The 56,847-nt window shown below is 46.4% G+C and carries 57 protein-coding genes and 3 tRNA genes (2 of these 60 only partly in view); 34 read left to right on the forward strand and 26 right to left on the reverse strand.

Annotation, left to right across the window (positions count from 1 at the left end; genetic code table 11):
* From ACYZ97_RS00565 to ACYZ97_RS00575, 3 genes are all read right to left on the reverse strand, one after another.
* Positions 1-302, reverse strand: the 5' portion of a protein-coding gene (locus ACYZ97_RS00565) for a transketolase (protein WP_473299408.1). 571 nt of this gene lie to the left of the window's left edge; only the first 302 of its 873 coding nucleotides appear in the window; it begins with the start codon at positions 300-302; its stop codon lies off the left edge, out of view.
* 24 nt (positions 303-326) lie between these two features.
* A complete protein-coding gene (locus ACYZ97_RS00570; RefSeq protein ID WP_473299410.1) occupies positions 327-1,625 on the reverse strand; it encodes an MFS transporter in 1,299 nt (432 codons plus the stop codon).
* 115 nt (positions 1,626-1,740) lie between these two features.
* Positions 1,741-2,502, reverse strand: coding sequence for an SDR family NAD(P)-dependent oxidoreductase (locus ACYZ97_RS00575; protein WP_473299412.1), 762 nt, complete (start codon positions 2,500-2,502; stop codon positions 1,741-1,743).
* Positions 2,503-2,699: 197 nt separating this feature from the next.
* Here ACYZ97_RS00575 and ACYZ97_RS00580 point away from each other — a divergent pair, with 197 nt between their 5' ends.
* Positions 2,700-3,584 (forward strand): LysR substrate-binding domain-containing protein, encoded by an 885-nt coding sequence (locus ACYZ97_RS00580; protein WP_473299414.1) that lies wholly within the window; start codon positions 2,700-2,702, stop codon positions 3,582-3,584.
* A gap of 72 nt (positions 3,585-3,656) precedes the next feature.
* Here ACYZ97_RS00580 and lldD read toward each other — a convergent pair whose 3' ends face one another.
* Together lldD and ACYZ97_RS00590 are read right to left on the reverse strand one after the other, a co-directional pair.
* On the reverse strand, positions 3,657-4,790 hold the full coding sequence (lldD, locus tag ACYZ97_RS00585; protein ID WP_473300587.1) for an FMN-dependent L-lactate dehydrogenase LldD: 1,134 nt from the start codon (positions 4,788-4,790) through the stop codon (positions 3,657-3,659).
* A 19-nt stretch (positions 4,791-4,809) separates the two neighbouring features.
* Positions 4,810-5,604: an FCD domain-containing protein gene (locus ACYZ97_RS00590; RefSeq protein WP_473299416.1), complete on the reverse strand. Its 795-nt coding sequence runs from the start codon at positions 5,602-5,604 to the stop codon at positions 4,810-4,812.
* 590 nt (positions 5,605-6,194) lie between these two features.
* Here ACYZ97_RS00590 and ACYZ97_RS00595 point away from each other — a divergent pair.
* From ACYZ97_RS00595 to ACYZ97_RS00605, 3 genes are all read left to right on the forward strand, one after another.
* The gene (locus tag ACYZ97_RS00595) at positions 6,195-6,461 is read left to right on the forward strand and encodes a DUF6460 domain-containing protein (RefSeq protein WP_473299417.1); all 267 of its coding nucleotides are present in this window, start codon (positions 6,195-6,197) and stop codon (positions 6,459-6,461) included.
* A 127-nt stretch (positions 6,462-6,588) separates the two neighbouring features.
* Positions 6,589-6,990 carry a hypothetical protein gene (locus ACYZ97_RS00600; protein ID WP_473299419.1) on the forward strand — a complete coding sequence of 134 codons (402 nt, stop codon included), beginning with the start codon at positions 6,589-6,591 and terminating at the stop codon, positions 6,988-6,990.
* Between the two features lie 13 nt (positions 6,991-7,003).
* On the forward strand, positions 7,004-7,465 hold the full coding sequence (locus ACYZ97_RS00605) for a CAP domain-containing protein (protein ID WP_473299421.1): 462 nt from the start codon (positions 7,004-7,006) through the stop codon (positions 7,463-7,465).
* Positions 7,466-7,784: 319 nt separating this feature from the next.
* Here the strand turns inward: ACYZ97_RS00605 and ACYZ97_RS00610 are convergent, their stop codons facing one another.
* The 5 genes from ACYZ97_RS00610 to ACYZ97_RS00630 all read right to left on the reverse strand — a co-directional run bounded on the left by ACYZ97_RS00610 (position 7,785) and on the right by ACYZ97_RS00630 (position 11,969).
* Positions 7,785-8,573 carry a glycosyltransferase family 25 protein gene (locus ACYZ97_RS00610; protein ID WP_473299423.1) on the reverse strand — a complete coding sequence of 263 codons (789 nt, stop codon included), beginning with the start codon at positions 8,571-8,573 and terminating at the stop codon, positions 7,785-7,787.
* A 257-nt stretch (positions 8,574-8,830) separates the two neighbouring features.
* Positions 8,831-9,640 carry a TIGR02186 family protein gene (locus ACYZ97_RS00615; RefSeq protein WP_473299424.1) on the reverse strand — a complete coding sequence of 270 codons (810 nt, stop codon included), beginning with the start codon at positions 9,638-9,640 and terminating at the stop codon, positions 8,831-8,833.
* Position 9,641: 1 nt separating this feature from the next.
* A complete protein-coding gene (locus ACYZ97_RS00620) occupies positions 9,642-10,565 on the reverse strand; it encodes a sulfite exporter TauE/SafE family protein (RefSeq protein WP_473299426.1) in 924 nt (307 codons plus the stop codon).
* A gap of 89 nt (positions 10,566-10,654) precedes the next feature.
* Positions 10,655-11,386: a hypothetical protein gene (locus tag ACYZ97_RS00625; protein ID WP_473299428.1), complete on the reverse strand. Its 732-nt coding sequence runs from the start codon at positions 11,384-11,386 to the stop codon at positions 10,655-10,657.
* A gap of 112 nt (positions 11,387-11,498) precedes the next feature.
* Complete coding sequence (locus tag ACYZ97_RS00630; RefSeq protein WP_473299430.1) at positions 11,499-11,969, reverse strand: Lrp/AsnC family transcriptional regulator; 471 nt, start codon at positions 11,967-11,969, stop codon at positions 11,499-11,501.
* A gap of 167 nt (positions 11,970-12,136) precedes the next feature.
* Here ACYZ97_RS00630 and alr point away from each other — a divergent pair, with 167 nt between their 5' ends.
* Positions 12,137-13,264 (forward strand): alanine racemase, encoded by a 1,128-nt coding sequence (alr, locus tag ACYZ97_RS00635; RefSeq protein ID WP_473299432.1) that lies wholly within the window; start codon positions 12,137-12,139, stop codon positions 13,262-13,264.
* Between the two features lie 4 nt (positions 13,265-13,268).
* Positions 13,269-14,525 (forward strand): D-amino acid dehydrogenase, encoded by a 1,257-nt coding sequence (locus ACYZ97_RS00640; RefSeq protein WP_473299434.1) that lies wholly within the window; start codon positions 13,269-13,271, stop codon positions 14,523-14,525.
* A 51-nt stretch (positions 14,526-14,576) separates the two neighbouring features.
* On the opposite strand, the gene hisD is transcribed toward ACYZ97_RS00640, so the two are convergent.
* The gene (gene hisD / locus ACYZ97_RS00645) at positions 14,577-15,866 is read right to left on the reverse strand and encodes a histidinol dehydrogenase (RefSeq protein WP_473299436.1); all 1,290 of its coding nucleotides are present in this window, start codon (positions 15,864-15,866) and stop codon (positions 14,577-14,579) included.
* A gap of 123 nt (positions 15,867-15,989) precedes the next feature.
* Between hisD and ACYZ97_RS00650 the strand changes: the two genes are divergently transcribed.
* The 5 genes from ACYZ97_RS00650 (at position 15,990) to ACYZ97_RS00670 (ending at position 20,856) form a co-directional block, all read left to right on the forward strand.
* A complete protein-coding gene (locus ACYZ97_RS00650) occupies positions 15,990-16,538 on the forward strand; it encodes a cupin domain-containing protein (protein ID WP_473299437.1) in 549 nt (182 codons plus the stop codon).
* Positions 16,539-16,647: 109 nt separating this feature from the next.
* Positions 16,648-17,703: an ABC transporter substrate-binding protein gene (locus ACYZ97_RS00655; RefSeq protein ID WP_473300588.1), complete on the forward strand. Its 1,056-nt coding sequence runs from the start codon at positions 16,648-16,650 to the stop codon at positions 17,701-17,703.
* 140 nt (positions 17,704-17,843) lie between these two features.
* Positions 17,844-18,908 carry an ABC transporter ATP-binding protein gene (locus ACYZ97_RS00660; protein ID WP_473299439.1) on the forward strand — a complete coding sequence of 355 codons (1,065 nt, stop codon included), beginning with the start codon at positions 17,844-17,846 and terminating at the stop codon, positions 18,906-18,908.
* Positions 18,905-20,071, forward strand: a complete 1,167-nt coding sequence (locus ACYZ97_RS00665) for an ABC transporter permease (RefSeq protein ID WP_473299441.1) — start codon at positions 18,905-18,907, stop codon at positions 20,069-20,071. The genes ACYZ97_RS00660 and ACYZ97_RS00665 overlap by 4 nt, the downstream gene beginning before the upstream one ends.
* On the forward strand, positions 20,071-20,856 hold the full coding sequence (locus ACYZ97_RS00670) for an ABC transporter permease (protein ID WP_473299443.1): 786 nt from the start codon (positions 20,071-20,073) through the stop codon (positions 20,854-20,856). The genes ACYZ97_RS00665 and ACYZ97_RS00670 overlap by 1 nt, the downstream gene beginning before the upstream one ends.
* A 219-nt stretch (positions 20,857-21,075) precedes the next feature.
* Here ACYZ97_RS00670 and ACYZ97_RS00675 read toward each other — a convergent pair whose 3' ends face one another.
* From ACYZ97_RS00675 to ACYZ97_RS00685, 3 genes are all read right to left on the reverse strand, one after another.
* Complete coding sequence (locus ACYZ97_RS00675) at positions 21,076-22,740, reverse strand: GMC family oxidoreductase (RefSeq protein ID WP_473299445.1); 1,665 nt, start codon at positions 22,738-22,740, stop codon at positions 21,076-21,078.
* Between the two features lie 181 nt (positions 22,741-22,921).
* Positions 22,922-23,290 carry a DUF2255 family protein gene (locus tag ACYZ97_RS00680; RefSeq protein WP_473299447.1) on the reverse strand — a complete coding sequence of 123 codons (369 nt, stop codon included), beginning with the start codon at positions 23,288-23,290 and terminating at the stop codon, positions 22,922-22,924.
* Between the two features lie 9 nt (positions 23,291-23,299).
* Positions 23,300-23,923: a carboxymuconolactone decarboxylase family protein gene (locus tag ACYZ97_RS00685; protein ID WP_473299449.1), complete on the reverse strand. Its 624-nt coding sequence runs from the start codon at positions 23,921-23,923 to the stop codon at positions 23,300-23,302.
* A 259-nt stretch (positions 23,924-24,182) separates the two neighbouring features.
* Between ACYZ97_RS00685 and ACYZ97_RS00690 the strand changes: the two genes are divergently transcribed.
* Positions 24,183-25,076, forward strand: coding sequence for a LysR family transcriptional regulator (locus tag ACYZ97_RS00690; RefSeq protein WP_473300589.1), 894 nt, complete (start codon positions 24,183-24,185; stop codon positions 25,074-25,076).
* Positions 25,077-25,169: 93 nt separating this feature from the next.
* Complete coding sequence (locus tag ACYZ97_RS00695) at positions 25,170-25,388, forward strand: hypothetical protein (protein WP_473299451.1); 219 nt, start codon at positions 25,170-25,172, stop codon at positions 25,386-25,388.
* Positions 25,389-26,262: 874 nt separating this feature from the next.
* Here the strand turns inward: ACYZ97_RS00695 and ACYZ97_RS00700 are convergent.
* Positions 26,263-26,338, reverse strand: a tRNA-Thr gene (locus ACYZ97_RS00700).
* A gap of 235 nt (positions 26,339-26,573) precedes the next feature.
* On the opposite strand from ACYZ97_RS00700, the gene ACYZ97_RS00705 reads away from it, so the two are divergent.
* The 3 genes from ACYZ97_RS00705 to ACYZ97_RS00715 all read left to right on the forward strand — a co-directional run bounded on the left by ACYZ97_RS00705 (position 26,574) and on the right by ACYZ97_RS00715 (position 28,228).
* On the forward strand, positions 26,574-27,524 hold the full coding sequence (locus ACYZ97_RS00705; RefSeq protein WP_473299453.1) for a hypothetical protein: 951 nt from the start codon (positions 26,574-26,576) through the stop codon (positions 27,522-27,524).
* A 64-nt stretch (positions 27,525-27,588) separates the two neighbouring features.
* A complete protein-coding gene (locus ACYZ97_RS00710) occupies positions 27,589-28,023 on the forward strand; it encodes a group III truncated hemoglobin (RefSeq protein WP_473299455.1) in 435 nt (144 codons plus the stop codon).
* A complete protein-coding gene (locus tag ACYZ97_RS00715; protein WP_473299457.1) occupies positions 28,013-28,228 on the forward strand; it encodes a SlyX family protein in 216 nt (71 codons plus the stop codon). The genes ACYZ97_RS00710 and ACYZ97_RS00715 overlap by 11 nt, the downstream gene beginning before the upstream one ends.
* Before the next feature lie 40 nt (positions 28,229-28,268).
* Here ACYZ97_RS00715 and msrA read toward each other — a convergent pair whose 3' ends face one another.
* Together msrA and ACYZ97_RS00725 are read right to left on the reverse strand one after the other, a co-directional pair.
* On the reverse strand, positions 28,269-28,925 hold the full coding sequence (gene msrA, locus ACYZ97_RS00720; RefSeq protein ID WP_473299458.1) for a peptide-methionine (S)-S-oxide reductase MsrA: 657 nt from the start codon (positions 28,923-28,925) through the stop codon (positions 28,269-28,271).
* A gap of 11 nt (positions 28,926-28,936) precedes the next feature.
* Complete coding sequence (locus ACYZ97_RS00725) at positions 28,937-29,257, reverse strand: hypothetical protein (protein ID WP_473299460.1); 321 nt, start codon at positions 29,255-29,257, stop codon at positions 28,937-28,939.
* Positions 29,258-29,496: 239 nt separating this feature from the next.
* Between ACYZ97_RS00725 and ACYZ97_RS00730 the strand changes: the two genes are divergently transcribed.
* Positions 29,497-29,586: transfer RNA gene (locus ACYZ97_RS00730), tRNA-Ser, on the forward strand.
* Here ACYZ97_RS00730 and ACYZ97_RS00735 read toward each other — a convergent pair.
* On the reverse strand, positions 29,554-30,762 hold the full coding sequence (locus ACYZ97_RS00735; RefSeq protein WP_473299462.1) for a recombinase family protein: 1,209 nt from the start codon (positions 30,760-30,762) through the stop codon (positions 29,554-29,556). The two genes, ACYZ97_RS00730 and ACYZ97_RS00735, sit on opposite strands and share 33 nt — an antisense overlap.
* 26 nt (positions 30,763-30,788) lie before the next feature.
* Here ACYZ97_RS00735 and ACYZ97_RS00740 point away from each other — a divergent pair, with 26 nt between their 5' ends.
* Both ACYZ97_RS00740 and ACYZ97_RS00745 read left to right on the forward strand, forming a co-directional pair.
* A complete protein-coding gene (locus ACYZ97_RS00740) occupies positions 30,789-30,932 on the forward strand; it encodes an integrase core domain-containing protein (protein ID WP_473300590.1) in 144 nt (47 codons plus the stop codon).
* Positions 30,933-31,003: 71 nt separating this feature from the next.
* A complete protein-coding gene (locus ACYZ97_RS00745) occupies positions 31,004-31,918 on the forward strand; it encodes a virulence factor family protein (RefSeq protein ID WP_473299464.1) in 915 nt (304 codons plus the stop codon).
* A gap of 178 nt (positions 31,919-32,096) precedes the next feature.
* On the opposite strand, the gene ACYZ97_RS00750 is transcribed toward ACYZ97_RS00745, so the two are convergent.
* The gene (locus ACYZ97_RS00750) at positions 32,097-32,675 is read right to left on the reverse strand and encodes a hypothetical protein (RefSeq protein ID WP_473299465.1); all 579 of its coding nucleotides are present in this window, start codon (positions 32,673-32,675) and stop codon (positions 32,097-32,099) included.
* 280 nt (positions 32,676-32,955) lie between these two features.
* Here ACYZ97_RS00750 and ACYZ97_RS00755 point away from each other — a divergent pair, with 280 nt between their 5' ends.
* From ACYZ97_RS00755 to ACYZ97_RS00775, 5 genes are all read left to right on the forward strand, one after another.
* Positions 32,956-33,225: a hypothetical protein gene (locus tag ACYZ97_RS00755; protein ID WP_473299466.1), complete on the forward strand. Its 270-nt coding sequence runs from the start codon at positions 32,956-32,958 to the stop codon at positions 33,223-33,225.
* Between the two features lie 281 nt (positions 33,226-33,506).
* A complete protein-coding gene (locus ACYZ97_RS00760) occupies positions 33,507-33,782 on the forward strand; it encodes a hypothetical protein (protein ID WP_473299468.1) in 276 nt (91 codons plus the stop codon).
* 310 nt (positions 33,783-34,092) lie between these two features.
* Positions 34,093-36,636, forward strand: a complete 2,544-nt coding sequence (locus ACYZ97_RS00765) for a DNA translocase FtsK (RefSeq protein WP_473300591.1) — start codon at positions 34,093-34,095, stop codon at positions 36,634-36,636.
* Between the two features lie 18 nt (positions 36,637-36,654).
* Positions 36,655-36,861, forward strand: coding sequence for a hypothetical protein (locus ACYZ97_RS00770; RefSeq protein ID WP_473299470.1), 207 nt, complete (start codon positions 36,655-36,657; stop codon positions 36,859-36,861).
* Positions 36,858-38,741, forward strand: coding sequence for a sensor histidine kinase (locus tag ACYZ97_RS00775; RefSeq protein ID WP_473299472.1), 1,884 nt, complete (start codon positions 36,858-36,860; stop codon positions 38,739-38,741). The genes ACYZ97_RS00770 and ACYZ97_RS00775 overlap by 4 nt, the downstream gene beginning before the upstream one ends.
* A gap of 10 nt (positions 38,742-38,751) precedes the next feature.
* Here the strand turns inward: ACYZ97_RS00775 and mscL are convergent, their stop codons facing one another.
* A complete protein-coding gene (gene mscL / locus ACYZ97_RS00780; RefSeq protein WP_473300592.1) occupies positions 38,752-39,165 on the reverse strand; it encodes a large conductance mechanosensitive channel protein MscL in 414 nt (137 codons plus the stop codon).
* 202 nt (positions 39,166-39,367) lie between these two features.
* Here mscL and ACYZ97_RS00785 point away from each other — a divergent pair, with 202 nt between their 5' ends.
* From ACYZ97_RS00785 to ACYZ97_RS00795, 3 genes are all read left to right on the forward strand, one after another.
* The gene (locus ACYZ97_RS00785; RefSeq protein ID WP_473299474.1) at positions 39,368-39,712 is read left to right on the forward strand and encodes a DUF952 domain-containing protein; all 345 of its coding nucleotides are present in this window, start codon (positions 39,368-39,370) and stop codon (positions 39,710-39,712) included.
* Positions 39,709-40,797, forward strand: a complete 1,089-nt coding sequence (locus ACYZ97_RS00790; protein ID WP_473299476.1) for a quinone-dependent dihydroorotate dehydrogenase — start codon at positions 39,709-39,711, stop codon at positions 40,795-40,797. Before ACYZ97_RS00785 ends, ACYZ97_RS00790 begins: the two co-directional genes overlap by 4 nt.
* Positions 40,798-40,916: 119 nt before the next feature.
* Positions 40,917-40,993 (forward strand) — tRNA-His (locus ACYZ97_RS00795).
* 99 nt (positions 40,994-41,092) lie between these two features.
* Here the strand turns inward: ACYZ97_RS00795 and ACYZ97_RS00800 are convergent.
* The gene (locus ACYZ97_RS00800; protein ID WP_473299478.1) at positions 41,093-41,788 is read right to left on the reverse strand and encodes an alpha/beta fold hydrolase; all 696 of its coding nucleotides are present in this window, start codon (positions 41,786-41,788) and stop codon (positions 41,093-41,095) included.
* 3 nt (positions 41,789-41,791) lie between these two features.
* Complete coding sequence (gene pyc, locus ACYZ97_RS00805) at positions 41,792-45,250, reverse strand: pyruvate carboxylase (protein WP_473299480.1); 3,459 nt, start codon at positions 45,248-45,250, stop codon at positions 41,792-41,794.
* A gap of 240 nt (positions 45,251-45,490) precedes the next feature.
* On the opposite strand from pyc, the gene ACYZ97_RS00810 reads away from it, so the two are divergent.
* Genes ACYZ97_RS00810 through ACYZ97_RS00820 form a run of 3 tightly spaced genes read left to right on the forward strand, consistent with a single transcriptional unit; the run spans position 45,491 to position 48,866 of the window.
* The gene (locus ACYZ97_RS00810) at positions 45,491-46,930 is read left to right on the forward strand and encodes a glutamine synthetase family protein (RefSeq protein WP_473299481.1); all 1,440 of its coding nucleotides are present in this window, start codon (positions 45,491-45,493) and stop codon (positions 46,928-46,930) included.
* 2 nt (positions 46,931-46,932) lie between these two features.
* Complete coding sequence (locus ACYZ97_RS00815; protein ID WP_473299482.1) at positions 46,933-48,219, forward strand: NAD(P)/FAD-dependent oxidoreductase; 1,287 nt, start codon at positions 46,933-46,935, stop codon at positions 48,217-48,219.
* A 50-nt stretch (positions 48,220-48,269) separates the two neighbouring features.
* Entirely contained in the window at positions 48,270-48,866 is a 597-nt protein-coding gene (locus tag ACYZ97_RS00820) for a hypothetical protein (protein ID WP_473299484.1), read from the forward strand.
* A gap of 7 nt (positions 48,867-48,873) precedes the next feature.
* Here ACYZ97_RS00820 and ACYZ97_RS00825 read toward each other — a convergent pair whose 3' ends face one another.
* Positions 48,874-49,623, reverse strand: coding sequence for a glucose 1-dehydrogenase (locus tag ACYZ97_RS00825; RefSeq protein ID WP_473300593.1), 750 nt, complete (start codon positions 49,621-49,623; stop codon positions 48,874-48,876).
* 206 nt (positions 49,624-49,829) lie between these two features.
* On the opposite strand from ACYZ97_RS00825, the gene zwf reads away from it, so the two are divergent.
* The 3 genes from zwf (at position 49,830) to edd (ending at position 53,993) form a co-directional block, all read left to right on the forward strand.
* Positions 49,830-51,305, forward strand: coding sequence for a glucose-6-phosphate dehydrogenase (zwf, locus tag ACYZ97_RS00830; protein ID WP_473299486.1), 1,476 nt, complete (start codon positions 49,830-49,832; stop codon positions 51,303-51,305).
* Positions 51,306-51,384: 79 nt separating this feature from the next.
* Positions 51,385-52,137 (forward strand): 6-phosphogluconolactonase, encoded by a 753-nt coding sequence (pgl, locus tag ACYZ97_RS00835; protein ID WP_473299488.1) that lies wholly within the window; start codon positions 51,385-51,387, stop codon positions 52,135-52,137.
* Between the two features lie 29 nt (positions 52,138-52,166).
* Positions 52,167-53,993 carry a phosphogluconate dehydratase gene (gene edd, locus ACYZ97_RS00840; protein WP_473299490.1) on the forward strand — a complete coding sequence of 609 codons (1,827 nt, stop codon included), beginning with the start codon at positions 52,167-52,169 and terminating at the stop codon, positions 53,991-53,993.
* Between the two features lie 26 nt (positions 53,994-54,019).
* Here the strand turns inward: edd and folD are convergent, their stop codons facing one another.
* From folD to ACYZ97_RS00855, 3 genes are all read right to left on the reverse strand, one after another.
* A complete protein-coding gene (gene folD, locus ACYZ97_RS00845; protein ID WP_473299492.1) occupies positions 54,020-54,919 on the reverse strand; it encodes a bifunctional methylenetetrahydrofolate dehydrogenase/methenyltetrahydrofolate cyclohydrolase FolD in 900 nt (299 codons plus the stop codon).
* A gap of 220 nt (positions 54,920-55,139) precedes the next feature.
* The gene (locus ACYZ97_RS00850; RefSeq protein ID WP_473299493.1) at positions 55,140-55,847 is read right to left on the reverse strand and encodes an LrgB family protein; all 708 of its coding nucleotides are present in this window, start codon (positions 55,845-55,847) and stop codon (positions 55,140-55,142) included.
* Positions 55,837-56,250 carry a CidA/LrgA family protein gene (locus tag ACYZ97_RS00855; protein WP_473299495.1) on the reverse strand — a complete coding sequence of 138 codons (414 nt, stop codon included), beginning with the start codon at positions 56,248-56,250 and terminating at the stop codon, positions 55,837-55,839. Before ACYZ97_RS00855 ends, ACYZ97_RS00850 begins: the two co-directional genes overlap by 11 nt.
* A gap of 93 nt (positions 56,251-56,343) precedes the next feature.
* On the opposite strand from ACYZ97_RS00855, the gene ACYZ97_RS00860 reads away from it, so the two are divergent.
* Positions 56,344-56,847, forward strand: the 5' portion of a protein-coding gene (locus ACYZ97_RS00860) for a LysR family transcriptional regulator (RefSeq protein WP_473299497.1). Its footprint extends 387 nt past the window's final position; only the first 504 of its 891 coding nucleotides appear in the window; the start codon lies at positions 56,344-56,346; the stop codon falls past the right edge of the window.

Below are 56,847 nucleotides of genomic sequence, written 5' to 3' on the forward strand. Positions count from 1 at the left end.
TCAAGCTCAGATTCTTTGATGATGCCGCTGGCAATCAGAGCCGCATAAAGGGCAATTGCGTAGTGGCCATGCGAAAGTAAAAAACGATCACGGTTTTCCCACTCGGGATCTTCCGGTTTGAAGTTCAAGGCATGAAAATAAGCAACGGATAATATGTCGGCAATACCTAATGCTTGTCCGATATAGCCTTGTCCTTGCACTTCGCCCATTCGCAATGCAAGACGACGGATGCGATAGGCGTGATAGGAAAGTTGATTTATATCTATAGGTGTATTGTGGTGTTGTGATAGTGGTTTTGTCATGGTTGTCTCGATTCTTTGACCGGCTTACCGGTTCACTAGTTTTGCCGGAATGGTGAAGACAAGAAGTGCGCCTAATAGAAGCACTGCAGTGATGATATAGAGACCAAGCTCATTAGAATTGTTTTTGGTTGTTATCCAACCGATGAGGGACGGAGAAAAGAAGCCGGCAAGATTGGCAAAGCTATTGATTGCTGCAATGCCGGCTGCCGCTGTTACACCGCCCAGAAGATTGGTCGGAAGCATCCAGAACAGGGAGGAAGCTGCCAAAATGCCAGCGGCTGAAATAGCCAGAAAAATGACAGATGGAACCAATGCACTTGTTACAAAAGTCGAGATGAAGAGGCTTATAGCTCCAGCGATCATCGGGATTGCAAGATGCCAGCGACGTTCACGGAAGTAGTCACCGCTGCGCCCAGCCAAAAGCATGCAGATAATCGCAGCAATGTAGGGAACGCTGGTAATTAATCCGATATGGAATGAGTCTTTAACACCCGTATTTTTAATAATTGTCGGCAGCCAGAACGTAATAGCGTATTGTCCCATGACCACGCAGAAATAAATAGCCGCCAGTATCCATAGTCGTTTATCGGAAATAAATGATTTGATGCTGCCATGTTCGGTTTTCATGGCGCTGTCAGCTTTAAGATCAGTCTTGATGGCATCTTTTTCTGCTTCAGTTAGCCATTTGGCATCATCAATACGATCACACAGCCAAATGAGGACAAGAATGCCAATGACAAGGGTCGGGATTGCTTCAATGATAAACATCCATTGCCAGCCATCCCAGCCATGGAAATCATGGAATGTTTCCATAATCCAGCCGGATAGAGGAGCGCCAAGCATTCCTGAAAGCGGAATGGCAACGAACCATAAGACTGTCATTTTTGCGCGCCTATGGGAGGGAAACCAATAGGTCAGGTAAAGGAGAACGCCGGGTGCAAGTCCTGCTTCTGCAATACCTAACAAAAAACGCAATGCATAGAATTGCCAAGCGGTTTCAATGAATGCAAAAAGTCCCGAGAGAATGCCCCATGTAATCATGATGCGCGCAATCCAGACTCGTGCACCAATTTTGTGAAGCAGGATATTGCTTGGCACTTCAAACAGGAAATAACCGATGAAAAACATACCGGCCCCCAGGCCATAGGCGGTTTCGCTAAATCCGAGATCATCCATCATCTGCAATTTGGCAAAACCGACATTGACGCGGTCAAGATAGGCGCAAAGATAGCAAATCATCAAAAATGGTAAGAGCCGCCATGCTGTTTTGGTATAAGCATGGTCATGAAGCTTCTTGTCTTCTTTTATTGATATTGGTTGCATGAATTATATCCTCCCTCGTGTTAGAATGCATAGACAAGCACAGTCAGGCAGGTTTCTATCTTGATAGATTTGAAAACTGCCAATTGCTTGGTGTTGTACCCCTTCTCCTTATCTATTAGTGAATATGCATACCGCCATTGACATCCAGAACAGCGCCGGTCACATAAGATGAAAGATCGGATGCTAGAAATAGAAAAATATTAGCAACATCTCGAGCATCACCCAGACGGTTAAGCGGTATGCCGGACAAAATGGCCTGACGCATTTCATCGGATAGTTTACCGCTGGTAATATCGGTTTGTATGAGCCCCGGCGTTACTGAATTGACACGGATATTATCCGGCCCAAATTCGCGTGCCATTGCTTTGGCTAAACCTAGGACACCAGCCTTTGCCGATGAATAATGGGGGCCTCCAAAAATACCGCCACCGCGCTGTGCCGAAACAGATGACATGCAGGCAATCGAACCTTTATGTTGCTTTTGCATAAAGGGAATAACGGCTTGACTGAGATAGAGAACGCCAGTTGTATTGACCGCCATGATACGGGCCCAATCTTCCGGTGTGATTTCAAGTGTTTTTACAGGCTGTGTAATGCCGGCATTGTTTATAAGAATATCAATTTTTTGGAACTCTGAAGCGACGGCCTGAACGGCTTTTTCGCATGCTGCTTTGTTGGTAACATCACAAGCAAGGCCTATATGTTTTTGGGTTTCTGCAAAAGGAAGGGCTTTAGCAGCTGACTGGCTTGCCTGTTCGTCAATATCAAGAATAGCCACGCGGGCACCATGCTCGGCAAAGAGCTTTGCTGTGGCACGGCCAATACCGCGTTCACTGGCAGCGCCCGAGATGATTGCTGTTTTTCCTTCAAGTAACATATTTTCCTCCTGAGTTTTATTTTTCGGTATCTAAAGCAATTCTAAAGAGATACCATTATTGCAATCCCTTTATTTCTAAGGGTTGCAAGCGAAAATCCTGATAAACGCGATTAAGAATTGACCGAAGCTAACATAGGATAAAGGCTTTGCTCAAACGCAATATTTACAACCATAGATGAATATGGTTCAATAATAGAATGACTAACAATATCCCTTTAACCGCATTGAGAGTGTTTGAAGCAACGGCAAGATTAGGTTCTTTTCGGGCAGCCGCCGATGAATTGCATCTGTCGGCAAGTGCCGTCAGTCATGCGATAGCCAAATTGGAGCGCATTCTGGGGACGGTGCTTTATGAACGTACAACCCGTTCCATTACGCTGACACAGGCAGGCCAAACCTTATCGGTTCATGTTGCACGTGCTTTTGAAGATATCCGTATTGGGTTATCACAGGTGGCAAGTAATCAGCCGCGATTGCTGCGCGTTCATTGTGCGCCATCCTTTGCGGCACGGATTCTGACGCCGAAACTGGCGGATTTTATTGATAAAAATCCTTCTACCGAAGTGCGTATCGCAGCAAGTACTGCTTACGCCCGTTTTTTTGACGATGTCTATGATGTCGACATTGTTTATGGCGAGATTGCCGCGCATGACGGTCTGGTCACGATTCCTTTGGGGCAGGAAAAACTGGTTCCTTTATGTACACCCGAGGTTGCCCGTTCCATTCATTCACCGCGCGATATATTAAAACAAAGACTGATCCAGTCGACGTCAAAACGTCTAGGCTGGGCGGATTGGTGTGCCAAGCATGGACTGGGAGATGCGCCGCAGCCCTATATGAGCTTCGATCGTAGTTTTTTAGCCATTGATGCGGCCTGCCATGGTATGGGTATTGCATTGGAATGCACACGTTTTGCCGAAGATGAATTGAGGGATGGACGATTGGTTTGTCCGCTGGATATGGAGCGTTTTGCGCTGATATATAATGGTCACTATCTGGCTTATCCAAAATCCAGCGGCAAGAGAAACCTTATCCGTAATTTTACCGATTGGCTGTTGGTCGAACTTTCGTCTTATGCTTAAGACTATAATGCGCAGATCAAAAGAGGTTTCGGGGTTTGTTGTTATTCATGACAGGATGTTGTTTTGTGCATATCAGCGTACCAGTGAATCACGGGTAATCTCGGCAATGGATTTGGCCCCGGTTAGTGTCATGGCGACGCGCATTTCCTTAGCAATAATATCCAGCATGTTTTCGACACCGGCTTTGCCATTGGCGGTCAAGGCATAGGCAAAGGCCCGGCCGAGCATAGTAAGATCGGCACCTAGTGCCAGCATGCGGACAACATCAAGGCCCGAGCGGATTCCGCCATCGACAATAATCTTGATATCTTTTTTTACGGCATCGGCAATAGCAGGTAGGGCTTTTGCACTTGACATGACTCCGTCAAGTTGGCGTCCTCCATGGTTGGATACGATAATGCCATCGGCTCCGAATTTGACGGCGTCTCGTGCGTCTTCAACATCCAGAATACCTTTGATAAGCATAGGCCCTTTCCAGAATTCACGGATCCATTCAAGGTCCTTCCAGCTGATGGAGGGGTCAAAATTGGCGCCCAGCCAACCAATATAATCTTCCAATTTTGTTGGGTGTCCGCGATAGGCGGATACATTGCCGAGATCGTGAGGTCTACCGTTGATGCCGACATCCCATGACCATTGCGGATGCAGTGCTGCCTGTATGTATTGGCGCCATTTTGCATAAGGACCCGACATGCCGGAATGGGCATCGCGATAACGTGCGCCGGGCACAGGCATGTCGACGGTAAAGACCAATGTATTGATACCGGCAGCCTGTGCTCGTTCCAATGCATCCTTCATAAAACCGCGATCTTTTAGTACATAGAGCTGGAACCATATAGGGCGCGGGCATTGGCTTTGGACTTCTTCAATGGGGCAGACCGAGACGGTTGATAATGTAAAGGGAATGTTGCGTGATGCTGCAGCCTTGGCTGCTTGAACTTCACCGCGGCGGGCAAACATACCGGTCAGACCGACAGGAGAGAGGGCGACCGGCATAGATATTTTTTCGCCGAAGATTTCTGTTTCCAGACTAAGTTCGGACATATTATTCAAGATACGTTGGCGTAGTGCGATATCAGAAAGATCACTGATATTGCGTTTCAATGTACGTTCGGCATAGGCGCCGCCATCAATATAATGGAACAGAAAAGGCGGCAGTTTGCTTTTGGCTGCTTTACGATAGTCGGATATGGACGAAATGATCATGATGGCTTCTTTCTGGATTTCAAATAAGGCCGGCATTGCGCGCCGCGTGAAGGCGTGAATGACGGGCCAGATCATCATCAATCTGTTTGATTGTAGCGCTGACAAAATTGAGATGTTGATCGGACGCCTGTCGCGCACCCTGCGCATTGCCTTGGGCGATGGCATCGTAAAGCGCACGATGTTGGGTGGATAATGCATCGAATATACTGGGTGTTGGATAGAGCTTTTCCAAACTTTGCGAAATGCTAGAACGAAAAAGCCCAAAGAGGCTGGAAATGATCTGGAACAGAATGGCGTTGTTTGATGCTTCGGCAATTGAAAGGTGGAATGCCGCGTCCAGTTCGGCTTCTTCTTTTGGGCTGGTCTTGCCGTGGGCTTTTACAATGGCATCAAGGCATGTCTTTATATGCAGCTTGGCCGCCGGGTCAGCGCGCATAGCGGCATGATAGGCGGCCATTCCTTCCAGAGCGATGCGTATTTCCATTACATCATGTGCATAACCCGGTTGAAGATGAACAAGCGCAGCAAGCGGTTGGCTGACTGTGTTATTGACCCATTGTTGTGATAGGCTGTGGGCTACACAGGTGCCGCGTTTTTTGATGTCCACCCGATGGCGTGCGGCAAGACGGATCAGCGCTTCGCGGACAGTTGTACGCGAGACATGAAACATTTCAGCCATAGTGCGTTCTGAAGGCAGAGAATCTCCCGCCTGTAATTGGCGGATCTTAATCAGATTTTCAATTTCGTTTTCGACGCGTTCAGTCCGTGCGCGTGGCGATGTATCCGCAATTGCTGTGTGGGATGTATAGCTCATAGTATAATATCGATCTGAAATTTAGTGCGCTGATCAAGGTAAGAAGGCGTCAAGAATGTTTGGCTTATATGTCGGTAGCATATGGTCTGCGTCATATAATGCCTCCCTGTTTTGGTCTGACCAAAGATATCCTCTCGATAAAAAAATACATGAGTTAATCTGTATGTCAATGTATTGATGATTATCGTTTTAGGTTTGGTCTGACCAAAGTAGAGAAAGATAGGTTGATGAGGGGGGTAAAAATCTATCTATTGGATGGGATATGTGTTTGATGCCGTGTATAATGGTCAAGACGACAAGAGTGCAGGGATTCAGACAGACATGGCATCAGAACCCTATGGGGCGAGGTCATAAACACATGTTAAGGCGGATAATAATGATGCAGCTAGTGATCAATCCGGCAAATTATAGATAGTAACGCATTGCATTTTTTTCTTGTGATCTGCAATTGTGTGGTGACAATATGATTGTTAGCATTCGTCAGAGTGTGGTATTTTCTGTATTGAATGGTAATTGATGTCTCGCGGCTTGTAAAAGCCGGATTTATTCTTACTTTAATTCCTCAATAGGGCTTTTTAGCAAGGAATAATATGTCACATCCCAATCATCCTTTTCTTGGTGACACGCCAGGGCGTGTTGTGGTCAAGTTATTGATTTTTTCGTTACTCGTCGGCGTTGTAATGCGCTTGATCGGCTGGACACCGGTTGATGTGTTTTGGAAAATTGTGCGCTTTTTTGAATCATTATGGAATATGGGTTTTGCTGCTTTTTCCAGTATTTTTTATGCTGTTCTGGTTGGGGCAGCCATTGTCGTTCCGGTTTATATCATTATGCGTTTGTTGAATTTTCGCCGTTAGATTCTTTTTGTATAGGTGTGGAACAATTGTTATTTTTGTAAAAAAATATTGCATGGATAAAGGCAGAGCGCGATAAACATCCGGCAGACTCCATGAGGGATGTTGCAGTGAATAACAGGAATTGAAAATGGCAAAACTTATTGTGACGCGCCCATCTGGTTTTCTTCATAAAAAGCAGATTTATAAAGTATTGGTCGATGGACAGGAAGTCGGCTCTGTCAAGAGTGGAGAAACATTTGAGACGGAAGTCGCTGCTGGCGCACATACAGTGCAAACTGGTATGGGTAAATTTAGTGGGATGAGCCGTGTCGTCTATTTTGATACGGGCGATGGCCAGCCGGCAAGTTTTTCAACGGATTGTCCACCATGGACAATGATATTCATGTTTTTGGCTGTCTTGTGTGGTGTTGGTGCGGGGCGTAATCTTTCCTATGGTCAGATTGGCGGCGCGCTTTTTAGTATTATTTTTCTTGTTATATGGTACTTCGTCGGACTACAATTTTTTGTTCGTTTGAAACGTGTTTCTTGAAGTGACATTTAAAATGAGAACAAGACGGTCCTTTATAAAGCTCCTTGCTGTTTCATGTGGTTTGTCGTTTTTTTCTCAATACGCTTATGCGGATGATGAAGCGACACAGCTTTTGAACCAAATCCGCCGTGAAAATGGCCTTGCGCCATTATCGCCGGATCCGCAACTGGAAAAGATGGCCCAGCATCAGGCGGATCTTATGGCTGAAAAAGGTAAGGTCAGCCATTCGATCGGGTGGGGTAACGGTTTTGTCGCCCGTTTGAGAAAATTCAATATTCATGGTGGCGCAGGTGAAAATCTTTGCGCTGGACAAAAAGATGTGGCGGCAGCCTATAAGGCATGGATGAACTCCCCCGGACATAGGCGCAATATGCTGGATAAGGAATTTACCCATTTCGGCTTGGCGCGTGCAACCAATCCCCAAAAACCCAAATATATTTATTGGGCCATTGTATTTAATCATAAACCTTTCTAATTTTTTATTTCATATAATTTGCATATTATATTTTGTTGAAGGTCATTTATATGGTTTGTTGTAACTTATTTACTTGCGTGTTGAGCAGGGAAAGTGATCGTTATACGTGTATTGCCTTTAAATGATTTGAGACTTTGTGCGGTTTTAAAAAGAGAGAAAGTTGTACTTTAGATTTACCAAGGGCCGATATTTGGTTTCGTAAAAGAAATAATGAGAAGTGGGGACTTATGAGTTCATAGGGCTTGAGCCTAGAGAGAAATTATAAGTTTAAAAATATGGTTTTGGGTTCATATCTGATGAATAAAAATTCATCGGGTTTTTACGGTCTGAAAGGTACGCGTTTCCATTTTTCCCGACGGCCCAGATTGATCCATATTCCTTTTAATCCGATAGCGCTGCGTTTGAAGATGCGTTTGATCTCGCGAGTTAATGTTTGTGATAGACTGCGTTGACGTTTTTTATCGTTATTATAGATGACACGATCTTTTTCCAACGTACTTTGTAAGCCGGCCTGAACAACAATGGCGGGATCAAGTTGATAGATCGTCAATGTAGAAAAGACCGGTAGGCGGGCATTGAAAAGCCAATGGTCGATAGGGGCGCTGACGCTATCCATTTGGGCCAATAATTTTTGTGCGGCTTTTTTTGAGATGATATAAGCGGCAGCCAGAATATGGGTACTTTTCAAGCGGCGCAGTTGAAAGTCGCTTCTGCCGGTCGTATGGGCTTCACCAAGCCATAGCTTTTTATAATGGGTTTCAATTTTGATGATATCGGCATCCTCGGGAATCCAGTCTGCCGTATTGAGGAAAAAGGGTGCCTCTTGAGACAAAGTGACATCGTCTTCAAAGATTGTAGCAAAAGTATCTTCGCCTTGGGCAATTGCTTCGATAGCGCGCTTATGGCTTAGAAAACAGGCAATTTCTCCGCGTGTCATCGGTTCAGGCCATTCATTGCTATCGTGTGCGGATTGAAGTTGTTCATCGGATAATGTGAGCGCATCAACCGCATCAATGCGTGTTATTGTCAGCCCCAACCGGTTAAACAGGGTTTGAATGCGCGAGAGGCGCTCATGTGAACGATCTAGATTGATGACATAGAGCTTCATGAAAAAGAACCGTTCCGTCTTAAGTGATTGGAATACATTAGTTGACATTACAGTGCTTGATCAAGTGCATGACATTATAAATATGAAGTATTGTGATTAAAGCGAAATGATTTTTGATCACGATGGAATGGACGGCCTATGCCGATGGATGTCCTATAATAGAAAATGATGCTTATCGACAGTTTGGCCATTATGATGATGATAATCGGTTTTTAAAAAGTGGTTGAGGCAGGCTGGATCAAGAAAAAGAGGCCTTGCTAGTCCTTGCGGAAAATAAAGCGGCCGGCAAAACCTGTGGCAATAGCCACCAGTACGGCGGCAAGACCATACCAGATGCTGTGAACATGGGCCGACCGGAAGATGCTATAGGCAAGATGTGATTTTTCAATAGAAAGCTGGGTTGTCGATGTTGCGATAAAGTGGCGGTCCTTGAACAGGAAGGCGTGGACTTGGTAGCGTCCGACAGGAATATTGGCAGGCAATTGGAATCTGGATGTAAAGAGCGAGGATGAACCGAATGTAATAGATCCTACTGCTTCTTGATAGAGATGCTGGTCTTTTTTCAGCTTGATCAGCTCGTCTTTAAAAATTCTGTTTTTTTCGGCATTGGTTGCATCACTGCGCAAAGGTAGATGTGCAAGGCCCAACCCCAAATTCTTATAGGTTTCATCAAGCGTGATGTCACGTAATTGTCTGGTGCTTGCCAATGTATAGAATGTCGGCACATTGTAGAATGTCATGGAATCGGCATTGACCCACATACCGGCTTTGCGTTGTTTTTTACGCATGACAAACTGGCGGGCGGGGCCTTCGATGACAATGATAATATCATAGCGGTTCTGTCGTAAAACTTGCGGATCGGCATTTTCCAATACGCCAGCAATATAGAGCTGGGTTCCGGAAAAGTTTGTCTCGATTGTGATCCGGTCGGTTGTAACGATGACCTGAACATTTTCACTGGTTTGGCTATTGTCGACCACAATGGCGTGCGCCGGTAGAATGGCCAAGGTAATCATAGACAGTGACAAGAGGATGATGGCGGATAATATGATTGGGGCTTGACGCATTCTATCCCCCAACGATCATAGTAAGGCTGAACAGGTCATCCGGACGGATAAAGAGCTGGAATCCCAAACGAAGGGCGACAAGTAATACCAGCAATGCCAATAGCATGCGTAATTGCTCGCCTTTGAGTTTGCGGCCCCAACGGGTGCCGTATTGTGCGCCGATCACACCGCCGACCATTAGTAAAAAAGCCAGCACAATATCAACCGATTGATTGGTAATGGCCTGCATGATCGTGGTAAATGCGGTAACAAATGTTATCTGGAAAAGCGAGGTACCGACGACAACATTGGTCGGGACGCGCAAGAGATAGATAAGAGCAGGCACCATAATAAAACCGCCGCCGACCCCCATAATGGAGGAAAGTAGGCCGATGATAAAACCGATGACCAGTACCGGAATGATGCTGACATAGATCATTGAAGCACGAAAACGCATTTTCAAGGGGAGGCGGTGGATCCAGTTGTGCTGGCCAGGACGACGAATGGTTGCACTGTTCCCTTTGCGTGATCGCATCAAGGCATGCCAGCTTTCAATTGCCATCAAGATACCGACACCGCCAAGCAGGACAACATAAAGAAGAGAAATAATCAAATCAAGCTGGCCGATCTGACGTAGTAATGAAAAAAGCTGAATGCCGAGAAAAGAGCCGACGATCCCGCCAATGACAAGCAATAAGCCCAGTTTGATATCAAGTGTTCGCCGTTTGAAGTGGGCAAGTGCGCCGGTGACTGATGAGGCGATAACCTGATTGGCGCCGGTACCGACAGCAATTGCAGGGGGGATATTATAGAAAATAAGAAGCGGTGTGATCAGAAATCCGCCGCCGACACCAAAGAGGCCGGAAAGACAACCCACAGCCGCTCCCATACCAATAAGAATCAGTATGTTGAGAGACATTTCAGCTATGGGAAGATAAATGCCCACCTCATCCTCTTCTACATTTTTGTTTTGTTAAATCTTGCGGTGCAAATAAAACAGAGTCAATCGCAAGTTCTTCAAACGCTCATCTATTTTTAAACGGCTTTGGAGCGATTGGCGCGGGCTGCTGCAATCATCCGGGCAGATTGTTCCGCATCAAAAGCCACACGTTGCATTTTGGGTTTGTCGGTTTGTTCTGCATGGCCGAACAGGGCTGTCAAAGCGTCATGAGGAGCATGCGACATGTTGCTGTGTGGTGTCTGGGCAAGATGATTGCGTTTTGCTTGCAGCGCTTCAAGTATTGCACTGCATTGTGTTTCAAATTTTGACATGTCGGAGATTTGTCGTGCGGCAGCTGTCGCTTCGCGCAATTGGCGGCTCAATTCGTCCAGCTTGGGGGCAAGCACCGATTTGATATCGTTGCAAATATCATTGCGTAATACTTGTAAAAGGGGAGCCAGTGTTTCAGGTGTCAGGGCCGGAGAAGGCGATGATATTGTTGAAGCCTGCATTTTATTCTGGCTGGCCAGTTTTTCCATGCCGGCTTCAAGAAGGGCCGCAAGTCCGTCCATATCCTTATGGCGCTCTTGTTGCTCTTCAAGAATAGCATTGGAGATTTTATCAAGGCATTCTTGAATAGGCGCAAGGGGAGATTGTGGCGCTGGTATGATTTGTTTGAGTGTCTGCTGCTGGTGCATATGACGATGCACTGCGCGCAATCGTGCTGCAATATCGCTCATGGTTACACGATGATCCGTATCAAGATCGGCGAATGCAAATTCATCCAATGCATCCTGTTTGCCGGTATTGAGATAGTTCTGAGCCATTGTTGCAGTCCAATCGGGCATAAGTGACGTTAAAACACGTAGCGGTTAGGTTTCCGCTATTATGTGTGCTTTTGGTAAAAATAGCTTTAACTGCAGTGTATAGGATAAAGATTTATAGCTTCTGCGTGACAGGCGCGCGCTGGGTCAGAACCGGTCGGATGGAAAAGCTTGAATGGATACGGGCGACACCGGGTAAGCGAGAGAGAATTTCCTTGTGAATGATTTCGTAAGCGGCGGCATTGTCGGCTTCTGTCCGCAGCCAATAGTCGGCATCACCTGTCATGAGATAGCATTCGCGAATTTCAGGATGCCGACGGATGGCTTCCTCGAAACGGTTGAGATATTCTTCTGTCTGTCGTTCCAGTGTAATCTGGATGATAGCAATTAGGCGATCATCATTACTGACGTGGCCGGTAATGGCTGTATATCCTCGGATAACGCCACTTGTTTCAAGTATATTGACACGTCGTAGGCAGGCGGAAGGTGAAAGACCGACCTCGCTTGCCAGCTGGGCATTGGTGATGCGTGCATTATGGCGAAGGCTACGGATGATGTTGCGGTCAATGGCATCAATATTATGCATAATATTCTAATAATTTGATATAAATGCGATGAAAGTTCATTTTATAGTACTTTATTTTAAAAATAAATACAACATTCGAATAGTGTTCGATTATAGTGGGTTTCAAGTACATCGTTTCAGAATTAAGAAGAGTAATTGAAACGGTTGTATGAAATGGGATTATATCAATGATGATGTCCGATCAGGTTTTGGCTGATGGTATGTTTGGCGGTTGCCTGACGATTGATCTTGGCGCGCTGGTTTCCAATTATAAGCACTTGCAGCAATGTGCTGGTCAGGCAAAGGTTGCTGCTGTTGTCAAGGCGGATGCCTATGGTTTGGGGGCTGAAAAGGTTGTGCCGGCACTTTATAAAGCCGGTTGCCGACTGTTTTTTGTAGCACAACTGGTTGAAGCTTGTCGTTTGCGCTCTTTTATCAAGGATGATGCCGTTATTGCTGTATTGAATGATATTCAGCCTGGTATGGAAGCTTTATGCGCGGATCAAGGTTTTTGGCCGGTTCTGAATGGGCGGGGCTCAATCGAGAACTGGATGGCTTATTGCCGTCAACAGAATACACGTTATCCTGCCATTCTTCAGGTGGATACGGGCATGTCCCGATTGGGGCTGGATGATGATGAAGTGGATTGGTTGGCCCAGAGTCCCGTTCTTTTTGATGTATCGGATATCCGCTTTATTATGAGCCATCTGGCGTCGTCTGAAGAACCGCAAAATCCAGCCAATCATATGCAGCTCGCAAAGCTGAAATCCATTCTTGTAAGACTGCCATCCTGCCCTGTCGCGTTTGCTAATTCCGGAGGGATCTATCTGGGTGCTGATTTCACGTTTGACCTGGTTCGTCCCGGTATCGCACTTTATGGCGTTGATCCGCTTGGGCGTTGTCAAAGCGGTCTTAAGCCTGTCGTCGAGCTTATGGCACGTGTCGTACAGACACGCCACGTTGCACAAGGGGTCGGTGTCGGTTACAGCGGCACTTTTGTGACGCGTCGCCCCAGTATCATTACAACTATTGCTGTTGGTTATGCCGATGGTTGGTCACGTCATCTTTCCAATTGCGGGCGCGCTTATTTTAAAGGGCAGGCATTGCCGATTATCGGCAGTGTATCGATGGATTCAATTACACTTGATGCCACAGATATTGAGGGGGAAACACCTTGCCAAGGTGATTTTATCGAGCTGCTTGGTCCGCATCAGACATTGCAGGATGTTGCACGTGATGCCGGTACAATCCCTTATGAAATTTTGACATCGTTAGGCCGACGTTATGACCGGCGCTATATAAACGAAGAGGAATAAAGTTATGAAAGTGCTTGTTCTCGGAAGTGGTGTTGTCGGTGTGACATCAGCTTGGTATCTCAATCAGGCTGGCCATGAGGTGACGGTTGTTGACCGGCAGCCTGGGCCAGCTTTGGAAACAAGCTTTGCCAATGCCGGACAAGTGTCATTCGGTTATACGACACCCTGGGCCTTTCCCGGTTTGATGGGCAAAGCTATTAAATGGATGACGCGTCCCAATTCACCATTAATTATTCAGCCACGCCCGAGCATGGCAATGATGGGCTGGATGATGTCGATGCTCGCCAATTGTAATGTCGAACGTTATAAGCACAATAAGGCGATGATGATACGTGTATCGGATTATAGTGCCCAGTGTCTTAAGGAACTGCGTATGTCGACTGGCATTCAGTATGATGCAAGAATGCAGGGTACCATCCAGCTTTTTCGTGATAAGCACCAGTTTGATGCGGTTAACAAGGATGTCGATGTCTTGAAAGCCGATGGTGTGGCTTTTGAGCTGCTGGATGCACAAGCTTGTGTTGAGATCGAGCCGGGTTTGGCCGGTATGAAAGAACAGATTGTCGGGGGGCTTCGCACCCCTGACGATGAAACCGGCGATTGCCAGATGTTCACGAGCAGATTGTGTGAAATGGCCAAGGAAAAAGGCGTCGATTTTAAATTCAATACTGAGATTAAGCGGCTTGTTGTTGAAAATGGTAAGATTGCCGGTGTTTCAACGTCAGCTGGTATGATGAAGGCTGATGCCTATCTTGTATGTATGGCATCCTTTACACCGTTTTTGTTGCGTGAAGTTGGTCTTCATGCGCCGATTTATCCGGTCAAAGGCTATTCGATTACTGTGCCGGTCACCGATCCAGATAAGGCACCGGTCTCGACTGTTATTGATGATGTTTACAAGGTTGCTGTGACACGTTTGGGTGATCGTATCCGTGTCGGCGGTATGGCAGAAGTTTCAGGTTATGAAATTCACCTTAAAAAAGCCCGCCTTAAGACATTGCTTGAGGCCCTGAACCTGATGTTTAAAGGGGCGAGTGTTTTTGATGGCGAGCCGGAACTTTGGTCGGGATTGCGTCCTGTAACGCCTGACAGTGTGCCTATTTTGGGTGGCACACGCTATGATAATCTTTTTATCAATGCCGGGCATGGTACTTTGGGATGGACAATGTCTTGCGGCAGCGCAGCTTTTATTGCTGATGTGATGAGTGGCAAGAAACCACAGATTGATCCGACAGGGCTTGATATTTCCCGCTATCATTAAATAACAAGGCCGGAAAATCCGGCCTTTATTTTATAGACGTTTGCAAAAATGTTATTTCAACATTTCCAAGCGCAGAGCAGCAGCACGTTGATGCCCCTCCATGCCTTCTGTTGCACTTTGGCGAGCAGCTGATGGTGCAACAGCTTTGACACCTTGAGGTTCAAGCCATTGATGTGTACAGGTTTTGACATAGGTACCGACCCACAGTCCACCAGTGTAACGACCTGCCGCCATTGTTGGCAATGTATGATTGGTGCCGCAGCATTTGTCCGAATAGACAACGCTTGCCAGTTCGCCGATAAAGAGCGAACCATAATTGCGTAGTTTTTTTGCCATGGCTTTTGGATCACGTGTGTGGACTTGTAAATGTTCGGCGGCGATATAATCAGAATAGGCAATCATCGCTTCTTCGTCATTGCAAAGTGTAACTTCTCCGTAGTTTTTCCATGCTTCTGCTGCCACTTTTGCGGTTGATAAATTTTCCAGCTGACGTTCAACTTCCTTGATTGTGTCTTGGGCCAGTTTGCGATCTGTTGTGATCAGTCCGACACGTGTACGGATATCATGTTCGGCTTGGGCCAGAAGATCGGTGGCAATCATGGCGGCATTGCCGGTTTCATCGGCAACAATAAAAATTTCGCTCGGGCCGGCAAGTTGGTCAATGCCGATATCGCCGAAGACCTGACGCTTGGCTTCGTTGACGAAAGCGTTGCCGGGACCGACAATCTTGTCGACTGGGGGAATGGATTGTGTACCATTGGCCATGGCCGCAATGGCCTGTGCGCCGCCGACACGGAAAATACGATCGGCCCCGGATAAATGGCAGCCTGCAATCATGGCTGTATGAGCGCTTGGCGGCAGACAGGCAATGACATTATCGCAACCAGCGACTTTGGCCGGTACTATCGTCATGACAGGTGCTGATAGGATCGGATATCGGCCGCCCGGGACATAACAGCCGACAGTCTCGATGGGGATGATGCTGTGGCCAAGATGGACGCCGGGAAGAGCCTCGACTTCCAGTGGTAGGATTGTTTTCAATTGTTCTTCGGCGAATCTTTTGACATTGGCAATCGCAAACTCCGTATCTGCGCGCGTTTGCGAGTCGAGCTCTTCAACCGCTCTCAAGCGTTCTTCTATCGTAACTTCAAACTTGTCAATATCGGTATTGTCAAAGCGCTTTGAGTAGTCACGTAATGCGTCATCGCCATTTTTTTTGACATTATTGATAATATCCTTAACTGTATTTTCAATAGCAGCATTGTCAGAAACGGCATTGCGATTGGGTTCTTTAAGATATGAAAAACGATCGGCTATTTTAGCTAAACGAGGTGATGCCATAAGTTTTCTCCAGTACATGTATGAGTTGGAGTTAGCTTGGTTGAAACTATAGTTTGAAACAATTCCCATTTTCGTATCTGTTTAGTATAATCACCAAACTGATTTGAAAGTGGAGGTAGTAACTTGGCTAAAATTGGACAACGGATTCGTGAACTGCGCAGACGGCGCAGTTTAAGTGCACGAGAACTTGCGGCCCGTTCAGGTATTTCTCATTCAACAATTTCATTGATGGAGCGGGATCGGCTCAGTCCATCTATTGATACGCTTGGTGCGGTTTTGGAGGCTTTGGGGACAACATTACCGGCATTTTTTTCGGATGGCCACTATGGGCCGCCCTATTCGCCTTTTTATAAGTCGGACCAATTTATCGAAATCGGTAGACCTGAGACGATTTCTTATCGTGTTGTCGGTCTGAATCACCCTAACCGACAAATTTTATTGCTTCATGAAACTTACATGCCGGGGGCAGATACCGGTAAAGAATTTTCGCATGACGCACAGGAAGGAGGTATTGTGATCAGTGGTGAAATAGAGCTGACTGTCGGTAATGAAACCCGAATACTTACCGCTGGAGATGGCTACTATTTTGATAGTCGTAAACCCCATCGGTTTAGAAATATAGCCGAAGGGAAAAGTGAAATTCTAAGTGCAATTAATCCACCAACTTACTAGCGGTTGTCCTTTTGTTGAATATATTCACCGTTGCCTTTTTACAGGATACATTTTGCTGCAAAGTCTGTTTTAATTGAGGTCTATGAATATCAAAAAAGGGGAAGCAATGATGAAAAAAGTAAAAAGGAGTTTTCTTGCAGGTGTGATTATTTTGACATCCACAACTGCTATTCTTTCAACAGCACAAGCGCGTGATCTGACCATTGTATCCTGGGGGGGGAATTTTCAGGATGCCCAACGTGAGATTTTTTTCAAACCCTATATCGGCAAGAGCGGTAAACCTGTTTTGGATGAAACATGGGAAGGTGGTTATGGTGTTTTGCAGGCGAAGGTCAAAGCCGGTACACCAAACTGGGACGTTGTCGAAGTTGAAGCAGAAGAATTGGCTCTTGGATGTTCAGATGGTATTTACGAAAAAATCGACTGGAATATGATGGGCGGTAAAGATGCTTATATTTCGGCAGGCGTCAGTGAATGCGGTGTTGGCAATATTGTTTGGTCTACAGGTCTTGCTTTTGATGGAGACCGCTATAAGGGAAATAAGCCCAGTGCATGGAGCGATTTTTGGGATGTCAAGAAATTTCCTGGTAAACGTGGTTTGAGAAAAGGTGCCAAATATGCACTTGAATTTGCACTGATGGCTGATGGTGTCAGAGCGGATGAAGTCTATGATGTGCTTTCGACACCTGAAGGTGTGGATCGTGCATTCAAAAAACTGGATGTTTTGCGTAAGGATATTATTTGGTGGGATTCTCCAGCCCAGGCGCTGCAGCTTTTGTCTTCAGGTGAAGTTGTTATGACATCGGCTTATAATGGTCGTATCAGTGGGCTTAATCGTTCAGAAGGTCGCCATTTCAGCTTTGTGTTTCCTGGTAGTGTTTATGCCGTTGATAGCTGGGTTATCCTCAAAGGTAGTCCCAATAAAGATGAGGCGATGAAATTCATTGCCTTTGCAAGTCAGCCAGAAAACATGGCAAAGCTGCCCAAATATATCGCTTATGGTCTGCCGCGCAAGGCTGCAGGTGATCTGGTGCCAGAAGAATTTCGTCCAGAACTATCGACAACGCCGGAAAATATGGAAGGAGCATTGGCTCTTGATTCAGATTTCTGGACTGATAACGGTGAAGCCTTGACTCAGCGTTTCAATGCATGGGTTGCCCAATAAAAGGCTGATCAAGATGGAAGAAGAGGGCTATGCTCTTTTTCTTCATCTCTGATATGTTCTGTCCATTCAATATAACAGTTTTATAACGGATAGAGCTATCATCTTTTGTTTTTGCATTACTCTATATTGGATATTGTTCCATGAATGATCCTTATATCATCTTTGAAAAAGTAAAAAAATCATACGGTATGCTGACCGTTGTTAAAGATCTTGACATGTCTATTGATAAAGGAGAATTCATTAGTCTTTTGGGGCCTTCAGGCTCCGGAAAAACAACCTTGCTAATGATGCTTGCAGGATTTGAACGGGTTTCCGGTGGTCATATTCGTGTCAATGGCAAACAGATCGATAATATTGCGGCACATAAACGCAATATGGGTGTTGTCTTTCAAAATTATGCGCTTTTTCCTCATATGAGTGTTGGGCAGAATATTGCATTTCCATTGAAAATGCGTGGTGTGAGCAAGAGTGAAATTACGGAACGTGTTAAGAAATCTCTGGATATGGTACAGCTCTTGTCCATGATTGATCGGCGCCCTGGGCAGTTGTCCGGCGGTCAGCAGCAACGTGTAGCCTTGGCCCGTGCATTGGTGTTTGAGCCTGAGGTTGTTCTTATGGATGAACCACTTGGTGCGCTTGACAAAAAGTTACGCGAGCAGATGCAGATTGATATCCGTAGGCTTCATCGTGAGCTTGGCCTTACGATTGTTTTTGTCACTCATGATCAAGGTGAAGCCTTAACGATGTCAGATCGGATTGCAGTATTCAATCAGGGTAGGATCGAACAAATTGCTTCTCCCAATCAGATATATGATCATCCGTCTACAAAGTTTGTTGCTGACTTTATTGGTGAATCTAATTTGCTAGATGGGCGTGTTATTCAAAATACAGGTGATCATACAAAGATTGAAGTTTCGAAAGACTGTATCTTGACGGTTGCTGGACGATATAGTTTCGCTGATAAGCAATCTGTCAGTCTCTGTATTCGTCCTGAACGAGTCAGGCTTGAAAAAAGTACTAATATTGAAAATGCCATTGCTGCAAAAGTTGAAGATGTTGTCTATCATGGTAACCATCTGCAGATCATAGCACAAGCCGGTCCTTTTCCGTTCATGGCAACGACAGACCGTTTATCAAAGGTGCCGAAAATCGGTGATGAACTGATTTTTTATTTTTCTGCTGCTGATAGCTGGATTGTTGTATGATGAAACGATTTTTCCCTTTTCTGCTGGTAGCGCCATTATTGTGTTTTCTCATGGCCTTTTTTCTGGCACCGCTTTATGTCATGACTAAATCATCTGTATCAGATCCGATTGCAAGCTTGACATTACCCTTGACGTCTGTGGCATTAGAGGACTGGGATGAAACCCGTCCGATTAGTAAGGATATGCAGCAGGCGCTTATTTCTGACATCAAAAATATTAATGATAGTATGCTTTTTGGCGATTTAGTCAGGCGGTTGAACAGTGCCCAACCCGGATTTCGTTCCCTTTTGACCAAAACACGTAGCGCTATTATTGATAATGGTAATATAAGCGATCTTGCTAGCATTGATAAAAGATGGCAACGTCCCGTGTTCTGGCATGTTGTTGCTGTTGCTACTCATTCTACATTGACTGACCGTAATTTGCTGGCTGCTGTTGATTTAAAGCGTGACACGCAAGGTAATATCGTAGCAATGCCTGATGGTATGTCAGCCAATCTCGCGATTATGATACGGACATTTATGATATCGCTTTCAGTTACAGTTTGCTGTCTGGTTATCGGATATCCCTATGCTATGGTAGCGGCTTCCGTGCATGGGTGGAAGCGTAATGTCATGTTGGGAGCTGTTCTGTTGCCTTTGTGGACATCGTTGCTGGTTAGGACGGCAGCGTGGTTTATCCTACTGCAGGACAATGGTTTGATCAATTTAACCCTGCAGGGATTTGGCCTGATTGACCAGCCGCTTTCGTTGATTTTTAATCGTGCCGGAGTCATTATTGCGATGACCCATGTTCTTTTACCCTTTATGGTATTGCCTATTTTTAGCGTCCTTATTTCAATCCCAGGCAATCTGATGTCTGGAGCTGCATCACTAGGAGCTTCGCCGTTACGAGCTTTTTGGTATGTGCTGTTTCCACTTTCTCTGCGTGGCATCATTTCAGGTTCATTGTTGGTTTTTATGGCGTCACTTGGGTATTATATCACTCCTGCTTTAATTGGTAGCGCACAGGACCAGATGATTTCATCGATCATTGCCTATTATGCGACAGGTGCGGCGAATTGGGGCATGGCGGGTGCATTGGGTATTATTCTGTTGGCTGCTACCTTGATACTTTACGGCGTCTATATGAAATTATCCGTCGGCTCCGAGGTGCGAATGTGATGATATTGAGATATAGTAAGGTTTTTTATGCCGCAATTATCATTTTTTTCTTGTTGGCGCCATTAGTAGCGATTATGCCGTTAGCCTTTACCGATAGTGTATTTCTTAGCTATCCAATAGAGCATTATTCTTTGCGTTGGTTTGATGAGCTTTTTACATCGGATGCATGGGGACGTTCAATTGTAAATAGTTTGGTTATTGCCGTTGGAACTACATTTTTATCAACGCTATTGGGAACGGTTGCAGCTTTAGGATTGCGCGGGTACAAATTGGCGCGCCCCTTGGCGGCAATCAAGATTGTTTTTCTTATACCAATGATTGTACCAGCCGTTGTCCTTGGTGTTGGGATGCAATTGCTTTTTTCACGTTATGGATTGGCGAATAGCTATGCTGGAGTTATTATTGCACATACAGTTCTGGCTATTCCTTTTGTGGTTATTAATGTACTTGCAGTATTGCAGCATCTTAATATCCGTTTAGAACAGGCCGCTTCGAGTTTGGGGGCATCACCTGTTCGGGTCTTTTTTTTCGTGACGCTGCCTCTGTCTATGCAGGGTATTATAACAGGTGCTGTTTTTGCTTTTGCCACATCTCTTGATGAAGTGGTATTAACCCTTTTTGTTGCGGGTCCTAACCAGCGTACATTAGCCCGCCAGATGTTTTCATCAATCAGAGAAAATATTAGTCCTGCTATTGCTGCAGCTGCTTTTATCTTCATTGTCGGAACAATTGTGCTGGCATTAATACTGCTTTTGGTTAAGCGTTTTTTGCAAGCACGGACTTAGATATAGAATCCATTGATTGTTTAAAGTCATATAGTGAACAGCAAAAATTACGTATGATAAAGCGAGGAGTGGATGAGATATCCGCATACTCTTTTAATAAAATAGATTAAAGTTTTCTATGTTTTACGAATATGGAGCTTTTTCTGATACTTAAGTCCTTAATATTGTTGTTTTATAGCATTGTAATGAAGCTGAAAAGCTGCCTTTACCGAAAGGTTCTCATGCTTCGTCCTGAATGAAACGGGCCGCTTTTTCGGCAATCATCAATGTGGGTGAATTGGTGTTGCCGCTGGTGATTGTCGGCATAATGCCTGCATCGACAACACGTAAATTTTTGATGCCGCGCACTCTTAAATGGCTGTCGACAACGGCATCAGGATCATCATCACGTCCCATTTTTGTTGTGCCGACCGGATGGAAGATTGTGCTGGCAATATCGCCGGCAAGTTTGGCCAGTTCTTCATCGCTTTGATATTGGATGCCGGGTTTATACTCCTCAGGCTTATATTTGGCCAATGCAGGTTGAGCGACAATATTACGGATCTGCCGGATACTGTCGGCAGCAATGAGGCGGTCGTCATCTGTGCTGAGATAGTTGGGTGCAATCAAGGGAGCATCTTCCATCCGATTGGAGCGGATGGTGACATGTCCGCGGCTGGACGGATTGAGGTTACATACACTCGCGGTAAAGGCCGGAAAATTATGCAAGGGCTGGCCAAAAGCATCAAGGCTTAAAGGTTGGACATGATATTGCAAATTGACGTGTGCGCGGTCCGGGTGTGAGCGGGTAAATGCGCCAAGCTGTGAAGGAGACATACTCATAGGCCCACGCCGACGTAAAGCATATTCCAGTCCGATCATAGCTTTGCCAATGATATTATTGGCAAGAACATTGAGTGTTTGGGCACCTTCAACCTTGAAGACTGCTCGAATCTGCAGATGGTCTTGTAAATTTTGACCGACACCGGCAAGTTCATGTTCGACTGTGATGCCATGCTGCTGTAACAGGGCTGCAGGGCCGATACCTGACAATTGTAAAATTTTCGGAGAGTTGATCGCGCCTGAAGAAAGAATGACTTCTTTATTGGCTTTAACCGTGATCTGCTGGTTAGTTCGGCGTAGCTTGACGCCGATGCATTGCTTTTCGCCTTGCGGGCCTTGTTCAATCAGTAGTTTTTCAACCTCTGCTTCAGTCCATATTTCCAGATTTTTCCGGTTGGCTGCAGGACGTAAAAAGGCTTTGGCTGCATTCCAGCGCCAGCCTGAACGTTGGTTGACTTCGAAATATCCAACACCTTCATGATCGCTTGTATTGAAGTCGTCATTTTTGGGAATGCCAGATTGGACAGCAGCTTCGGCAAAGGCTTCCAGTATGTCCCATTTTAGGCGTTGCTTTTCGATTCGCCATTCGCCGCCATGGCCATGAAGATCGGAAAAGCGGCGGTTATGACCGATTTCAGGATCATTGTTATCATCCAGACGATAATGGTCTTCATGTGCTTTGAAGGCCGGCAATACATTTTGCCATAACCATGCTGTGTCACCAGTTAGTTCCGACCAGTGGTTGTAGTCCCGCGCTTGTCCGCGCATATAGATCATGCCGTTGATAGATGAGCAGCCACCTAGCGTTTTGCCGCGTGGGTAGCCGAGAGAGCGTCCGTTTAAACCTTTGTCGGCTTCGGTTTTATAGAGCCAATCTGTGCGCGGATTGCCAATGCAATAGAGGTAGCCTACGGGGATGTGGACCCATGGATAATTGTCTTTTTTCCCTGCTTCCAGAAGCAGGACGCGAACAGATGGATTTTTGCTTAAACGGTTGGCAAGCAGGCAGCCAGCGGTGCCTGCTCCAACAACAATATAGTCAAATGTATATTGGTTGCTCATATTGTTAATGCTGCTTTCTTTTACCCAAATTTACGGCCGCTTTAATATGGGCCGCATCCTCATTGTTTTTTTATATCAGATGAGTGGATTTCAAAAATTTAAAATCTTGAAGCTATGGTTTATGTAAGCAGCATATGGACACATTTGTTTAAATGTGTTGTTGCCTTGGAGGTGACTGTTTCTATTTTGCTTTACATATTCTGATCGTTGCAGCTTTTACCCTAGGGCTGGTCATGGCTCCAAGATAGGGGCTGGTGTTATATTTGGTATGATAGGCTATATCGATTTTGTCATTAAGTGTATCATCGTGGATTGGATCGAAAGTAACGATATGGGTTTTACCAGCGGCAATGATTATGCCGCTTTTTTGCTTGATGGCTGATTGATACCAGCGTGATGATAGGCCGTTATAGGCGCGTACATAAAGGGCATTTTCAACAATAACCTGCCATATCCAGGTTGGTGTGCCGGTGGTGCCGTTTTCATAATAGGGGGCGATTTTCAGGTCATCGGCCTTATTGATTGCAGCAAGTGTTTGTGCATCCCACATTGATCTCTCCTATTTATTCAAAATATGCGATAGTACAGACGAAGCTCGCGCTCCGACGTCAGGGCTGATCTTTTCATCAAGAATGGTAATGATTTTTCTGATTTGAGCTTCCGTCAATCCCGTATTCATGCCGATAGCGAAATGCCCCTGTAATTGCAGTTCCAAACCCGGCAATGTGGCGAGAATTGCAATAGTGGCTACTTCGCGGGTTTGATAATCCAATACATCACGGATAAAAATGTCGCCGAAAAGATGGCTTTTTAGAAACTGGTCAATAGCTGGTGCAAAAGCATAGACACCGCCGCTGACAGGCTGGCCGACAACTTCAGTCTGGATGGCTGTACCAATATCGAGCATCGGCCTGTTGGTGGGTATGGGAGAAGCAGTTTTGCCTTCGATGTTTTCTTTTCCGGCTTTTTGCCGTTCATCAATAATCTGCATAAAAACACCAAGACCGTTCAGGCTGCGTGGAAAACCCGCATAGGCATAGGTATGGACAAGCACTTCCTTGATCTCATTAATTGTCAGGCCGTTATCTAGACCGGTATTCAATGCGGCTTTAAGTTTTTCCATATTTCCTTGAGCGGTGAAAGCGGTAATGGGAACAATCATTTCTTGTTGAGGTGTAAGCATTATGTCGTCTCCGTTTTGTGCGACGGTCATTGTCAAAGCCAAGAGCGAGAAAGTCGTGTTGCAATGCTTGATAGGATTATTTCAAAAGTATCTATCGGCTTTTTTAATGATTGCGGCGCTATTTATTGCCCTCTTGGGCCGACTCTAGTCACATTGGCTTTAAGGGAAAATGGATTAAAATCGCATGATCTTATGAATAGCATTCATGAATAAAGCTGATATGGTATCAGTCATTATTTCACTTTATCAGGATGCCATGATGCTGCGTGAAAATATCCATGATTTGATGTCGTTTTTTGTGGTGGCGCGTGAAAAAAGTTTTACCCGTGCCGCACACCAGCTTGGTGTTTCGCAATCCGCTTTGAGCCACGCTATGCGTGGACTGGAAGAGCGAATGAATATACGTCTTCTTACCCGCACAACACGCAGTGTTGCGCCGACTGAAGCGGGAGAACGGTTGATCGAATATATTGAACCTTTGCTTGATGAGATGCGTGAACGGCTTGAAATGGTCAATCAGTATAGCGACCGTCCTTCCGGCACAATCCGTCTGACGACAGTCGATCATGCTGCCGAATTTATTTTGTGGCCTAAATTGCAGGTCTTTTTACGTCAATACCCGGATATCAATGTCGAGGTCAGTGTTGACTATGGTTTGGTCGATATTGTCAGTAGCCGTTTTGATGCGGGCATAAGATTGGGCGAACATCTTGCCAAAGATATGATCGCGGTGCGTGTTGGACCGCAAATGCGCATGGCGGTTGTGGCTGCCCCGTCTTATTTTGAAAACCGCAGTAAGCCGCAGACACTTGATGATCTTGAGGACCATAATTGCATCAATCTACGGCTACCGACATCGGGAGGTCTTTATCCATGGGAGTTCGACGTGGATGAGCGTGAGGTCAAAATACGTGTTAAAGGACAGCTTGTTTTCAATACCTATCCTCAAATATTGACCGCCGTGCTTGATGGGTTTGGTTTGGCCTATATACCGGAAGAACAGGTTTTGCCGATGATTGAAGAGGGGAGGTTGGTGCGTGTATTGGAAGAGTACTGTTTACCGTTTCCGGGTTATTATCTTTATTATCCAAGCCGACGCCATCATACGAAAGCTTTTAATCTACTGATAGAAATGTTGCGCTATCGTGAATAGGCAATAAGATTGTATGCCCCGTATTTTCAAGGATCGGTTGACGGAAAGCTGATTGTTAAATATTTCTTTCTGTTGATTCCTAGGAGAGTATATATGAATATTTTGCTGATACTTGGTCTCATAGTTCTTTTATTTATTGTGTATATTACTTATTCATTGACTGATAATACATCTAAAAAAATTCCTCAGTCACCTGAAAAAAATCCAGAAAACAATAATGCTCAAAATAACAGTGATGCATCTTATGGAGCACATGTAACTTCTCAAAATACTCTTATGCCAGTAGTAGCTGCCAACCTCCAATTATCTTGAAACAAAGATTTACAGGGCTTGGCTGGCTGGGTGTCATCATGTTGTTTCTTTGCCCCATTATCACTGGGCTGGTAATTAGCCAGAACATAGCAGCAATGAATCGGTCAATATCGTACGGATATCCTGCTCCAAATTACGGCTTAGCTTATATTATTCTTGGTTTTTCAGGGCTGCTGGCTTTTGTCCTCGTCATCATAGGTCGTGAATTTTATTCGGTTCCGTCTGGTCGGAAATAAGCCTCTAGCCAGTCTATATAGACTGGCTATTCACTAATATGATTTTTACACTATTCTTGATTATCCTCGGTTGTTGGCCATGTTAGTATTAGATCAACTTTATCATCTTCATTGGCTTGATAAGTGATGATTCTACCCCGGGCTTGAGCCATAAGCTCATCTTTATGTAAGGATATCCCGTGGCGTGTTTTCTAAATTAATCAATATAGAAATGTAATCATGTAACAGAAGAGTTGTAAATGGATATGCTGTAGGTGATATAGGAGCTTCCTTTAACAAAAAAAGCCTATGCCTGAACCGCGCTTGCTGCCTTTTGTGATGCAAAGGCGGCTGCAACCTGTGTCAGTCCAGTGAAACTGCCTGTAAGAGGCTGGCGGCCAATCTCACGCATTTTTTTTCAATCTTATCAACTTCATTCGACAAGAATTGCAATGACGAAGTGCTAATCTCAAGAATGCCTCATGAGCCATGTGAAATACCACTATTACCACTATCTTATGGTGGCACAACCAGCTATGTCATCCCTATACGTCGTCCAGTATAGAATGGCGTCGATTAAAATAGGGCTTTATGAAATTCATTCAGGTTCAGTGAACCTCAAGATAACATCATAAATATATTTAAGTTATTGATGTTACTGGTGCCGCAGATAGGATTCGAACCTACGACCCCATCATTACGAATGATGTGCTCTACCAACTGAGCTACTGCGGCATTCTAAACAGCATTTTATAACGTATAGGCTGTTGTAGTACTGCTCTGTGTGTGCTGATACAAAAAATGGTTGCATAAAGCAAGCACCCAGTTCTGGTGATTACTTATGCTTTGTCAGCCTATCTGTTAAAAATAACGATTAATTGCCAAGTGACTCTTTGTGGGAGGTGATGGCCTGTGCTATTTGTTTATGGGGTAATTAGATTGGTGTGATAGAATTTCGAAGGATATTGTTTTGCAAAATATAGAAACAGCTATCCGCAACGCATTGAAGAATGTTGAGGCTGATCAGGCTGCCGAAAGGCGCCGTGTCTATGAATCTGCGTGGCATGCGCATGAACGGTTTTTATCCGGCAATGACGCCTTGAGCGATGAGGATTGTACCCGTCGACGTGATGCGCTGACACAACTTATTATGACAATCGAAAGTGAATATGAGGCCGCTTATCCTGTTAAAGAATATGATTCTGTCTATGGCATTGGGCCAGAGGAATATGTTGCATTGGAAAATGAATCGGCAACGCAGATGAATGTGGCCCGTAAAAGGACAAAACGTCCGATTAAGCTATTTGCGTTTATCGCAATTGTTATCGCTCTTGTGGCAACTCTTTCATGGTCGTTTTATAACAGCCTTGTCAGTTCGTTATATGCTCCGGATCAAGGAAGTGCGGAAGTGTTACAGGAACAGGGGGGGCGACAGAATAATACTATTGGGCAATTAGATTCAAAACCTGCCGATACCAATGGAAATGATGGCTTTATTGAGGTTTTTATTCCGCGTGATGTGGCATCTGTTTCGGTACGTGGTGGCGCCAGTGCAGAAATGCATACAAAGGGGGATGAAAACTTTGTCCGTATTGTTGCCAGCCATGCGGCAGATGCCGCTGTGATTGAGCTGGGTGAAGGGATTATCAATTCTATCCGCGGTAAGAATGTCACTTTTGATATATTGGCACGCAGTGTCGGTGGGAAGACATCCCAACTAGGAATAACATGTGACTTTGGCGGTGGTGTCAATTGTGGCCGTCGTCGTTTTGAAGTGCCAGTTACACAGGAGCATATGTTGTTCGATCTTACTGTTGGCGCCGAGGCACACGGAGCAGGGCGCTTATTCATTACAACCGACCTTTTGGGAGAAGGTAAGGCTGTTGATATATTTTCAGTCCGCGTCAGAACTATGCCCTAGAATGGTGCTAGCCAATAAGATATGGATGGTACGATGTTTAAGGGCCGGCCATTAAGGAAAGATCATGATACAGGAAGCCATAGGTGTTGATGAGGCGGTTATTGAAAATGTCGTGCGTACTTTTTATGGACGGGTTTTGAAAGACGATCTTATCGGGCCGATTTTTGATGAGCGGATTAAGGATTGGGAACCGCATTTACAGAATATGTTTGCTTTCTGGTCTTCTGTTATTCTTCATACACGCCGCTATAATGGCCGTCCGATGCCCAAGCATGTTACATTGCCGGTCGAAGGCGCGCACTTTGACTGCTGGCTTAAAATTTGGGGTGAGACGGTAGATGATATTTGCGGGGCGGAAGATGCCGCCCTTTTTAAATACAAGGCGCAGCATATTGCCAAAAGTCTGGAAATGGGGGTTGCCCATTATAATGGTGTCTTTTTAAAGAGTGACGAGCGGTTGCGCTGTAAGCATGGAGATGAGGGCTATTATGCCGAATAGTAAGTTAGAGGCCCGTATTACTGAGCTTGAGATCCGTGTTGCGGAACAGGAAAAACAGATTGACGAGCTTTCGCAGATTGTAACACAACATTGGAAAGAGATTGAGGAATACCGTAAAAAGTTGAATGCCTTGATTAATCGGTTTCTGGTTCTGGAAGAACAGGCAACGCCGGAAATCGGGGTAAGCAAGCCACCACATTGGTAAGAAATGGCCCTTTGCGGAGCTGTTTCATTAACTTTAGAAATTATGCCCGCTGTGGAATGAGGCAGGCAACGCCAGTGCCTTTAAGGCCGCAATAACCATCGGGAATTTTAGCCAGATATTGTTGATGATAGTCATCGGCATAGTAGAATGGGCCAGATTGGACAATTTCTGTTGTAATATCGCCCATATGGTTTTTATGAAGTGCTTCTTGATAGTTGCTTGCACTTTTTTTCACCAGAGGAAGATCATCCATATCGGTTAGATAGATGGCGGAACGATATTGTGTGCCGATATCACCGCCTTGTCGCATACCTTGTGTCGGATCATGGGCTTCCCAATATATTTGCAGTAATTGTGTCAGAGATATTTTTTCGGGGTTGTAGACGACAAGCACCACTTCCGCATGGCCGGTTTTACCGGTGCAGACCTCTTCATAAGTCGGATTAGGGGTGTATCCGCCGCTATAACCGACAGCGGTGACAATGACGCCGTCTGTTTGCCAGAACAGCCGTTCTGCCCCCCAAAAGCAGCCAAGGCCCAATATGATTGTTTTATAGGGTTGCGGCCATGGACCTTTTAGTGACATCCCGTTGACAAAATGGTTCGGTGAAATAGCTTGGGCCTGTTCACGGCCGGTTAGTGCATTTTCTGCTGTAACGGGTGTTGTTTTTTCATTCACTAGCGTATTCAGAGACATGGTAGGCCTTTCTAATAGATAATGCGTTTGATCCGTGCAGGTCGTTTAAAGCCGATCCAATAAAGAATAATCGAGATAATACCGAATACTAGCCATGATGGCGGTTGCAGGACAAGCATGTCGAATGCAGACCAGCCATAATGTCCAAGGGCATTGGCAATGTCGGCTTCAATTGATGGCCCCGTATTTTTCGATCGCCTGAGATAGAAATCACCGAATGACATGATTGTCAGTCTTGAAGAGGCAACACTTGCTGCGGCATCAAGTATGGCTGTAATCGCGGCAAGAGTCATGAAAATATAGGCGGCCAAACGAAAGAATGTACGTATCATAAAACCTCGGTCCTGTTTGTGTGGCTTACGCATATTTTTTTTGTTCTAACTAAAATAGAGCACTTCGTCATCTGTGAAATGTGATTTTGACCCGGTTGCTTACATCGAGCGAATGAAAATGCTTGAGGGTGTTTTTGCCTGTGATGGTTATAAGATGTATGATTTTTACAGGATTAAATTTCAAAAACGGCAAGATTGCGCTTGAACTTGCATATAATCCGGCTATAGTTCGCCCCGCTGGAGAGGTGGCCGAGTGGTTGAAGGCGCACGCCTGGAACGCGTGTATAGGGGAAACTCTATCGAGGGTTCGAATCCCTCTCTCTCCGCCACTCCGGAACAAAAGTGAGAACCTGTTTTTGCAGTGTTTTTTCACCTGAGAGACCAGCAAGCGCCCGCAACAGATTTCCCTTGTGTCCGATGATACGAACGCGGCCGTTGCCGACCTCGACCCGCTGGGCGAGTGCTCGCAGGTGCTCACGTCGATAACCGCTTGATGGTTCGCGCAGCCGCTTTCGGGCTGCCTCGGCGAAGTGTTCCAGCATTTGCGGCGTGATTGCCTTCTTTTGCGAACTGTCGAGCATGGCGGTGATGCGCGCTGATTCCGCCCGCGCAGCATCACGCAAGGCTTTCAACTGGTGGATGCGCTCCTTGAGGTCTGGATCATCAAGATCTGCCACGCCGGTTTCAATCGCGTCATAGAGCCGCTTGATCCGTGCCTCCGTCTCTGCTGCCTTCTTGTTGAGTTCGGCAATCTGGCCGCGCTGTTCTTCTGTGTGCTCCTGTCGGCGATCAAGAACCGCGTTCAGGATCGTCTCAAGGCGCTCCGGTTGCAGGATATGGCGCTCAAGATGATCGGTGATGAGTGTGTCAAGCTTGTCCATCGGCACCGTCATGCCGGTACAGCCCGTCTCGCCCTGGCGCGCCTTGGTCGAACAGGTGTAGTAACGGTATTGACCGTATTTGCCGGTTCTGAGCGTCATGGCGCCGCCACACTTGTCGCAAAAGCAGATGCCGGTCAAAAGCGTCGGGCCGCTGACAACGCGTGGTGGCGATACCTTCGGGTTTCTCGATCTTAGGTGCTTCTGCACCGCCTCGAAGGTCTCCCTGTCGATGATCGCCGGAACTGCAATCGTCACAACCTCGCTTTCCGGCTTTATCTCTTTTTTCTTGGAACGACGGTTGAACTCATGCTCGCCAATATAGGTCTTGCGGGTAAGGATACGGTGCAACTGGCCGATGCCCCAGCGGCCGCCGTCACGGGTGCGGATATTGTGCCAGTTGAGATGGTTAACAATGGCCTTAACACCCATCGGTCCCGATGTGCCGGTGCCGTTGAGGGCTAGACGAAAGATCATGCGCACGGTGTCGGCCTGTAGCGGGTCGATTTCAAGTTTCTTTTTGGTCTTTGCGCCGCGCTGTTCGGCGGCAACGGTGCGATAGCCAATCGGCGGCCTTGAACCGTTCCAGAACCCTTGCCTTGCATTCTCCTTCAAGGCGCGCAGCACATGCTTGGCGTTTTCCTTTTACTGGTTTGACATATGCACGCCACCTTATCGAAGAATGGAGGAATGACTACAACCATAAAAGACCACATACAAGCCTGAAGGGTTTAACCCCCATAGAATTTACTAAAATGCATAAAAAAGATCAAAATGTGAACATTGCTAACTTATAAATGGGGATAAGTTAGGGGCAAGGTCAGGGGCGATAGCTTATGCCGCTGCGGCCGACTCTCCCGTCAATACATTGGCCGGCATTGTTGCTCTTGACCCCGCCCTTTCGTCGCACACCCGTCTGCCATCCTGCACAGAACAGGCCGATTTTGTTAAAACACCTGATGGCGGCTATAGTTACGAGGTCGGCGTGCCCATTCCCTTACCCGCCACTTTGATCTCAAAAGCCGATATGATAAAAAGTTCTGCCAATGACAGCCCGCATCAGGCTGTTCTGATTCATGATGACTTGCTTAAGACACGGTTACAAAAAACTGCAGAAGTTGCCGCCAGCTATGCAATAGAAGATGCGGCAAATGCCGCATTGCCTGCCATTGATCTGCCAACCAAAAATCCGCCCAAGGCGCTGGTCATATTCTTTTCCGGTGACGGAGGATGGCGAGATATCGATATGGAAATCGGTCAATGGCTGCAACAGCATGACGTCTATGTCATAGGCGTGGATTCCCTGCGCTATTTCTGGAAAAAACGCAGCCCGCAGGAAATGTCACATGATATCGCAAAACTCATCGACAAAAGTGATCCGGCCCATAAATTGCCGGTCAGCCTTTTCGGTTACTCCTTCGGGGCCGATGCAATTCCCTTTGCGTGGCCGCTTCTGGATGAAAGATTGCAAAAACGTATTCGTATGATCGCCTTAATGGGTGTATCCACTTCGGCAGATTTCGAAATTTCAATTGATGGCTGGCTAGGGGGAAGCGGTACATTGGATGAATTGCAACAATTGCAGAAAATGCCGCGTGACAAGACATTATGCATCTATGGAGCTGAAGAGGATGATACATCATGCCCTAGCCCGATACTTGCACCAATGCAGCGTATAAAATTGCCCGGCGGTCATCATTTTGATGAAGACTACCATAAACTTGCCGCGCAATTATACGCTGTTTTGCTCGACAAGATAAAAAATAGGGCCTTATCAGAATAAAATTCTTAATGCTTATTTTTATACTTTAAAAGCTTAAAACAGAAATTGGAAAAGACTAATTCATTAATTTTATTGAATCTGATTTTTATAAATTGGCAGTGTTTTCTTAGTATAAAAGTTATTCTGATAATGCCGACAACACCATTTTTCAGACGAGTTAGAGTTAGTCTGACAACATCTATGAAGGTTGGCCGTGGCACGAGGATAGAGAGATTTGCTGGGTGGCGGATAGTTTCTCCGATTGGATGGTGAACGAAAAATGCTCAAGTCGCATATTTATATAGTGTTGATAGCGGTGCCGATAGGCGGCCTCATTCTCAAACAGATACAGGCCGCATAACTGGGTGTGATAATCGGTTGCAAACTGTTCGGCAAATTGTTCAAGACCAGCTTGATCCTGAAATGTCTGCGGTTGTGATAATGTGAAAAAAACATCCATTGTATGGCGGCGCAGTTTGACAGATGAGAGTGCAATATTGCCGATGCGGATTTTTTCATCTTCAATACGCTGCGTGATATTTTTTTGGTGTAGGGCCAGTTGTTGCAAAGCCTCGATACGTTTTTCACCATCCGGTTGAAAGAAGGTATAAACCATCATCGCCAGAGCGCATATAATGACCGCCATAAGTTTTTGAGGAATTTTAAGTAGGCGGAACATAAGGCCGAGCAGGATAAAGCCGAGAGCGATACTGGTGGCGGTGAGGGCAACAGGATATTGGGCAAAGGGAAGAATATAGATCAGTTCTTCTAATGACATAAATATCTCGATTTGGTTTCGATGCCCGGATTATGGTCATCACAAAGATGGTTGTTTTATTTTCATACCAAAAAAATAAAAAAATGAAATTGCCACAGGCGCGACAAAGGCAGGTTTTTTATTCTTCACTCTTTTTTGTGATCAATAAACGGTTTTGTGAATGGAAACAAAATGATGGCCGCACGATATTCAAAGTGACGTTAGGGCGAATCATACACTGATCGTCGATAACTTTGAAATTTAAAATAGAAGCGCTTTTGAAGGCTTCAAAGGAGAAGAAATGAAAAATTTTGTTTGTGTTGCTGCTACTGCTCTTGTTCTTTCTGCGGGTGCCGCTGTTGCATCGCCTCTGACCGGTGATGGTACATTTGAAAATAACTATGTTGTTGGTCAGCAGACGAACGGCCCGCGTGCCGATAGTCAGTCATCGTTCCATTATCGCTTTGGTGATGGAACAATGGAGAACCGCTATGTCAATGGCCAGCACAAGAATGCACCGTTGGATGCAACACCTGTTGCTGCAACAGGCCAAAGAGATTCTGGCAACTAAGTGGAAGTGATAACAGCCGTTCATACGGTCTGTTAGGAATGTAGGGGAAAGGCGTTTCATGCGCCTTTTCCGTTTTTCTTTTTAGGCGTGATTGGAATTTAAAATCGCGCTATTTATTGAACTCTCTTTTTTGTGATCAATAAACGGTTTCGTGAATAGTAACGAAATGTCGGCCGCACGATATTCAAGATGAGGGCGCGTCATAAGTTGGCCGTCTATAGCTTGAGTTTTGAATTATTTAAAAGTTGAAGTGTTTTATGAAAGCTTCAAAAGGAGAGAAAATGAAAAATCTAGTTTGTGTTGCCGCAGCAGCTCTCATTGTTTCTGCCGGTGCTGCTGTTGCATCACCTTTGACTGGCGATGGTACTTTTGAAAATAATTATGTCTACGGTCAGAGTGTTGCAGGTGCCCCGCATGCAACTTATCAGTCGGAGCACCATAAAGCCTTCCCGAGTAATGGCAAGAGCGAAAATACTTACGTTAATGGTCAACGCCATAATTCCCCGTTGAATACTACACCTGTCGCAGCCACAGGACAGAGTGACTCAGGTGATTAAGTCGTTTAGATCATGACAACCTTTTAAATAGGTGTGTTATGAGAGCTAAAAGGCGCTTTGTGCGCCTTTTTTATTTTTTGGATTGGTCAAGGCTGATAATAGCGAGGCCAGAAAATAGTTTTGAGCTTCGTATAGCGTTGCTGTTTTACAATCTGTATGTTTCGATCATCATCAGACTGAAATATTCCCTATATTCGTCATTTGGCAAAACCTTATTAACTTTCCTTGCCTAAGCTAGAAGACAACCAAGTCCCAGATATGGGTTCCGTTTTAACGGGTATGTATTAATGTCTTTTAGTGTTTGAGTATGATGAAGAATTTAAAAGCTGACCTATCATCCCATGATTCGAAATATGATTATGAAGAGGCTTCTACAGCCTTAGTCGATCAAGTTTCTTTGGTGCCTTCTTTAAAAAAGGCCGCTGAATACCCGCACGTATGGAAAAAGGCTTTTGCATTAGGACAAAATGTACGTTTTACTCGTACCCCTGAAGTTGAGTTGATACAACGGCGTGTACAAAATGATCCTGATTTTGCGGCCAAGATGAAAGCTTTTGAAGCTGCACAGCAGGAAAAACGTGCATTGGATGCTGCAAAAGAAAAACGTATTGAACTTGTTGAGCCCGGACAGGTTGCCCGCGTCGACATGCCTGTTCATAACAAATCTATCAAGGCCGTGTCCGATGATATGAACGTTAAAATAGATGTAAGCGCAAAGGGTGAGTCGCTTTATATTTCCGATAGTGCCTTTTTTGAATTTGGACCTTTCTCATGGGGTGTTGAAGACCAGTCCAAAACTATGCCGACGGATAAGGTTTTTGTAGAATCGCATACAGCTTCTGCTTTGCCCGTTACACCTGAGGGATCGATTACCGATCTTTATCGGGTATTGGAATGTCGTTTTTCCCACGCCAATCAGTCGGCTGTGGTGGTAAAAGCGGACGAGAGGGACCATGCACAGGGTGAGGATCATCATGTTTTAAAAACATCCAATGAAAGTGCGCTAATTGAGAAGGCGGCGCCCTTTGTTGAGGATATTGCACCTAACCAGAATGTCGAGGTGGCTACTGAAACATCCACCGAGATAGAAAATCAAAAGATTGAAGCGGATTCGAAAGCTGTTCCTGTTGAGAAAAAAGATGAAACTCTGAGTGATCAGATGAGTGCAGTAGTTGAGGACTTGGAACCAGAGCAGCTCCCTCAAGAGCAGCATGAGGAGTATCCGCTGAAAGTAGAGGAAGTAGCAAAGACTGTTAATGTTGCGCCGCGGCTAGATCGGCTGTTTGCAGCCAAGCCCATGCCGAAGCAGGAGCGTATTGGTCCTTACGAATTTCCATCTATCGAGTTGTTGCAGGAAGCCATTCATAATGACGAGGCGAATGTTTCGCAGGAAGCGCTTGAACGGAGCGCCGGTCTTTTGGAAAGTGTGCTTGAAGATTTCGGCATCAAGGGTGAAATTATTCATGTTCGCCCGGGACCTGTGGTGACACTTTATGAATTTGAACCGGCTGCCGGTGTCAAGTCCTCCCGTGTGATAGGCCTGTCGGATGATATTGCGCGCTCGATGTCGGCTATATCCGCTCGTGTTGCTGTAATTCCCGGTCGTAATGTTATCGGCATAGAGTTGCCTAATCATGTACGTGAAACCGTTTATCTGCGTGAGCTAATGGAATCGCGGGCTTTCCGCGATAGCAATTATAAGTTGGCTTTGGCCTTGGGCAAAAATATCGGTGGTGAGCCGATTATAGCCGAATTGGCTAAAATGCCGCATCTTCTGGTCGCCGGTACAACCGGATCGGGCAAGTCGGTTGCTATCAATACAATGATTTTGTCCTTGTTATATCGTATGTCTCCGGAACAATGCCGTTTGATCATGGTTGATCCGAAGATGCTTGAACTGTCGATCTATGATGGTATTCCGCATTTGTTGACGCCGGTTGTGACCGATCCTAAAAAAGCGGTGACAGCATTAAAATGGGCCGTGCGCGAAATGGAAGAACGCTATCGCAAGATGGCTAAGCTGGGTGTGCGTAATATTGACGGATTCAATAGCCGTGTCAGTCAGGCTGCTGCTAAAGGCGAGACAATCAATTGCACGGTACAGGCTGGTTTTGACAAGGAAACAGGCGAGCTGCTTTATGCGCAGGAAGCCATGGATTTGACACCGCTGCCTTATATTGTGGTGATTGTCGACGAGATGGCTGATCTGATGATGGTGGCCGGTAAGGAAATTGAAGGAGCAATCCAGCGCTTGGCGCAAATGGCTCGTGCTGCCGGTATCCATTTGATTATGGCCACACAGCGTCCATCGGTCGATGTTATTACCGGTACAATCAAGGCCAATTTTCCAACCCGCATATCGTTTCAGGTTACATCGAAAATTGACAGCCGTACTATTCTTGGTGAGCAAGGTGCAGAAACCCTGCTTGGTCAGGGCGATATGCTGCATATGGCCGGAGGTGGCCGTATCATGCGTGTGCATGGGCCTTTTGTTTCCGATGAAGAAGTTGAACATGTCGTTGAACACCTTAAAACGCAAGGAACTCCTGATTATCTTGCCCATATTACCGATGATGATGATATGGAAGAGACGATTGAGGATGCTGAATCGGTTGCCGATATTCTAGCGGCTGGCAGCAGCGGCGAGGATGGTGAAGAGCTTTATTTGCAAGCTGTTAAAGTTGTCATGCGTGATAAAAAATGCTCGACATCTTATATCCAGCGTCGTCTGGGCGTAGGCTATAACAAGGCGGCAACGCTTGTGGAACGTATGGAAAATGAAGGATTGGTCGGCCCTGCCAACCATGTTGGCAAACGTGATATCCTGATCAATGGCCAGAATTATGGTGGCTGATCAAGGCAACTGCATGTTTTGGATAAGCGTGCGGTTGAATTGAATGATGTTTCAGATTCACTCAAGGCGTTTATAGCTTTGTTGTCAGGCCTGCATTTGATGATTGGCCAGTCCAACAGCGGTTTCACTTTATCTGTTGACCAATCATCTTCTAGAGATGCTTCACAGTCCTTTGAAAATAGGATAGAACCCGCACAGGAATTGCAAAACGGATCACGCTATTGAGCAGTTTTCTTGACGGTCTGTTACAAGCTGAAATACGCCGCGCTTATCTAAGTGGACGGCCATGCTTTGTTGTGTCGTCGAGACTGGATGAAATTTTATGGACAAATGGCGCTGGTGCACGTTTTTTGGGATATCAGCATGTTGGACAGGCAATCGGCCGGGGTTCTTCATTTGATCGGGCGGATAAGCGTCAGATCAATACCGGTTTGGAGAGTGGTCGACAGGTACAATTACGTGGCAAGACGGGGCGGTGCCGTTTTATAATTTCATCTTTTGACGGTGTTGATCAGCAGCAGGCTATTTTATTTGAAGGGCTTGATGACCAGCTAGCCGATGATGGGGAAGATGCCCTGATTGCCGGTCTGAGTGATGCACAGTCATTTGCGGCCATCTATGATCGGCAGGGTAATGTTTTGGCCGTTGATGATCGTTATCGTGATCTGTCACAACAGATAAGAGAGAGCGCTGTATCGCTTTTTGACATAGCACGCATAGACGGGGTCGAGCGTAAAAAAATTATCACCAATGGCAAGGCTTATTGGTGTGGTGCGTTGCAATTGAGCCAAGAACCGCAGACCTATTTGATGGTGGCTGTCAATGACATGACGGTTGAGGATGGGGCATCGGATTGGTCACAAACCGATCAAAAGCTTGATGATCAGGATAGACTGGCTCTGCGTGAAATTGCCGAGCGCTTGCGAATGGACATGGCGAGTAGCGAATGGGCTGACAAGGGCGGCGGTGCTGAGCCTCATATGCCATCATCTCAACAGCAATCCGTTCTGCAATTACAAGATCTTTATGCACTTATTGATATGGTCGGTGACGGCTTGATCATTTTGGATCAGCATTCTTATATAAGCTATATGAGCGGTGCTGCGGCCGCTTTGCTGGGGCTTGAAAACCGGAGTTTTGACGATCGTTCTTTTCTTGATCTATTTGCGCCATTGGCGCGATCGGTTCTTGATGCCTATTTTGGTGGTCTTCAATCCTCGCCTTTTAATCAGGGATGTGAAATTGCCGCCCATCAGGGACATAATCCCCATCCGGCCTTTTATTTGTATGCTATGGCATTGCCATCACAAAATGGCTTTGGGGTTATCATTCGCGATCTTTCTGAACGCAATGCCGAAACTGCAAGACTGCTTGAAAAAGTGACACAGGATCCCCTACCTTTGTCATTTGCCCAGATTATTCATGAAATACGTACGCCTTTAAATGCCATTTTGGGTTTTGCCGAAATTATGCGTGATGAAAAATTCGGCACGATTGGCAATGAGCGTTATCGAGAATATTTGCGCGATATTGTACGCTCGGGGCGCCATGTATTGTCTTTGGTCAATGATATGCTGGAGCAGTCGAAAGAACAGCATGAAAATACGCGTCCTGTCGATATAGATAAAAAAGCCACTTTATCACGCCTTGATTTATGGCCTGTCCTTTATGAGGTTGCTTCGTTGATGCAGGAAGAGGCCAATCGCAATGGTGTAATATTGCGGATCAACCGTGCACGCAATTTGCCGCATTTGGCAATCAAGGGGCGTTCATTACGCCAGATTCTACTCAACCTGGTATCCAATGCGATCCGCTTTACACCGGCTGGCGGGCAGGTTGTTTTGGCCGCCAGTCATGCGGCAGGTGTTGTCACTTTGATGGTTAGTGATACCGGTATCGGGATGAATCCGCAGGGTATAGAAAAAGCACTGCAACCTTATGGGCAGGTGCCGCGCCAAAATCCAAGGCAGGGTGATGCTGTTTTCCAGGGAACCGGTCTCGGCTTGCCTTTGACCAAAGCAATGGTTGAAGCGGAGGGCGGGCATTTCAGATTGACTTCCGTTCCCGGACAGGGAACGAAAGTCGAGCTAGAATTTCCGGTTTGATAAAGTCTAATTATTTTTGTTTGGCCAAAAGATCACGAATTTCGGTCAATAGTTGCTCATCACGAGGCACCACTTCCGGTACGGGCTTTACATTTTCATTGGCACGCATACGGTTGATGGCTTTGACAAAGATAAACAAAACCCACGCGATGATCATGAAGTTAATCAGGATGGTAATAAAATTGCCATAGGCGAGTGTTGCGCCGGCTTCTTTGGCGGCGGAAAGGGTATCCTGTTTTTCTCCGGCAAGCTGGATAAACATATTTGAAAAATCCAGCCCTCCTGTAAAGAAACCGATCAGTGGCATGATCAGATCATTAACGATTGAATTGATTAAGGCATTGAATACACCGCCGATAATAACACCGATGGCTAGATCAATCATATTACCTTTAATGGCAAACTCTTTGAATTCTTTTAGCATGTTGTTTATATAACTTTCGTCATTCATCAAAATCATAAATGGTTTTGTATCAGCACATTGTTTTCCGATTATGGGTTTTAATATAGTGCACATGATCAAAAAGTCCCGAAAGTTTTTTATGCCGACTTTGTAGCGCTCAAATAAGCTGAACATTATCAAAAAATAGGGATGAAATCTGTCGTCCGACAGGCTAAGAAAAAGCATGGCATTTATTTATAAAATTGTGTCGCGCCCTTTATGGGATGCTGCTTTGGAAAAAGGCTGTTTTGAGGGAGCGCCGGTTGATTTGTCCGACGGCTTTATTCATTTTTCGACCGGTTCTCAACTCCATGAAACTGCTGTGAAACATTTTTCCGGCCAGACCAATCTGTTATTGTTGAGCGTAGACGAAACATTACTGGGGCCAAAATTGCATTATGAGGTTTCGCGAGGAGGGGCGCTGTTCCCCCATCTCTATCGTGCATTAAAAATCGAGGAAGTTGCAAAAGTTTGTTCTTTTGAGGCTGATGATAAAGGCAATTTTCCCACCATTGGAGAAAATCAATGAGTTTGTTTTCCTATCTTGGCCGTTCGGCCTTGTTTATGTTGGAGCCTGAACGTGCCCACGCCATGGCAATACAGGGTTTAAAGAGTGGCCTGATCGGTGCGGAGCAGATTGCTGATAAGCGTTTGGCTGTGGATGTTGCGGGTCTTAAACTGCCCAATCCTTTGGGAGTGGCTGCTGGTTTTGACAAGAATGCACAAGTGCCGGATGCGATCTTACGACTGGGATTCGGGATGGCTGAAATCGGCACTGTTACGCCGCGTCCGCAAGCAGGAAATTCTAAGCCGCGTTTATTCCGATTGATAGAGGATGAAGCAGTTATCAACCGTATGGGATTTAATAATGAAGGTCACAAAGCGGTTTTGTCACGTCTGCAGGCAAGGAAAAGGCAAGGCATTGTCGGGGTCAATATTGGTGCCAATAAGGATTCGGAAGACCGGATTAGTGATTATGTCGCTGGTATTGGCTGCTTTTATGATGTGACGGATTATTTTACCGTTAATATTTCATCACCGAATACACCGGGCTTGCGTGACTTGCAGGCGCGTGAAAGTTTGCGGATGCTGATGGATGCGGTATCAGCCGAGCGTAAACGCTGTGCTGCGCACAAGCAGGTCAAAGTACCGATTTTTTTAAAAATTGCGCCTGATCTTGATGAGGAAAGTCTGGATGATATAGCTGCGGAGCTTCAGGCTTCAGATTTTGACGGGGTTATTGTATCGAACACAACCTTATCACGGCATGGATTGAAAGATCAGAAAGCAGCCAAAGAGGCTGGTGGGCTTTCGGGAAAGCCTCTGTTTGAACCAAGTACGATCGTGCTTGCGAAAATGCGTGAACGGCTAGGTGAAATGTTGCCGATTATTGGTGTCGGCGGCGTTGATAATGCTCATACATTTATCGAAAAAATAAAAGCCGGTGCCGATCTGGTGCAGTTATATAGTGCCATGGTCTTTGTTGGCCCGCATCTGCCAGCAGAAATACTGAAAAATACATTGCAGATTATGAAGCGGGACGGTGTTGATCATATCAGTGCCTATCGTGGCCAGACACAAAAAGCATGGGCCAATTTGAAGCTCACTCAATAGAATTTTGCATGATTTTTTATAAAAAGATCGTGTGACCGCTATGTTGCTCTTGCAAAAAGCCCCGATCTTCCGTATGTCACCCACACGGATTACTGAAGGTGTTCCGTATGACAAGGTATGCGGTTGTAGCTCAGTTGGTTAGAGCGCTGGTTTGTGGCACCAGAGGTCGTAGGTTCAACTCCTACCAACCGTACCACTTCTAAAGTCTGAAGCCGCATTAAAATTATGCACGCCATTCAATCCTTATCCACGCTGGAGCGAGATGCATAAGGGGAATATTGGGGCGCGTGTCAGATCATTCTTTCAGCCATTGGCGTAATGCATCATTGACAGCTTGGGGTTGTTCGATCGGAACCATATGACCGGCATGGGGAATGATAACCAGTCGTGCTTGTGGTAATAAGGCAGCCATTGCTTTTGATATGGCAGCTGGCCGGATCTGGTCATTTTCGCCGCAAATGATTGTTGTTGGACCTTGGTAGGCTTGCAAGACATCACTTGCATCATGGCGGGTGATAGAGTTCTGCCGGATTAGGACATCGGCACCCAGTCGGCGGGTCATATCCTGTATACGCGATGTTATGGCTTCATTGTTCCAGTGGTCGGGATGCAGATAGGCTTTTAACATCTGATGGCCGATGCCGATAAAGCGTCCTGGCATTCTGGCGGCTTTGATTACTTGTTGTCGTTGGGCAGCCTGTTCGGGTGTGTCGGGCAAGTAATCGGTGCCGATGAGAGCCAGTCGAGCAATGCGTATGGCATTCTGGCGTAGCATTTCCTGCGCAACATACCCCCCAAGTGAAAAGCCAGCTAAAGCAAAAGAACCTTGAGGCGCAACAGCAAAGACTGCTTTTGCCATGTCTTCGATGCTTGCTGCCTGGGTTATATCACCGATAATACAGTCAGCAACATCGGAGAGGCCTTCAATCTGGTCTCGCCAAAGCTCGCCATCATTGAGCGTTCCCGGAATGAGAACGAGCTTGGTTTTCATGGTCTATTCCATTTCAACCAGTAGATCTTTGGCGTCGATCTGGTCGCCCTGCTTAACGAAAACTTGGGCAACAACGCCATCTTTTTCGGCATGCAGCGCTGTTTCCATTTTCATCGCTTCGATGGATACCAAAACATCGCCGGTTTTAACGCTATCGCCGGCTTTGACCGCTACGCCGGAAATAATGCCGGGCATTGGTGCGCCAATTTGGTTTACGTTGCCGCTTTCTGCTTTTGGACGCACGGTTGACGAAGCACCATGGGCACGATCTGGTACTTTGATACGGCGTGGTTGGCCGTTTAGTTCAAAGAATACTGTGACCATACCCTGTTCGTCTGCTTCTCCAACAGCGAGATTGCACACAACCAGCGATTTTCCTTTTTCGATTTCGACAAGGATTTCCTCTTCCTGATCAAGGCCGTAAAAATAGACGGGGGTCGGAAGCGAGCTGACCGGGCCGTAGAGATTGGCTGCTGCAGCGTAATCGGTAAAGACTTTTGGATACATCATATAGGAAGCAAATTCAGCTTCGTTGATTGGACGGCCGATTGCATCTTCTGCCTGTTTACGTTCAGCATCAAGATCGGCAGGCTTCAACATGGCGCCGGGGCGGGTCGTGAACGGTTTTTCACCTTTGAGGGCTTTTTTCTGCAATCCGACAGGCCAGCCGCCTTCCGGCTGTCCAAGGTCTCCTTTAAGCATCGAGACAACCGATTCGGGAAAAGCGATGTCTTTGTTGGGATTTTCAACATCGTCAACCGTGAGGTCCTGACTGACCATCATCAGGGCCATGTCCCCGACAACCTTGGAAGACGGTGTTACTTTGACAATATCGCCGAACATTCTATTCACATCAGCATAGGCCTGGGCCACTTCATGCCAACGGCTTTCAAGGCCGAGCGAGCGGGCCTGTTCTTTGAGGTTGGTAAACTGCCCACCGGGCATTTCATGGAGATAAACTTCCGAGGCAGGGCCTTTAAGATCGCTTTCAAAGGCTGCATATTGATGGCGTACGGCTTCCCAATAGAAAGAGATGCGGCGTATCCATTCCGTATCAAGACCTGTTTCACGTTCTGTACCGGCAAGTGCTTCGACAATGGAACCGAGGCAGGGTTGTGAGGTGTTGCCCGATAGCGCATCCATGGCCGCATCGACTGCATCGACACCGCTTTCAACCGCAGCTAGCACGGTGGCGGCGGCAATGCCCGATGTATCATGAGTATGGAAGTGGATCGGCAGGTCTGTTTCTTCACGCAACGCCTTGAAAAGGACACGGGCTGCCCGTGGCTTCATCAGGCCTGCCATGTCCTTGATTGCAATGATGTGGGCACCGGCTTTTTCAACTTCGCGGGCCAGTTTAATATAATAGTTGAGATCATATTTGGGGCGTGCACTATTTAAAAGATCACCGGTATAGCAGATGGCGGCTTCACAAAGTTTGCCTTCTTCCTGCACGGCATCCATTGAGACACGCATATTCTCAACCCAGTTAAGGCTGTCAAAGACACGGAAAATATCCATACCGTTTTGAGCGGCTTGCCGGACAAAATGCTTGACCACATTGTCGGGATAGCTTTTATAGCCAACACCGTTGGCACCTCTGAGCAGCATTTGTAGTAGGATATTGGGTGCGGCTTCACGAATTTTTTGCAAACGCTCCCATGGGTCTTCGGTCAGGAAGCGCATGGCGACATCAAAGGTTGCTCCGCCCCAGCACTCTAATGAAAAGAGATTAGGTAGGACATGGGCATAAGTGTCGGCGATGGCAACAATGTCGTAGGTGCGCATGCGTGTTGCCAAAAGAGACTGGTGGCCATCGCGCATAGTGGTGTCGGTAATCAGCGTGCGTTTTTCATGACGCATCCATTGGCTGAACTTCTTTGGTCCTAGTTTTTCAAGCTTTTGTTTTGTACCAGAGACGAGAGGCGTATTCTCGACATGGGGGATGACAGGGGCAGCTACATTGGCTGATGGGCGCGCGCGGCCTTTGGCTTCGGGATGTCCATTGACGGTAACGTCGGCAATATAGGTTAAAAGCTTGGTTGCACGGTCTTGACGTTTGACGTGGGAAAAGAGTTCAGGTGTCGTGTCAATGAAGCGTGTTGTATAATCGTTGGCTTTGAATTTAGGATGGCTGATAATAGCTTCAAGAAAGGTCAGATTGGTGGCAACGCCGCGGATACGGAATTCGCGAAGCGCACGATCCATACGGGCAATGACCTCTTCTGTTGTTGGGGCCCAGGCCGTCACTTTTTCTAGCAAGGGATCATAGAAGCGGGTGATAACTGCGCCTGAATAGGCGGTGCCACCATCAAGGCGGATGCCGAAGCCGGTGGCCCCGCGATAGGCGGTGATGCGTCCATAATCGGGAATGAAGTTTTGCTCGGGGTCTTCCGTGGTAATACGGCATTGCAGCGCATGGCCGCGCAATTTGATATCTTCTTGGGCGGGAACACCCGACTGTGGGGTGCCGATCGCGGCTCCTTCCAGAATATGGATTTGGGCTTTGACAATATCAATGCCGGTGACTTCTTCTGTAACTGTGTGTTCGACCTGAATACGCGGATTGACTTCGATAAAGTAGAATTTGCCGCTATCGGCATCCATCAGGAATTCTACTGTGCCCGCCCCGATATATTGCGTCGCATTGGCAATCTTCAAGCCATAAGAGGCCAGTTCGGCACGTTGTTCTTTATTGAGATAAGGAGCCGGTGCGCGTTCAACGACCTTCTGGTTGCGCCGCTGGATAGAGCAGTCACGCTCGAATAAATGGACGGCATTGCCATGGGTATCGCCTAGAATTTGCACCTCGACATGGCGGGCGCGCTCAACCAGCTTTTCCAAATAGACTTCATCCTTGCCGAAAGCGGCTTTAGCTTCACGCTTGGCTTCGGTGACTTCTTTGGCCAGATCTTCAGCGCGGCGAATGGCGCGCATGCCGCGTCCACCACCGCCCCAAGAGGCTTTCAGCATTAAAGGATAACCGATTTTATCGGCAAGCTTTTTCACCTCATCTATACTGTCCGGCAGCGGATCGGTAGCCGGAACAACCGGTACGCCGATTTCAATGGCCAGATTACGTGCGGCGACCTTATTGCCCAGACGGCGCATGGTTTCGCCCTTGGGTCCAATAAAAATAATACCGTTTTCGGCACAGGCATCGGCGAATTCAGGGCTTTCTGACAAGAGACCGTAACCCGGATGGATAGCATCGGCACCGGATAATTTGGCAACGCGGATGATTTCGTCAATTGATAGGTAACTCTCGATCGGGCCCATATCATGGTCAAGATGGGGGCCACGGCCAATCAGATAACTTTCATCGGCTTTGAACCGGTGAAGTGCAAGTTTATCTTCTTCTGCAAAAACAGCGACAGTTTTAATGCCAAGCTCATTGGCTGCGCGAAAAACGCGGATGGCTATTTCTGACCGATTGGCAACGAGTAACTTATTGATAGACATATAGATGCTCCTCTTGAAATTTATTTATAAAAGGATGCGAAATAAAAGAAAAGCCTCGGTTTTTAATTCAATCGTTTGAAAACATATTTAAAAATTTTATTTAATAGAATGTGGGCAAGAGAGATGATTGAAAATATATGACGAAACAATAAGAAGTATGTTAAACACTGGGAATATGGAAAGATTGATCAAAATAACGATAGCCGAGATATTTGGTTCTAGTTTTGGAAGTGGTGGTATATGGCGGTAAAAATATCGGATAAAGAGCCCGGAAAAAAGAAAAAAGCCAAATGCAAAGAAGTGCCTGAATATATCAAGGCGACACGCGGTACCGCGACATGGAAGCAGACGGGTGAATGGCTTGCGTTCCGCGGTATTGAGGATATCGAATGTATCACGCCCGATCAGGCTGGTGTAGCACGCGGCAAGATGATGCCGTCAAAGAAGTTTACTTCAGATACATCGTTGGCATTACCTGCTGCAGTTTTTATGGCCACAATCTCCGGTGATTATCCTGAAGATGGTAATGGTTTCCATTATCCCGAAAGCGACGGGGATCTAAGGCTGGAACCTGACTTAAGCACTCTTTCAGTCGTTCCATGGGAAGATGACCCGACGGCTCAGGTTATTTGTGATCTTGTCTATCAGGATGGCAGCCGTGTGGCCTATACGCCTCGCAATGTTCTGCGGTCAATTGTTAATGCCTATACCGAAATGGGGTTGAGGCCGGTTGTGGCACCTGAAATTGAATTTTATTTGGTGCAGAAAAATCCAGATCCCGACTATCCATTAACGCCTCCAGTTGGACGCTCAGGCCGAGCCATCGGTGGTGGGCAGGGATATTCGATTGCCGGTGTCAATGAATTTGACGAGTTGATTGATGATATCTATCATTTTTCGGAAGCGCAGGGGCTGGAAATTGATACATTGATTCATGAAGAAGGAGCAGGCCAGCTTGAGATCAATCTGCGTCATGGTGATCCGATTGTTCTGGCCGATCAGGTTTTCCTGTTTAAGCGGACAATCCGCGAGGCAGCTCTAAAACATGAAATGTATGCTACCTTTATGGCCAAGCCCATTCAGGGGCAGCCGGGTTCTGCCATGCATATCCACCAGTCTGTTATTGATATAAAATCGGGACGCAACATTTTTTCCAATGAGGATGGTAGTGAAAGTGCTTCGTTGCGGCATTTTATCGGGGGCATGCAAAAGCATATGGCAGCAGCTCTTGTTATGTTGGCCCCTTATGTTAATTCGTATCGCCGTCTCATTCCTGATATTTCAGCGCCCGTCAACTTGTGCTGGGGCTATGACAACCGCACAACGGCTTTTCGTGTGCCGCGTTCGACACCGGAAGGTCGAAGGGTTGAAAACCGTATTCCATCCTCGGACGCTAATCCCTATCTTGCACTTGCCGCATCACTGGCATGTGGACTCATTGGTTTGAAAAAGCGCCTTAAACCCGACGAACCGACCATAGCTGCCGCCAATATTGATGATATTGATTTGCCGCGTGGGCTGATTGAAGCAGTAACACTGTTTGAGCAGGATAAGGTGCTGCGTTCTGTTTTGGGGGCTTCTTTTGTCAATACTTATGCGGCGATCAAGCGGCAGGAATTTGAAACTTTTATGGAAGTGATTAGTCCATGGGAACGTGAATTCCTGTTGTTGAATGTGTAAAAATGATGGATTACGCTCATTTGAATTCGCTGGGTGAATCCTGGTATGAGGCACAGCTGCAACAAAGACCGACCTATTCTTGTTGTTCGGGAAATGAAGACTGTGATGTGGCAATTATTGGCGGTGGTCTAACTGGATTGTCGGCCGCTTATCATTTGGCGCGCGGCGGTATCAGAACGATCCTTGTCGAAGGGGCGCGTTTTGGTGATTGTGCGTCGGGTCGTAATGGTGGGCAATTGGGGACAGGCCAGCGACAATGGGTTGAGCAGCTCGAACAGAATTATGGTTTTGAACGGGCGAAACAGCTTTTTGATCTGGCTGAGCAGGCTAAACAGGATATTCTTGATTTTGCCCGTTCGGGCGGCTTTGATATTGATTATCAACAAGGACAGCTTTCAGTTATTCACCATAAACGTTTGATTGACAGTTATAAGCGGCATGTCGATGTCATGGCCCGTTATGGTTATGACAAGCTTTCTTTTATGGATGTAGATGAAACAGCTGTGCGGTTGGGGTCTGAACGCTTTTTGGGTGGCATTCGTGATGTTGGTACGGGGCATATTAATCCGTTAAAGTTGGTTTTTGCATTTGCAAACGCTGCTTGCAAGGCTGGTGCAATATTGTACGAACATACACAGATTACCCGGTTACGCGATAATAATGGGCGTTATGTTTTGACCACAAAAGAGGGAAGCATAACGGCTGATCGGGTATTGATGGCCAATAATGCTTTTGGCGGAATGCTGCATTCTATGCCTCAATCCTATGTCGCACCGCTTCGTTCCTATATAGCGGCAACCGAGCCGCTTGATCCGGCGCTGAATATTCTGCCCGGTGGTGAGGCGGTTGATGATTCGCGCTATGTGGTGCGTTATTTCCGTAAAGTAGAGAATAATGTTTTATTGTTTGGCGGAGCGGAAAGTGGAGGCGATACGGTTTTGCGCGATATTGATGGTGCAATAAGGGCACAATTAAGAGAAATCTATCCGCAACTTGCCAATATCAGATTGACACACCATTGGGGCGGAACGTTGGCTATTACCATGCAGCGTTTGCCGCTGGTGCGTGATGTTATGCCGAATGTAACCTATAGCGGTGCCTATTCCGGCCATGGTGTGATGCTGGCACCTTTTATGGGTAAACTTTATGCGCAGTCTGCATTGGGCGAAAGAGGCGATATTAATCTTTTCAAGGAATTGAAACTGACACCTTTCCCCGGTGGTCTTATGCTGAGAAAGCTGTTGTTAAAGGTGGCCATGAAATGGTTCACATTGCGAGATAGCTTATGAGGCATAGTTTTATTCGAATTGGTGTTATTGTCTTATCCATATGTTTAAACATGGTACAGGCAAACGCAGGTTGGGATATTCCGCAAAACATGTTTGGTTTTCGCATTGATGATTTGGATGAAACAGACGTTTTTGCTGGCAGAACCGATTATACGGCAGAAAACCGCCAAGGAATGGAAAATTACTGGCGTAACCAAAAAGAAGACACTGTTTTGTATGAAGGACGGTGGATTTTTCGTGACGCATCTTATGACAGAACGGAACTTGTGCACTTTGCCCTTGTCGATAATCAGACTATGATCGAGATTACAGGCTGTGGCGATGTGCTTTGTCTGGTTATAGTGCGGGAAGATGGATGTTCTGAAAATACGATTCTACCTTATCGTAAGCCATTGGTTGAAGAAGGTGAAATTTATTCTGGTTATGGCTGGTATGTGCCGGAAATTCAGGAGCTTCATTTTATTGACATCAGCCGCAATGATAGCGGGGATCGTTCAAAGCCGCCCCAAAAGGGATCAAAACTTTATATTCATGGCGCTAATATTAGCTATTATCGCGAATGTGGCACTTTTTCGCATGGTGAAATCAGTCCGGTTTTTACGTCAGGCTGGGATTATGTCGGTCCACCCGTTTGCGCGGCAAAATAAACAGTTTCTATAAATGATAGCCGCCATCAATGGGTAGAACAGTGCCGGTTATAAAGCTGGCCGCATCGCTGCATAAAAAGATGGCGGCATTGGCAATATCTTCAGGATTTGATAGGCGTCCAAGAGGAATGGAACGTTCAAGGATAATGCGCGTTTCATGTGACATATGGCCGACAGATTGTTGGAAGGTTTCAGTATCGCTTTCGGCCGGGCACAGGCAATTAATGCGTATATTTTTTTCCGCCAATTCCAGAGCCATGGCGCGCGTAGCTGTTATGATCCAGCCTTTGGATGCTGTAAACCAGGTAAAGCCTTTGCGTGGGCGGATGACAGAAGTTGCACTCATCGTTAGGATAGCGCCGCTTTTTTGACGCTCCATAACAGGGAGAATGCTCTGGATGCCGAAATAGAGACCCTTGATATTGACGGCATTGACAAGATCGAATGTATCCTCATCCACTTTTTCCAAGGGGTTTTGTCGATGGGTAAAACCGGCATTGGCAATGAATACATCAATGGTTTTGAATTTTTTGACCGTTTCCTCAACCATGATATGGTTGTCTTCAAGGCGGGATACATCACATTGCACAGCGATTGCCTGCTTACCAATTCTGTCGGCAATCTGTTGAGCCTTTTTAAGATTGATATCGGCAATGACAATATTGGCACCCTCCATGGCAAAACGCTCGGCCATGGCTGCACCAAAACCGGCACCGGCACCAGTGATAAGGACAGTCTTCCCATTCAGTTTTGTCATCTCGCGCATATCATTATTCCCGCTTTTGAGTGTTTTAGAATAATGATAGACTGTTTATATAAATGTCATATTAATATTCTAATATCTTTGTAGCGCTTCATGATGAAGAGCGTATTATTCTATCTGGTTGTACCAAAAGCATGACTTGAAACTCGGTGCACGGACAATTAAAACGATTGAATGGCTTGAGCTATAAAGGTGTTTCCATGGTTAGCAAGATTATACCGATTCCGGCATTTGATATTGTGGTTTTTGGCGGAGCGGGTGATCTGGCTGAACGCAAGCTCATTCCTGCGCTTTATCAGCGCCAACGCCTTGGCCAGTATAGTGAGCCAACCCGTATTATCGGCTCTTCGCGCTCAAAAATGAGTGACGCGGATTATCGTGTTTTTGCCCGCAAGGCGATCGTTGATCATGTGGCGGATAAGGAAATTGACGAGGGCGAGATCGAAACTTTCCTTCAACGTATATTCTATGTGTCGGTTGATGTGACCGCCGAAGACGGTTGGAGCAATCTGAAAAAGAAAATTGAAACCGATGCTGCGGCTGTACGGGCTTTTTATCTGGCTGTTAGTCCATCACTTTTTGGGGAAATTGCAACCCGTCTTGGCCAGTATGATCTGGTAACAGAGGAAACACGCATTATCGTGGAGAAGCCGATCGGGCGTGATCTTCAATCCGCAACCGAGCTTAATGATACTTTGGCTAAAGTTTTTGACGAAAGACAGATTTTCCGCATTGATCATTATCTTGGAAAAGAAACAGTACAAAATTTAATGGCATTGCGCTTTGCCAATGCACTTTATGAGCCGTTATGGAACTCCAATCATATCGATCATGTCCAGATTACGGTTGCCGAATCGGTTGGTCTGGAAGGTCGTGCCGGTTATTACGACAATGCCGGTGCTTTGCGTGACATGGTACAGAACCATATTTTGCAGTTGCTGTGTCTGGTGGCTATGGAGCCACCTTTTTTGAATAATGCCGATGCGGTACGTGATGAAAAACTGAAAGTATTGCGTTCTTTACAGCCAATCATCGGGCACAATGTTGCGGCCAATACAGTGCGTGGACAATATCAGGCCGGCGCCTCAACTTATGGTGCTGTTGGTTCCTATCTTGATGACCTTAAAGGTAATTCATCGAATACGGAAACATTTGTAGCTTTGAAAGCAGAAGTGGAAAATTGGCGTTGGGCGGGTGTTCCATTCTATTTACGAACCGGCAAGCGTATGGCCTCGCGCATGTCTGAAATTGTTGTAACCTTCAAGCAGATTCCGCATAATATATTTGGTGCGGATGCCGGTGAAATAAGTGCAAATCGGCTGGTTATCCGGTTGCAGCCGGATGAAGGTGTCAAGCAATGGCTGATGATCAAGGATCCCGGGCCGGGTGGTATGCGTTTACATCATGTCCCGCTTGATATGACTTTTGCTGGTTCTTTCGCCGAGCGTAATCCCGATGCCTATGAGCGGTTACTTATGGATGTTATCCGCGGCAATCAGACCCTGTTCATGCGGCGTGATGAGGTGGAAGCGGCATGGAACTGGATTGATCCTATTCTGGAAAGCTGGGAAGAAACCAAGCAGCCAGTACAGCTTTATACGGCTGGGACATGGGGGCCGTCACGCGCTATTGCTTTGATTGAGCGTGATGGGCGGACATGGAATGATGTGATCTGATTGTAATCAGGCATTTTCAATTTGAAGATCGGTTGCAAGGCTGTTAAGTCTAGCACAGAGCAATATCGCGGAAGATGATATGGACTATAACAATCTTGAAAGGCTTGATTTTGATAATCCGGCACAATTGGCTGCCGCGCTAAGTGATCGCGTTGCTGCAGAATTGTCTGTTGCGATCAGTGAGCGCGGACAGGCGTTTATGGCTGTTTCCGGGGGGCGTACGCCGGAGCTTTTTTTCCATTATCTGGCCAAGGCCGATATTGCTTGGGAACATATCACTATTACCCTTGTTGATGAGCGATTTGTTCCGACAGATGATGAACGTTCGAACGAACTGTTTGTGCGTAAAAATTTGCTGCAACATTTTGCGCAGAAAGCCAAATTCATTGGCCTTTATACCAAAGCGGTTACTGCCGAGTTGGCTGCCTTTTCTGCCGCGAGCCGAATCAATAGTCTGCCCAAACCGTTTGATGTCGTTATTCTTGGTATGGGTGTCGATGGGCATACGGCGTCTTTTTTCCCCGGCGGAGATAGGCTTCGACAGGCTATTGATCCAACATCGCGCGCTTTTATTTTGCCTATGCATGCCAAAGGTGCGGGCGAGCCGCGTCTGACGATGACATTGCCGCTTCTTATTTCTGCCCGATTTTTGGCGCTGCAATTGGAAGGGCATGGCAAGCTTGCCAGTTTCGAACAGGCATTGAAGAATGGTGCTGATAAGGACATGCCGATCCGTGCTGTACTCAACAATTTGCAACGCCCGTTGAAAATATACTGGTCTCCGGCGGAAGGGGACCGACATGAGCCGCCATCGCAAACGCTATTTGACTGATGGTTCGGCTACGATGAAAGTGAGAGTCAATGGCCATTTCTGCGCATATCAAAAGGATAACCGACAGGATTATTGAGCGCTCCAAATCGACGCGTGAAGTCTATCTTGACAAGATTGCCAAAGCGGCCAGTAACCGCCCCAAACGTTCTTTTCTGGGCTGTGCTAATCAGGCACATGGCTTTGCTGCTTGTGGACCGGTTGATAAAGAGCGCCTGAAAGAAGACGTGGTTGGTAATATCGGTATTATTACGGCCTATAATGATATGCTTTCGGCTCATCAGCCTTATGAGACATTTCCGGCGCTTATCCGTGAAGCTGCCCGTGAAGCGGGTGGTGTGGCGCAGGTGGCTAGTGGTGTTCCGGCGATGTGTGATGGTATTACCCAAGGTTATGATGGTATGGAGCTATCACTTTTTTCACGTGAAGTGATTGCGCTTGCCACGGCTGTCGGGCTTTCCCATGATACATTCGATGCCGCTCTTTATCTTGGTATTTGTGATAAGATTGTTCCGGGGCTTGTTATCGGAGCGTTGACCTTTGGTCATTTGCCCGGAATTTTTGTGCCGGCTGGCCCGATGACCAGTGGGCAAGGCAATGATGAAAAAGCCAAAATCCGCCAGCTTTATGCGGAAGGCAAGATTGATCGTCGCGCTTTACTTGAATCAGAAGCAAAATCCTATCATGGGCCCGGTACTTGTACATTTTACGGTACTGCCAATTCTAACCAGATGATGATGGAAATAATGGGGTTGCATCTGCCGGGGGCATCTTTTGTTAATCCCAATACGCCATTGCGCGATGCCTTGACACGTGAAGCGGCTAAACGGGCATTACAAATTACGGCGCTGGGTAATCATTATACGCCGGTCGGGGCGATGATCGACGAGCGCTCGTTTGTTAATGCGATTGTCGGATTGAATGCGACAGGTGGATCAACCAACCATACCATTCATCTGATTGCAATGGCCGCTGCGGCCGGTATCCAGCTGACATGGCATGATATTGCCGAGATTTCGGCAAATGTGCCATTGCTTGCCCGTGTCTATCCCAACGGGCTTGCCGATGTGAATCATTTTCACGCGGCTGGTGGTATGGGTTTTCTTATTCGCGAGCTGATTGAAGGCGGGTATGTCCATGAAGATGTCAGGACGGTTTATGGTGACGGGCTTTATGCCTATGCGAGTGAGCCGAAATTGGCTGCTGACGGTACGGTGATACGTGAGGCTGCGGCCAAGACAAGTGGTGATGAAAAAGTGTTGACCGGTTATCAAAAACCGTTTCAGAGTGATGGCGGCATCCGTGTTCTGGGTGGCAATATCGGCGCGGCAATTATCAAGGTTTCAGCCGTTAAACCTGAGCGCTGGGTGATCGAGGCTCCTGCACGTGTCTTTAATGATCAGGCCGAATTGCAGGATGCATTCAAGGCGGGCAAATTGGATGGGCAGGATTTCGTGGCTGTTATCCGCTATCAGGGGCCAAAAGCCAATGGTATGCCGGAATTGCATAAACTCACGACTGTACTTGGTGTGTTGCAGGATCGTGGGCAAAAAGTGGCGCTTGTCACCGATGGGCGCATGTCGGGCGCTTCAGGAAAAATTCCGGCTGCTATCCATGTGACACCTGAAGCGTTGGATAACGGGCCGATTGCACGGTTGCGCGATGGTGATATGGTTCGTCTTGATGCCAAAGCCGGTACACTGGATGTATTGATAGATTTGACAGAATTTGCTGCGCGTGTGGTCGATAAACCTGATCTATCGGCCAATGAAGCCGGATGTGGGCGTGAACTTTTTCATGCTTTTCGCCATTTTGTCAGTCGTGCCGATTTAGGCGCAAGCGTAGTATCGCATTTCTAGCGGGTAGATACTACGGATATAAAATTTTAGAATTTGGGTGGTTTCAATCCGGCAGAAAGACAGGCGGCTTTCAGTGTGTTGACCATAAGCATGGCAATGGTCATCGGGCCAACACCACCTGGTACCGGCGTAATGGCACCGGCTTTTTTTTCTACACTGCTGTAATCGACATCACCGACGAGGCGTGTCTTGCCTTCACCTTTTTCAGGTGCGTCAATACGGTTGATTCCGACATCAATCACTGTGGCGCCGCGTTTGATCCAGTCCCCCTTGATCATTTGTGGCTGGCCGACAGCGGCCACTAGAATATCAGCGCTGCGACAGACTTCATCAAGATCGCGGGTGCGGCTATGGGCGATGGTGACGGTTGCATTGGCAGCAAGAAGAAGAGCGGCCATCGGTTTGCCGACAATATTGGAACGACCGACAACAACGGCATCAAGATTGGACAGATCATCCCCTCTTATCCGATTGATCATGAGCATAGCACCGGCTGGTGTACAGGGAACGAATGCGTCGTCAATGGCGCCAGTGTTCAGCTTTCCGGCATTGATATAATGGAATCCGTCGACATCTTTTTCGGGTGCAATGGACTGGATAACCTTGTCGGCATTGATATGGGAGGGCAATGGCAATTGTACAAGGATGCCGTGGATTGTCTTGTCCTTATTCAACTTTCCGATCAGGCTAAGCAGGTTGTTTTGTGTTGTTTTGCTGTCGAGTGCATGTTTGATAGAGAGAAAACCGCATTCTTCGGCTTTTTTGCCCTTGGAGTTAACGTAAACCTGACTGGCTGGATCTTCTCCGATAATGATGACGGCAATGCCGGGGCGTAGTTTGTTGTTCTTGTTAAGCTTGGCGGTCTCCTCTTTGACTTTTGTGATGATCTCGTCAGCCATTTTTTTGCCGTCGATAATCTCAGTCATGGGAACTCTCCGATTGTTATATCTATAAAAATGTTATGAAGGGTGTCTATGACTTATCGCGGCTTATATCAACAATATAGTGCTCATTTCGCATAATAAAACGATCGTTGGATGGATGGCATTGCTTGATTGGTTTGGTGATTTTTAAGACCATTTATGGAAACGGGCAGCTATATATTGCACCTCAAAGACGCAACGGTGATGAATTGCGTGTAGGAATTTATTTTAATAGCCAGCCTACGATAGGGGCCATTAATACATTGGCAACGCCGACCATAACCATGACAAGTCCGGCAATAGAGCCTTCGGCGCGACCAATTTGATGGGCACGGGCTACACCTGCTCCATGCGCACCCAGACCGAATAAGGCGCCACGTGCTAGTGATGAACGTAAGGGCAGTATTTTTATGATGACCTCGCCCAGTGCAGCTCCTAATATTCCGGTCATAACAACAAAGATTGCCGTAAGATCGGGTATGCCGCCAATGTCGCCGGAAACGGTCATGGCAAAGGGCGTGCTCATCGAACGAGGCATCAGACTTAATCGGAGACTTTCGTCTAGTGCCAGCAATGATGCTAGTGCATAGGCAGAAAGCATGGCAGCGCTTGATCCCGTAATGACGCCGATGCTCAATATGTGCCAGTTTTTAACGATTGTTTCGCGTTCCTGCCATATGGGGACTGCAAATGCCACTGTAACAGGCCCGAGGATCGCTATCATCCAATGTGTGGCGCCGATATAGTGGCTATAGTCGCCATTCATCGCTGTAACAGCAACCATGAGAAGGAGTGGTGTGATTGCAAGTGGCGTCATCCACCAGAAATGGAACCGGCGGTAGAAAGTCTTTGCAATCATATAGAGAAGAATGGTGACCAATGACCAGAACAGGGTCTGAGAAGCAGGATGGAAAAACAGATCAGCGTTCATGGTCATACGACTTAAGCGGCATAAATCGGCAGCAAAGATCAATTGTCAATGCTGTAACACCCATGACGACAAAAGTGCTGCATAGAATGACAATCAGAATTTTGATGCCGAGAAGTCCTATAAATTCATGATGGTCCAGAAGGGCTAAAACGGCAGGGATAAAAAACAGCAGCATTTCAGCCAATAACCAGTCTGCACCGCGTTTCATGCTGAAAAGGCTCAAACGTCCACTTGCGAGACAAATGAGTACGAGAAGCATGCCGACAATGCCGCCGGGTATAGGCAGGGAAAAAAAATGGGCAATCATATTGCCGATTTGCCAGAAAAACATTAGCAGCACCATTTGTGCTAGCATGCTGTGATGCAGGAAATAACGTGATTTTATATGAATGCGGTGCAGCATGGCAGCCTTCTTTCTCTAAAGCCTAGATAGTGCAATCTGATAAATTCTCAAAATGAATTGATTTCATTTCTATTATTCTGATATGGAATAGTTATGCAGATAAGAACATTGCAGGCTTTTGTTGAAATCATCCGGTGTAACGGCTTTTCTGCCGCGGCTCGCAAGATGCATGCGACCCAGTCGACCATGAGCAAGGCATTGACACAGCTGGAGCAGCATTATGATGCGCAATTGGTAGAGCGCGGCAAAGGACAGTTAAGGCTTACATCGGCAGGGGAGTATGTCCTGCGTCATGCGACACGTATTCTGGCGGAAGAGGCAGAGGCCCATCGTGATATCGCTGAATTGAAAGGGCTAAAGCGCGGACGTTTGCGGATCGGTTTGCCGCCGATTGGTAATTCGGTGCTTTTTGCCCCTGTTTTGGCCGCCTATACGAAGTCACATCCTCAAATTGATATCGAAATTGTTGAGCATGGTGCAAAAAAGTTGGAAGAACTTGTCAAGGCAGGAGATCTTGATCTGGCGGCTCTGCTTTTTCCTATTGCCGATGGATTGCACTATCAGGAAGTACGCAATGAGCCGGTGGTGGCGCTGGTG

Source organism: Bartonella sp. bp_1 (assembly GCF_055808085.1).

Excerpts from the sequence above, each read along its gene's own strand:
- ACYZ97_RS00570 (WP_473299410.1), bottom strand. The coding sequence starts at position 1,625 with ATGCAACCAATATCAATAAAAGAAGACAAGAAGCTTCATGACCATGCT.
- ACYZ97_RS00575 (WP_473299412.1), bottom strand. The coding sequence starts at position 2,502 with ATGTTACTTGAAGGAAAAACAGCAATCATCTCGGGCGCTGCCAGTGAA.
- ACYZ97_RS00580 (WP_473299414.1), top strand. The coding sequence starts at position 2,700 with ATGACTAACAATATCCCTTTAACCGCATTGAGAGTGTTTGAAGCAACG.
- lldD (WP_473300587.1), bottom strand. The coding sequence starts at position 4,790 with ATGATCATTTCGTCCATATCCGACTATCGTAAAGCAGCCAAAAGCAAA.
- ACYZ97_RS00590 (WP_473299416.1), bottom strand. The coding sequence starts at position 5,604 with ATGAGCTATACATCCCACACAGCAATTGCGGATACATCGCCACGCGCA.
- ACYZ97_RS00595 (WP_473299417.1), top strand. The coding sequence starts at position 6,195 with ATGTCACATCCCAATCATCCTTTTCTTGGTGACACGCCAGGGCGTGTT.
- ACYZ97_RS00600 (WP_473299419.1), top strand. The coding sequence starts at position 6,589 with ATGGCAAAACTTATTGTGACGCGCCCATCTGGTTTTCTTCATAAAAAG.
- ACYZ97_RS00605 (WP_473299421.1), top strand. The coding sequence starts at position 7,004 with ATGAGAACAAGACGGTCCTTTATAAAGCTCCTTGCTGTTTCATGTGGT.
- ACYZ97_RS00610 (WP_473299423.1), bottom strand. The coding sequence starts at position 8,573 with ATGAAGCTCTATGTCATCAATCTAGATCGTTCACATGAGCGCCTCTCG.
- ACYZ97_RS00615 (WP_473299424.1), bottom strand. The coding sequence starts at position 9,640 with ATGCGTCAAGCCCCAATCATATTATCCGCCATCATCCTCTTGTCACTG.
- ACYZ97_RS00625 (WP_473299428.1), bottom strand. The coding sequence starts at position 11,386 with ATGGCTCAGAACTATCTCAATACCGGCAAACAGGATGCATTGGATGAA.
- ACYZ97_RS00630 (WP_473299430.1), bottom strand. The coding sequence starts at position 11,969 with ATGCATAATATTGATGCCATTGACCGCAACATCATCCGTAGCCTTCGC.
- alr (WP_473299432.1), top strand. The coding sequence starts at position 12,137 with ATGATGATGTCCGATCAGGTTTTGGCTGATGGTATGTTTGGCGGTTGC.
- ACYZ97_RS00640 (WP_473299434.1), top strand. The coding sequence starts at position 13,269 with ATGAAAGTGCTTGTTCTCGGAAGTGGTGTTGTCGGTGTGACATCAGCT.
- hisD (WP_473299436.1), bottom strand. The coding sequence starts at position 15,866 with ATGGCATCACCTCGTTTAGCTAAAATAGCCGATCGTTTTTCATATCTT.
- ACYZ97_RS00655 (WP_473300588.1), top strand. The coding sequence starts at position 16,648 with ATGAAAAAAGTAAAAAGGAGTTTTCTTGCAGGTGTGATTATTTTGACA.
- ACYZ97_RS00660 (WP_473299439.1), top strand. The coding sequence starts at position 17,844 with ATGAATGATCCTTATATCATCTTTGAAAAAGTAAAAAAATCATACGGT.
- ACYZ97_RS00665 (WP_473299441.1), top strand. The coding sequence starts at position 18,905 with ATGATGAAACGATTTTTCCCTTTTCTGCTGGTAGCGCCATTATTGTGT.
- ACYZ97_RS00670 (WP_473299443.1), top strand. The coding sequence starts at position 20,071 with ATGATATTGAGATATAGTAAGGTTTTTTATGCCGCAATTATCATTTTT.
- ACYZ97_RS00675 (WP_473299445.1), bottom strand. The coding sequence starts at position 22,740 with ATGAGCAACCAATATACATTTGACTATATTGTTGTTGGAGCAGGCACC.
- ACYZ97_RS00680 (WP_473299447.1), bottom strand. The coding sequence starts at position 23,290 with ATGTGGGATGCACAAACACTTGCTGCAATCAATAAGGCCGATGACCTG.
- ACYZ97_RS00685 (WP_473299449.1), bottom strand. The coding sequence starts at position 23,923 with ATGCTTACACCTCAACAAGAAATGATTGTTCCCATTACCGCTTTCACC.
- ACYZ97_RS00690 (WP_473300589.1), top strand. The coding sequence starts at position 24,183 with ATGCTGCGTGAAAATATCCATGATTTGATGTCGTTTTTTGTGGTGGCG.
- ACYZ97_RS00695 (WP_473299451.1), top strand. The coding sequence starts at position 25,170 with ATGAATATTTTGCTGATACTTGGTCTCATAGTTCTTTTATTTATTGTG.
- ACYZ97_RS00710 (WP_473299455.1), top strand. The coding sequence starts at position 27,589 with ATGATACAGGAAGCCATAGGTGTTGATGAGGCGGTTATTGAAAATGTC.
- ACYZ97_RS00715 (WP_473299457.1), top strand. The coding sequence starts at position 28,013 with ATGCCGAATAGTAAGTTAGAGGCCCGTATTACTGAGCTTGAGATCCGT.
- msrA (WP_473299458.1), bottom strand. The coding sequence starts at position 28,925 with ATGTCTCTGAATACGCTAGTGAATGAAAAAACAACACCCGTTACAGCA.
- ACYZ97_RS00725 (WP_473299460.1), bottom strand. The coding sequence starts at position 29,257 with ATGATACGTACATTCTTTCGTTTGGCCGCCTATATTTTCATGACTCTT.
- ACYZ97_RS00750 (WP_473299465.1), bottom strand. The coding sequence starts at position 32,675 with ATGTCATTAGAAGAACTGATCTATATTCTTCCCTTTGCCCAATATCCT.
- ACYZ97_RS00755 (WP_473299466.1), top strand. The coding sequence starts at position 32,956 with ATGAAAAATTTTGTTTGTGTTGCTGCTACTGCTCTTGTTCTTTCTGCG.
- ACYZ97_RS00760 (WP_473299468.1), top strand. The coding sequence starts at position 33,507 with ATGAAAAATCTAGTTTGTGTTGCCGCAGCAGCTCTCATTGTTTCTGCC.
- ACYZ97_RS00765 (WP_473300591.1), top strand. The coding sequence starts at position 34,093 with ATGAAGAATTTAAAAGCTGACCTATCATCCCATGATTCGAAATATGAT.
- mscL (WP_473300592.1), bottom strand. The coding sequence starts at position 39,165 with ATGCTAAAAGAATTCAAAGAGTTTGCCATTAAAGGTAATATGATTGAT.
- ACYZ97_RS00785 (WP_473299474.1), top strand. The coding sequence starts at position 39,368 with ATGGCATTTATTTATAAAATTGTGTCGCGCCCTTTATGGGATGCTGCT.
- ACYZ97_RS00790 (WP_473299476.1), top strand. The coding sequence starts at position 39,709 with ATGAGTTTGTTTTCCTATCTTGGCCGTTCGGCCTTGTTTATGTTGGAG.
- ACYZ97_RS00800 (WP_473299478.1), bottom strand. The coding sequence starts at position 41,788 with ATGAAAACCAAGCTCGTTCTCATTCCGGGAACGCTCAATGATGGCGAG.
- pyc (WP_473299480.1), bottom strand. The coding sequence starts at position 45,250 with ATGTCTATCAATAAGTTACTCGTTGCCAATCGGTCAGAAATAGCCATC.
- ACYZ97_RS00810 (WP_473299481.1), top strand. The coding sequence starts at position 45,491 with ATGGCGGTAAAAATATCGGATAAAGAGCCCGGAAAAAAGAAAAAAGCC.
- ACYZ97_RS00815 (WP_473299482.1), top strand. The coding sequence starts at position 46,933 with ATGATGGATTACGCTCATTTGAATTCGCTGGGTGAATCCTGGTATGAG.
- ACYZ97_RS00820 (WP_473299484.1), top strand. The coding sequence starts at position 48,270 with ATGGTACAGGCAAACGCAGGTTGGGATATTCCGCAAAACATGTTTGGT.
- ACYZ97_RS00825 (WP_473300593.1), bottom strand. The coding sequence starts at position 49,623 with ATGACAAAACTGAATGGGAAGACTGTCCTTATCACTGGTGCCGGTGCC.
- zwf (WP_473299486.1), top strand. The coding sequence starts at position 49,830 with ATGGTTAGCAAGATTATACCGATTCCGGCATTTGATATTGTGGTTTTT.
- pgl (WP_473299488.1), top strand. The coding sequence starts at position 51,385 with ATGGACTATAACAATCTTGAAAGGCTTGATTTTGATAATCCGGCACAA.
- edd (WP_473299490.1), top strand. The coding sequence starts at position 52,167 with ATGGCCATTTCTGCGCATATCAAAAGGATAACCGACAGGATTATTGAG.
- folD (WP_473299492.1), bottom strand. The coding sequence starts at position 54,919 with ATGACTGAGATTATCGACGGCAAAAAAATGGCTGACGAGATCATCACA.
- ACYZ97_RS00850 (WP_473299493.1), bottom strand. The coding sequence starts at position 55,847 with ATGAACGCTGATCTGTTTTTCCATCCTGCTTCTCAGACCCTGTTCTGG.
- ACYZ97_RS00855 (WP_473299495.1), bottom strand. The coding sequence starts at position 56,250 with ATGCTGCACCGCATTCATATAAAATCACGTTATTTCCTGCATCACAGC.